The sequence below is a fragment of the Paenibacillus melissococcoides genome (assembly GCA_944800085.1).
GTDB lineage: Bacteria > Bacillota > Bacilli > Paenibacillales > Paenibacillaceae > Paenibacillus_B > Paenibacillus_B melissococcoides.
This window is the reverse complement of the sequence record CALYLO010000010.1, coordinates 1-57,671: the sequence shown is the minus strand read 5'-3', so window position 1 is coordinate 57,671 and position 57,671 is coordinate 1. Positions and strand designations below refer to the sequence as shown.

The 57,671-nt window shown below is 43.1% G+C and carries 47 protein-coding genes and 1 pseudogene (1 of these 48 running past the window's edge); 5 read left to right on the top strand and 43 right to left on the bottom strand.

Annotated features, from left to right (window positions below; all coding sequences use genetic code 11):
* The 6 genes from OCY70_RS28490 to OCY70_RS28465 all read right to left on the bottom strand — a co-directional run.
* Window positions 1-94 carry the 5' portion of an aspartyl-phosphate phosphatase Spo0E family protein gene (locus OCY70_RS28490; protein WP_261945488.1) on the bottom strand. The gene continues 65 nt to the left of window position 1, outside the view, so only the first 94 of its 159 coding nucleotides appear in the window; it begins with the start codon at window positions 92-94; its stop codon lies beyond the left edge, outside the window.
* 649 nt (window positions 95-743) lie between these two features.
* The gene (locus OCY70_RS28485) at window positions 744-908 is read right to left on the bottom strand and encodes a hypothetical protein (RefSeq protein ID WP_261948827.1); all 165 of its coding nucleotides are present in this window, start codon (window positions 906-908) and stop codon (window positions 744-746) included.
* Window positions 909-951: 43 nt separating this feature from the next.
* The gene (locus OCY70_RS28480) at window positions 952-1,359 is read right to left on the bottom strand and encodes a hypothetical protein (RefSeq protein WP_261945456.1); all 408 of its coding nucleotides are present in this window, start codon (window positions 1,357-1,359) and stop codon (window positions 952-954) included.
* Between the two features lie 176 nt (window positions 1,360-1,535).
* Window positions 1,536-2,147, bottom strand: a complete 612-nt coding sequence (locus OCY70_RS28475) for a hypothetical protein (protein ID WP_261945457.1) — start codon at window positions 2,145-2,147, stop codon at window positions 1,536-1,538.
* A gap of 15 nt (window positions 2,148-2,162) precedes the next feature.
* Window positions 2,163-2,483, bottom strand: a complete 321-nt coding sequence (locus tag OCY70_RS28470) for a hypothetical protein (protein ID WP_261945458.1) — start codon at window positions 2,481-2,483, stop codon at window positions 2,163-2,165.
* A 141-nt stretch (window positions 2,484-2,624) separates the two neighbouring features.
* Entirely contained in the window at window positions 2,625-3,737 is a 1,113-nt protein-coding gene (locus tag OCY70_RS28465) for a hypothetical protein (protein ID WP_261945459.1), read from the bottom strand.
* Between the two features lie 154 nt (window positions 3,738-3,891).
* On the opposite strand from OCY70_RS28465, the gene OCY70_RS28460 reads away from it, so the two are divergent.
* A complete protein-coding gene (locus OCY70_RS28460; RefSeq protein ID WP_261945460.1) occupies window positions 3,892-4,125 on the top strand; it encodes a helix-turn-helix domain-containing protein in 234 nt (77 codons plus the stop codon).
* Between the two features lie 122 nt (window positions 4,126-4,247).
* On the opposite strand, the gene OCY70_RS28455 is transcribed toward OCY70_RS28460, so the two are convergent.
* The 5 genes from OCY70_RS28455 to OCY70_RS28435 form a co-directional block, all read right to left on the bottom strand.
* Window positions 4,248-5,608 (bottom strand): IS1182 family transposase gene (locus OCY70_RS28455; RefSeq protein ID WP_261945461.1). Its coding sequence is split into 2 segments (ribosomal slippage): window positions 4,248-5,041 and window positions 5,041-5,608, totalling 1,362 coding nucleotides; the frame shifts between segments, so codons are not numbered across the junction.
* Window positions 5,609-5,753: 145 nt separating this feature from the next.
* Window positions 5,754-6,779, bottom strand: a complete 1,026-nt coding sequence (locus OCY70_RS28450) for a type II TA system antitoxin MqsA family protein (RefSeq protein WP_261945462.1) — start codon at window positions 6,777-6,779, stop codon at window positions 5,754-5,756.
* A gap of 52 nt (window positions 6,780-6,831) precedes the next feature.
* Window positions 6,832-7,173, bottom strand: a complete 342-nt coding sequence (locus tag OCY70_RS28445) for a hypothetical protein (RefSeq protein WP_261945463.1) — start codon at window positions 7,171-7,173, stop codon at window positions 6,832-6,834.
* A gap of 243 nt (window positions 7,174-7,416) precedes the next feature.
* Complete coding sequence (locus OCY70_RS28440) at window positions 7,417-7,824, bottom strand: hypothetical protein (RefSeq protein ID WP_261945464.1); 408 nt, start codon at window positions 7,822-7,824, stop codon at window positions 7,417-7,419.
* A gap of 11 nt (window positions 7,825-7,835) precedes the next feature.
* Window positions 7,836-8,501 (bottom strand): hypothetical protein, encoded by a 666-nt coding sequence (locus tag OCY70_RS28435; protein WP_261945465.1) that lies wholly within the window; start codon window positions 8,499-8,501, stop codon window positions 7,836-7,838.
* A 130-nt stretch (window positions 8,502-8,631) separates the two neighbouring features.
* On the opposite strand from OCY70_RS28435, the gene OCY70_RS36365 reads away from it, so the two are divergent.
* The gene (locus tag OCY70_RS36365) at window positions 8,632-8,838 is read left to right on the top strand and encodes a helix-turn-helix domain-containing protein (protein WP_390905364.1); all 207 of its coding nucleotides are present in this window, start codon (window positions 8,632-8,634) and stop codon (window positions 8,836-8,838) included.
* Window positions 8,839-8,872: 34 nt separating this feature from the next.
* On the opposite strand, the gene OCY70_RS28430 is transcribed toward OCY70_RS36365, so the two are convergent.
* From OCY70_RS28430 to OCY70_RS28360, 16 genes and pseudogenes are all read right to left on the bottom strand, one after another.
* The gene (locus tag OCY70_RS28430) at window positions 8,873-10,069 is read right to left on the bottom strand and encodes an amidoligase family protein (protein WP_261945466.1); all 1,197 of its coding nucleotides are present in this window, start codon (window positions 10,067-10,069) and stop codon (window positions 8,873-8,875) included.
* Between the two features lie 348 nt (window positions 10,070-10,417).
* Window positions 10,418-10,513 (bottom strand): annotated as a pseudogene (locus OCY70_RS36360) (DUF6011 domain-containing protein); the annotation flags it as partial.
* Between the two features lie 82 nt (window positions 10,514-10,595).
* The gene (locus OCY70_RS28425) at window positions 10,596-13,973 is read right to left on the bottom strand and encodes a fibronectin type III domain-containing protein (protein ID WP_261945467.1); all 3,378 of its coding nucleotides are present in this window, start codon (window positions 13,971-13,973) and stop codon (window positions 10,596-10,598) included.
* A 1,282-nt stretch (window positions 13,974-15,255) separates the two neighbouring features.
* Complete coding sequence (locus tag OCY70_RS28420; RefSeq protein ID WP_261945468.1) at window positions 15,256-18,705, bottom strand: fibronectin type III domain-containing protein; 3,450 nt, start codon at window positions 18,703-18,705, stop codon at window positions 15,256-15,258.
* A 1,450-nt stretch (window positions 18,706-20,155) separates the two neighbouring features.
* Window positions 20,156-22,858 carry a hypothetical protein gene (locus OCY70_RS28415; protein WP_261945469.1) on the bottom strand — a complete coding sequence of 901 codons (2,703 nt, stop codon included), beginning with the start codon at window positions 22,856-22,858 and terminating at the stop codon, window positions 20,156-20,158.
* A 10-nt stretch (window positions 22,859-22,868) separates the two neighbouring features.
* Window positions 22,869-25,391, bottom strand: coding sequence for an ATP-binding protein (locus OCY70_RS28410; RefSeq protein WP_261945470.1), 2,523 nt, complete (start codon window positions 25,389-25,391; stop codon window positions 22,869-22,871).
* 1 nt (window position 25,392) lies between these two features.
* The gene (locus OCY70_RS28405; protein ID WP_261945471.1) at window positions 25,393-26,025 is read right to left on the bottom strand and encodes a TcpE family conjugal transfer membrane protein; all 633 of its coding nucleotides are present in this window, start codon (window positions 26,023-26,025) and stop codon (window positions 25,393-25,395) included.
* Window positions 26,026-26,325: a TcpD family membrane protein gene (locus tag OCY70_RS28400; protein WP_261945472.1), complete on the bottom strand. Its 300-nt coding sequence runs from the start codon at window positions 26,323-26,325 to the stop codon at window positions 26,026-26,028.
* Between the two features lie 15 nt (window positions 26,326-26,340).
* The gene (locus OCY70_RS28395; protein WP_261945473.1) at window positions 26,341-26,958 is read right to left on the bottom strand and encodes a metal-dependent hydrolase; all 618 of its coding nucleotides are present in this window, start codon (window positions 26,956-26,958) and stop codon (window positions 26,341-26,343) included.
* 27 nt (window positions 26,959-26,985) lie between these two features.
* Window positions 26,986-27,813 (bottom strand): conjugal transfer protein, encoded by an 828-nt coding sequence (locus OCY70_RS28390; RefSeq protein ID WP_261945474.1) that lies wholly within the window; start codon window positions 27,811-27,813, stop codon window positions 26,986-26,988.
* Window positions 27,814-27,826: 13 nt separating this feature from the next.
* Window positions 27,827-28,957, bottom strand: coding sequence for a M23 family metallopeptidase (locus tag OCY70_RS28385; RefSeq protein WP_261945475.1), 1,131 nt, complete (start codon window positions 28,955-28,957; stop codon window positions 27,827-27,829).
* Entirely contained in the window at window positions 28,958-29,281 is a 324-nt protein-coding gene (locus tag OCY70_RS28380) for a hypothetical protein (RefSeq protein WP_261945476.1), read from the bottom strand.
* A gap of 442 nt (window positions 29,282-29,723) precedes the next feature.
* Window positions 29,724-31,445 carry a hypothetical protein gene (locus OCY70_RS28375; RefSeq protein ID WP_261945477.1) on the bottom strand — a complete coding sequence of 574 codons (1,722 nt, stop codon included), beginning with the start codon at window positions 31,443-31,445 and terminating at the stop codon, window positions 29,724-29,726.
* A gap of 1,837 nt (window positions 31,446-33,282) precedes the next feature.
* Window positions 33,283-33,510, bottom strand: coding sequence for a hypothetical protein (locus tag OCY70_RS28370; protein ID WP_261945478.1), 228 nt, complete (start codon window positions 33,508-33,510; stop codon window positions 33,283-33,285).
* A 30-nt stretch (window positions 33,511-33,540) separates the two neighbouring features.
* Window positions 33,541-33,921 carry a hypothetical protein gene (locus tag OCY70_RS28365; RefSeq protein ID WP_261945479.1) on the bottom strand — a complete coding sequence of 127 codons (381 nt, stop codon included), beginning with the start codon at window positions 33,919-33,921 and terminating at the stop codon, window positions 33,541-33,543.
* A gap of 385 nt (window positions 33,922-34,306) precedes the next feature.
* Entirely contained in the window at window positions 34,307-35,410 is a 1,104-nt protein-coding gene (locus OCY70_RS28360; protein WP_261945480.1) for a tyrosine-type recombinase/integrase, read from the bottom strand.
* Between the two features lie 224 nt (window positions 35,411-35,634).
* Between OCY70_RS28360 and OCY70_RS28355 the strand changes: the two genes are divergently transcribed.
* On the top strand, window positions 35,635-36,876 hold the full coding sequence (locus OCY70_RS28355; RefSeq protein WP_261945481.1) for a DNA polymerase IV: 1,242 nt from the start codon (window positions 35,635-35,637) through the stop codon (window positions 36,874-36,876).
* A gap of 1,085 nt (window positions 36,877-37,961) precedes the next feature.
* On the opposite strand, the gene OCY70_RS28350 is transcribed toward OCY70_RS28355, so the two are convergent.
* The 8 genes from OCY70_RS28350 to OCY70_RS28320 are packed head-to-tail and all read right to left on the bottom strand — an operon-like array spanning window position 37,962 to window position 47,911.
* Complete coding sequence (locus tag OCY70_RS28350) at window positions 37,962-38,723, bottom strand: replication-relaxation family protein (RefSeq protein WP_261945482.1); 762 nt, start codon at window positions 38,721-38,723, stop codon at window positions 37,962-37,964.
* A gap of 11 nt (window positions 38,724-38,734) precedes the next feature.
* Window positions 38,735-41,323: a helicase HerA domain-containing protein gene (locus OCY70_RS28345; RefSeq protein ID WP_261948826.1), complete on the bottom strand. Its 2,589-nt coding sequence runs from the start codon at window positions 41,321-41,323 to the stop codon at window positions 38,735-38,737.
* An 8-nt stretch (window positions 41,324-41,331) separates the two neighbouring features.
* On the bottom strand, window positions 41,332-41,661 hold the full coding sequence (locus tag OCY70_RS28340) for a hypothetical protein (protein ID WP_261945484.1): 330 nt from the start codon (window positions 41,659-41,661) through the stop codon (window positions 41,332-41,334).
* 2 nt (window positions 41,662-41,663) lie between these two features.
* Window positions 41,664-42,944, bottom strand: a complete 1,281-nt coding sequence (locus OCY70_RS28335; RefSeq protein WP_261945485.1) for a hypothetical protein — start codon at window positions 42,942-42,944, stop codon at window positions 41,664-41,666.
* A gap of 6 nt (window positions 42,945-42,950) precedes the next feature.
* Window positions 42,951-44,162 carry a hypothetical protein gene (locus OCY70_RS28330; protein WP_261945486.1) on the bottom strand — a complete coding sequence of 404 codons (1,212 nt, stop codon included), beginning with the start codon at window positions 44,160-44,162 and terminating at the stop codon, window positions 42,951-42,953.
* 15 nt (window positions 44,163-44,177) lie between these two features.
* Complete coding sequence (locus tag OCY70_RS36355; RefSeq protein ID WP_390955184.1) at window positions 44,178-44,558, bottom strand: prepilin peptidase; 381 nt, start codon at window positions 44,556-44,558, stop codon at window positions 44,178-44,180.
* A gap of 37 nt (window positions 44,559-44,595) precedes the next feature.
* Window positions 44,596-47,010: a CARDB domain-containing protein gene (locus OCY70_RS28325; protein WP_261948825.1), complete on the bottom strand. Its 2,415-nt coding sequence runs from the start codon at window positions 47,008-47,010 to the stop codon at window positions 44,596-44,598.
* 13 nt (window positions 47,011-47,023) lie between these two features.
* Window positions 47,024-47,911 (bottom strand): copper amine oxidase N-terminal domain-containing protein, encoded by an 888-nt coding sequence (locus OCY70_RS28320; RefSeq protein ID WP_261948824.1) that lies wholly within the window; start codon window positions 47,909-47,911, stop codon window positions 47,024-47,026.
* Window positions 47,912-48,083: 172 nt separating this feature from the next.
* Here OCY70_RS28320 and OCY70_RS28315 point away from each other — a divergent pair, with 172 nt between their 5' ends.
* On the top strand, window positions 48,084-48,320 hold the full coding sequence (locus OCY70_RS28315) for a helix-turn-helix domain-containing protein (RefSeq protein WP_261945440.1): 237 nt from the start codon (window positions 48,084-48,086) through the stop codon (window positions 48,318-48,320).
* A 63-nt stretch (window positions 48,321-48,383) separates the two neighbouring features.
* On the opposite strand, the gene OCY70_RS28310 is transcribed toward OCY70_RS28315, so the two are convergent.
* The 8 genes from OCY70_RS28310 to OCY70_RS28275 are packed head-to-tail and all read right to left on the bottom strand — an operon-like array spanning window position 48,384 to window position 57,210.
* Window positions 48,384-49,163, bottom strand: a complete 780-nt coding sequence (locus OCY70_RS28310) for an RcpC/CpaB family pilus assembly protein (protein ID WP_261945441.1) — start codon at window positions 49,161-49,163, stop codon at window positions 48,384-48,386.
* 12 nt (window positions 49,164-49,175) lie between these two features.
* The gene (locus OCY70_RS28305) at window positions 49,176-49,613 is read right to left on the bottom strand and encodes a hypothetical protein (protein ID WP_261945442.1); all 438 of its coding nucleotides are present in this window, start codon (window positions 49,611-49,613) and stop codon (window positions 49,176-49,178) included.
* A 13-nt stretch (window positions 49,614-49,626) separates the two neighbouring features.
* Window positions 49,627-50,046 carry a DUF4320 family protein gene (locus OCY70_RS28300; protein WP_261945443.1) on the bottom strand — a complete coding sequence of 140 codons (420 nt, stop codon included), beginning with the start codon at window positions 50,044-50,046 and terminating at the stop codon, window positions 49,627-49,629.
* A gap of 56 nt (window positions 50,047-50,102) precedes the next feature.
* Window positions 50,103-50,324 (bottom strand): hypothetical protein, encoded by a 222-nt coding sequence (locus tag OCY70_RS28295; RefSeq protein WP_261945444.1) that lies wholly within the window; start codon window positions 50,322-50,324, stop codon window positions 50,103-50,105.
* A gap of 17 nt (window positions 50,325-50,341) precedes the next feature.
* Window positions 50,342-51,232: a hypothetical protein gene (locus tag OCY70_RS28290; RefSeq protein WP_261945445.1), complete on the bottom strand. Its 891-nt coding sequence runs from the start codon at window positions 51,230-51,232 to the stop codon at window positions 50,342-50,344.
* Between the two features lie 12 nt (window positions 51,233-51,244).
* On the bottom strand, window positions 51,245-52,120 hold the full coding sequence (locus tag OCY70_RS28285) for a type II secretion system F family protein (RefSeq protein ID WP_261945446.1): 876 nt from the start codon (window positions 52,118-52,120) through the stop codon (window positions 51,245-51,247).
* On the bottom strand, window positions 52,117-54,162 hold the full coding sequence (locus OCY70_RS28280; protein ID WP_261945447.1) for a CpaF family protein: 2,046 nt from the start codon (window positions 54,160-54,162) through the stop codon (window positions 52,117-52,119). Before OCY70_RS28280 ends, OCY70_RS28285 begins: the two co-directional genes overlap by 4 nt.
* A gap of 27 nt (window positions 54,163-54,189) precedes the next feature.
* On the bottom strand, window positions 54,190-57,210 hold the full coding sequence (locus OCY70_RS28275; RefSeq protein WP_261948823.1) for a hypothetical protein: 3,021 nt from the start codon (window positions 57,208-57,210) through the stop codon (window positions 54,190-54,192).
* Between the two features lie 185 nt (window positions 57,211-57,395).
* Between OCY70_RS28275 and OCY70_RS28270 the strand changes: the two genes are divergently transcribed.
* Entirely contained in the window at window positions 57,396-57,647 is a 252-nt protein-coding gene (locus OCY70_RS28270; protein ID WP_261945449.1) for a helix-turn-helix domain-containing protein, read from the top strand.
* Window positions 57,648-57,671 lie beyond the last annotated feature (24 nt).

The following is a 57,671-nucleotide window of genomic DNA, read 5'->3' as shown; positions in this document are numbered from 1 at the left end:
TTTGGGAAATCTCAAGCACCTCAATAGACATAAGAGAAAATTTATCATAGAGATCATGCATTTCTGATCTTGTTTTCTCTATTTCTATCTCCATCTTCTGTAACAGTTCATTTGCGCTATTTATCCTCCAGATCACAATCTCCTCCTTCGAAAGAGTTGAGTCTAAAACTATGCTTCTTTAGACCAGATCCACATAAAAGAAAGACCAATAACTACTCCAATAGTTACCGTAATAAATACAGCTTGGCTAACTAAATGCATCATATCCATAAAACTCTACCTCCATTTACTTATTCGCATTCACGTATATTTAATTCGCCTTTATGGATATATAATACAATTTGAAAAGGTAGCTTGTCAATCGAAATATTTGCATTTGCGTATATTTTATTTTTATATGAGTATGTATAATTCGCGAATAATTATCAATTCCTTTTGAGGAAAACAAAAAAGAAGCCAATTGGGAAACTGGCTTCTTATCTCAAAGATATTTTCTTCTGGGAATTTATCTTTCGAATTTCTGCAAATTTCATGATGAGTCTGTTTAAAAAGTTGAGAATCGGAGAGACTTGAAATTAAGCGTAAGAGTGTCGGCCGACCCTCAACTACATACGCATACGAATGATGGCGCGCGCCACGGTATCACTTTGGCCAAACCGAAGGGAAGTAGATACTAGCTGGAAACTGACGGGTTTCCGGCTATTCGTGCTGCTTATGAACTAAACGAATCTATTCGTAGTCAGCTACTCTATAATTCCCTTACTTTCAGCCCATTGCCCCCGTATATGAGCTTGTTTAAACACGTACTCGAGTGCTTCTTCAAGCGACCTAGATTCTTGTATCCTAAGCGCTGCTTCAAAAATTTCTTCCTTAAACTCTTCCAATGCTTGATCGGCCATTCTTTTCACCATCATTCTCTCCTTTACGAATTTCTCGTAGGCGATTACCGATCTAGGATGATTTCAAAACCTTGACGGTGAGCAAGAAGCCGTTATCTCTGTTCTCATCATGAACCATGAAATGTACCATGAAATCAAAGTTTCCTGTCTGAACTTCAGCTGAAGCTAAACTGGATTTAAACATCTCAAAAGACGTAACCACATCAGAAATTACATCGAATCGAATGTATCGGATTTTTTCAGGATTCAGCGTGAATTGAGTACCATTGTCAGCCAATACTTCATAAGTGTATCCGTTCGTTAGAGAGCGAACCGATTTCACCTTACATTTCGGAATATAAGCACTACCATACAAATCCAGGGATACCAGCTGCTCGCTCTCAATCAGTTTGTTAAACAGGTAATTTAAGCTGGAAATAGATTCATCTAAGGTCATTGTTTTTTGATCATGTAATAACATTCTTAGACCACCTCACTATTTATTTTCTGTTTAGCACGAAGTCAGATTTATAAGTTATTATCCAGTACAACCTCATCCATTACAAGGAAAATACTCACTCCATGATCAGTAAGGCGAGTTTTCATAGACCCTCCTAGCTTCATCGATGGTTTTGAAATCAAAGACCGGGGTGAATGCTATTCCCCGGCCACAGCTTTATGATAATTGTACATTGACTCATACCATGTTTCTATAATCTTCTTTTCGACATTTGTCATATTATTACGGTCAGATAAGAAATGATTGAGAGTCCTCTTACCGAATTCAATTTCTTCGTTATTTTGGACATTTCGATGAACATGATTGAATGCTTCTGTAACATCGTCTCTCGTCAGTTGATCCCAACTTTTCTGAGGAGGTATTAAGCCTGAAAAATGCATAAGCTGTTCGATAAATTGTTCATTAAGTTCAATTGCAGCCTGCAGGATCAGAGATGGCTCCAGTTTCATAAAGGAATTCAGGTCGTCTGCCATCTTGAATAAGTGATCTCGAACCGCCTTCCTTTCCCAATTTACAGGCAAAAGGTGACTTAACTCTGCCTCATCAAACTCTCCAGCATATTGCACGCTCCATACTTGGTTATGATGGCGATACGGGATATCCTCTGGCTGCACTGCCTTCATCTTATCCATGATTATAGACAAAATAGAAGAATCTAGGTTATTAATTGGGAGATAATATCCCCTTATCATAACCTCAAGCACATAGATTGTTTCTTTGACTATTCTACATCTCAGCAAAACGATCACCTTCCATTTCCACGTTTATTCATGTAAGTCATTGGGATTCCAGCATTCTTCACAATACTCACCTTTTACATGATCACATGGACACAGTAATTTACCCTCTGCCTGTGCAATTGCCTGTTTAACCCCAATTACAAAATCCCCAACAGTTTTCTCCCCTATGTCGTCAACAAGATTCCAATTTGGCAAAATGAGACCAAACTCAATCTCAATGTCGAGAACGACTTGATTCAACTCATCTGATGATCCATAAGTAAACATCAGATCATCCCATTTCACATTTTCTGCACTTACTCCCGAATTCGAATTTTTCGCAATAATTTCTTGAATACGTGGCAATGAAATCACTCTCCATAACAACAGATTTTCTCTCATAGATTCATTCTACGTTAATATATACGCGAAGTCAAATATTTTATAGTATTTTGAATATTTTTTATTCGTATTCACGTATATTTTGTTCAAAAAAAAGGCCGCTCTCTATAGAGCAACCTTGTTACTTTGTTTATGGAAATCATCAATTTTAACATTTGCAATTTCCCAACGATATCCACCGTCGACGTATACATATTTTCGCCCAACGCGTGATACACGCCGACGTAAAGAGCCATAATTTACGTAATCATTAAAGTACAGCTCTTTATCGTTACGTTCGTATTCAGCGACAACTACAGGTAACATTCCCCCTTTGGTTATGTATTCATTCCCTAGTTCAATCAAATAACTGGTATTAAAGGGCTCTAATCCATACTTCTTCATCATCTGACTCAATTTGTGGTATACCTTGCGATATGCATCCAAATCCTTCGTATATCCATATAAGCGATGTACCAGTTCCACCTCATCCCGGCATCTCTTATCTTTGGCAGCTTCCATTGCATGTGCAACAAGCCGCCGGAAATCAATATCTGTATCGAGCATTGACATATGTTTTCTTTTCTTTGCTTTATACTCTTCTGATTTACGTTTAGCTTCGCGCATATCAATTTCATCATCCAATTTCCGCCGGAATTCTCGAGTGTGGCCTTTTCCCCAATAACCGGTATCATCTGGTTCACAGTATGCATGACCGTTAAGAGTTTTGATAGCTTCAATAACTCCTTTACGTTCCTCATTTGTTAAGTATTTTTCAAAGTTATTCTGACGCTGAGAACTGTACATCTTTGGTAAAATCTCGTTTTTAGAGTAACGCTGTAGTGCTATTTGGAAGTATGTTGAAAGCGCCAATGTTGCCTTCGATTTATCGGCTAAAGCATGGAAACAATCTTCCTCCAAATAAGCATTTCGTAGTTTATCAAAGTGCTCATATAATTGGATAAGTACATCTTTTGTAGGTGTGTATCCAGTATTATTTTTAACATATTTCTTAAACTCATTTATGTCCGTATCAACTTTGGAAAAGGTACTTCCCCCTCGAAACCAGGTTTCCTTCAAGCCTGATTCAGGGTTTGGCCAGAAAAAAATACTGATTGAATATCTGTCTTGAGACTTACGGGACACATGGCTTATTTTCCACTTACCTTTCCAATCCTGGAACGTTTCCTCACCAATTAACTGATACTCTTGTTGATATGCGTCCTTACGTACTTTCATATATATGATCCCCCTCTTTAATACTTCTATATGCGAATATTATATTCGCGTTTACGTATATATAGTAATGTTTCTGACTTCGTCTGTCAATCAAATTCTTTGCTTTTGCGAATGTTTTCTCTTATAATAAATACAAAAAGTTAGAGAGTAGGGTATGATCATGGCCATTTCTTTTAAGCCACTTTGGAGGCTATTAGTAGATAAGGAGTTAAAAAAGGAGTACCTGCATACAGAATTAAAAATAGCAAGATCAGTCCTCGCCAAGATGGGGAAAAATGAGTATGTCTCAATGGAGATACTAGATAGAATCTGTACGCATTTTAAAGTACAGCCTTTTGAAGTTATCGAGCATATAGATCGCATCATACCAGAAATAGATGAAACATGATTGAGCATTATAAAAGGCCCTAGAAATTCTAGGGCCTCAGATTGTTGAGAAACCCTGTCTTTTTAAAGGCACAGGGTTTCTTTTGTCTTGCAATCTAGGGATGAAAAGAGAACCCCTGGTGGTTATCCTCGTCTTTCTATGCGATCCAGGTGGATCGCCATCTTCTTCATGTTCTGTACAGCCGCTGTCATCAGAGCTTGTTCCCTGACATTCTGCAATCCGCGCAAACGGCAATAGCGAAACCCATGGAGCTCTTTGGCATCCGCGAAGCTTCGCTCTATCGTTTCTTTCCGTTTTCGGTATAAATATTTGCCGGATCTACTTAGCCGGTTTGCTCGTACCCTTTCTTTACTGTCTTCCCAGACATGTCGGGTCACTACTTTCCGGTGGTTGCGAGATCGGGTACATTCGCTCAACATCGGGCAGTTTTTGCAATGCTTTGGATCAGATGCATACTGCCGATATCCTTCGCGATTTGTGGTTCGGTAAATAAGCTCGTGTTTTGCAGGACAAATGTAACGATTTTGTTCAGCGTCATAAGTGAATTTCCATTTTGGAAATAATCCTTGCGTCGGATGAAATCTTCGGTGAGCAATAACTGCAAAAATCCCACGCTCTTGCAGCCCTTTGCAGATCGGTGAAGTTAAATACCCAGAATCAAGTGCAACTGCTTCCACTTCAAAGCCAAATCGTTTTTGCTGACGATCTAATCGAGATAAGTAGGGAATCGAGTCATGTACATTCCCAGCCGTGACATGAACATCCGTAATCATGTTGTATTTCAGATCTACTGTGCGGTGGTCTAAATAAAAGAATCCCTCCGGCTTACCGTCTCGGATCATATAACCGCTTTCTGGATCGGTCTTGCTTATCTTAATTTCCTTTTCCTCTACCACGTCCTCTCTAGGTTTTAGTACTTTTTTCCGTGAGTTTTTCGGTCTTGCTCCACTGCTGCGTTTAGTTCGTCCACATAGTCACGGGTATTTTGTAAAACCTGCTCTTTCGTAAACTTATGTTTATTAGCATTGGCCTTTACATGCGTGGAATCTGAGACTAGTACGCGGCCGCCAACCATACGGTGCTGAATGGCTTGAAGCACAATCTCATCAAAGACATCTTGAAAAATATCTGTGTCTTTAAAACGGGTGCGACGATTCCAACTGATGGTGGAATGGTCTGGTACTTTATCCGTTAGACCAAGGCCTAAAAACCAACGGTAGGCCAAATTAGTCTGAATTTCACGTTCAAGCTGACGTTCCGAACGAATGCCATAAAAATAACCAAGAAAGATCATTTTAAACAGCACAACAGGGTCAATAGCAGGTCGTCCATTGTCTGCACAATAAAGAGGACGTACCTTTTTATCAATGAATGAGAAATCGATATATTTATCTACTTTGCGTAGCAGATGATCTTGAGGAACAAGTTCTTCAATCGATACAAATTCATAAGCCTGTTGTTTATCCCGATTTGAACGCAGCATTCTTGAACACCTTCCCGATCTCATGTATTACTATAATTATACAACATTAACGCGGTGTCGTGTTGAAATAAATGAATATAAAAATAGCTGTCGAGACTTTCTCGACAGCCTGAGGCCCTAGAAATTCTAGGGCCTTTTATAATGCTTAATTGAGTTGGATTGTTTCAGCGTAGCTGTAAGGAATCAATTCTTCATTTTCTGTTTCCTGCCATGCCAAAGTAGAATGTGCAAAATCACTGATTTTAATTGAACCAAATTGTTCAAAATATTTTTTTACGAAACTTAATACTTCTCTTTCTTCTGGAGTAAATAATTCATAGTTGTGTTCTTGCAGCGTAGTGATTGTTATTCTCGTATAACCGTCTCCTACCTCCTCAGTAGAAATCGAAATTTGATTCAATCCCTCCAGACATCCGAGTACCATTTCATACTCTTTAGGTACGGGGCCAAACGGTTTATGGATATACGGCACCCCACTTAAAGATATACGATTACGCTTGAACATTAAAAAGTCAGCATACCATAAAAGCTTCATTAATTTTGTTTTGAGCACACCCTCCTGCCCAAAGAAGAAAATCATAAGGAAAAATTTTTTTAAATTTACTGATGAATAACCATTATCAATGGTATTTTCGAATGGTTTATAAATCATTTCGACCAGCTGCGAGGACAATCGCTCAAAGTCATTTTCAGGGAATAGCTCCTCAAACTTTTTCTCAACAGTTTGTTGTTCTTCCGTAGTTAGTTTTTCTTTATTTTCATCATAAAACTTCAAAATGGACTCTGGATTATTTTTAAGTAACTTCAGAACATTAATTTGAGTAGCGGAGGGTGAAGATCCTCCACTTTCATACCTTTTAATCGTTGCAATCCCCATATTCAATATTTTTGAAAAGAGGGATTGAGTCAAACCAAATTGCAGACGTATAGCTTTAATTACTTCTGCGTTGATAGAATGTTTATTTTCATAAGCCTGGCTTAATTTTTTCAAGGTGTCTGAGCCCAATTTTTCATCTGTCACATCATTTCCACAGTGAACACATTTCGCATACTGCTCAATAATATCGAATGGCTCTTTCCGAAACGTATACCGTGCCTCTCGCTCAAGAATTTCGACATCACGTTCACACTGACAATGATCGCAGAATCTGATTTTCTTTTCTTGTTTCATTATTGGCCCTCCATCACGTAACTTTTTGACGGGTGTACAGTGTACCCCCGTCCTACGGTTCATCTTCGTGGAATGAGAGACATACACATCCACGCCTAACGGTTTCATCCTTCAGCTTTATATAAGCCATAATTCCGTTAATTTCGGTCTTAAAGACCCATATCACTCGACCACTAGCAGCATCGCCGTGATCTCGACTGGGACCCGAATGATAATGAATGGCTTCAAGTTCTAATACACACTCCCAAGCTTCTTCCACATCAGTAAGCCCCAAGTCTGCAAGGTGCTGAAGATAAGACACGCCGTTCCGAGTCCGTGCTACAAAATGTCTCCGACCCGTACGAATAAGTTCCTTCATTTTGGTTAAAAATTCTTCTACAGATAAATGACTCACACGCGACGGCCCTCCCTATAGTCTAACCAACAAAGTATCAATTGATACCTTAATCATAGCACACCTTGCTAAAAGTATCAATTGATACTTTTAATTCTCATTCTTTATGAAATAAATAAAGAACCGGAATTAAACCGGTTCTCTTAGAATGATTTTCGTGTATAGTTGGTCGACTTAATAAATAAAAATCGATTAAAACGTAACGCACTCGTTACAAAATAAAGGGAAACTGGAGCCTGCTTACTAAAAAAGTGCCTTCATAAGAGCTACAATCATGTTTTTGATTCTCTCTTGTGAAATATTGGTATCTTTACTTTCCTTCAGTATGGTCTCCAAATTCACGTCTAGGAATTCATTTAGCAGTCTTCCATAGACTTTCTGTTCCTTAAACTTACTTATAATGCTGTAAAAATAATCAACGGTTCCGTAGTATGGTTTCAGAATTTCCACTACTTCTGAATTCGAACCCATCTGAAACTTGTGCTCATAGCCACAATCCACACACTTTATCCGTAGTTGGCCAGTCAAGTCGTCCCATTCTTGTTCTCGATACGTCTTCTCCTCCTCGCAGTCCGGGCAATAGGCTTCAGTTGTACGAGTCTGGCGGTGATCGTCATCGTTATACAGCTTTCTCCCCACAATCGTTTGCACAAGGATTCCCCCTAGATATTGTTTTCCGGCAATTTAAATTCCCGAGCAGATAATGGAATGTACGCTTTTTTCCACATTGGTTCTGCCGGCAGCCGATCGATTTCAACTTCTTGATAATCGTTTTGAAGACTGCTCTCTGATGTCCAAAATACACAGTCTGAAACACGACCTAATACGTTATCAGCTGCAAATACAGGACAGGAGTTATTTTGTAGGAAGTAACATCCATCACAAGTTTTCCCCTGGCTTCGTTTACGGAATGTCTCAACCCTTTCGTACAATTTTAAATAACCGCAGCGGACGAGAGATAATATGGTAGTTTGCTCATCCCAGCAGTTCAGATCGTATGGTGGCGTTGGATCAAACTCCAGTTCATTTCCGTAATCGTCCACATTACTTTCATAATTCGAAAATATACGTCGACTAGCCCAAACATCGGCTTTTGTACCTTGAGCACCGAGAAAGTTCACAGCTACATTACGACAAAGTGCCATGAGCATCATGGACTGAGTGATTCGACTTTCACAATCAAAATAACCGCGACCAGCAATATATTCAAAAAGGGCTAAAGCCGAATTACCTTCAATACGAGTACCCTCGTGAAGTTCAACGTAGTATAACATATGTGGTTGTTCTTCAGGGCGCATGATCCGTGCCATTTCATTTTCGAAATTCATGGGTATTCCTCCCAATCTCATGTATATGAGTTCATTATAAAACAAAAAAAACTATTTTAATAGTCTTACCAACTATTTTATTGATGTTTTTTTTAAGGTGCGTTATAGTTGAAATCGAGGTGATCTCCCTGTGATATCCTTTGAACCTTTCCGCTTGTGGGCCTACCGAAACAACAAAAAGCAGAAACACATCATGGAGGAAACGGGCATTTATTCGGATACGATCCAGCGAATTTTTAACGATAAAATTGTTAGAACAGAGACAATAGATGTAATATGTCGTACTTACAAACTCAGCGTAAGCGAAGTAATGGAATATCGTGACGAAAAGGAATAAAACCTCCTACGATTTTGGTAGGAGGTTCTTCTTTTTACGCTTGCCCCCGTAAGAATAACCAAGTAGCGGCTAATCGATCATCACGATTCCCCAGTACATCCAGGAATCGTCTGAAGTACATCGTTTCCGTTGCTTCATTGCACATATCAGACCGACGGAGTTGACTACTTGTCTGATATAAACCTGGTGTAAATGCAGACTGCGGAGAATCATTCCGGATAACTCCAGATTGATGTACAACAGCATTCGCCACCTGAATTTGTGTCTGCCATTGCTTACAATCTAAAGATCCATTCGGGTATCTCATTTCTACAGTAGGCTTTGGCCTTAAAGAAGCATCAATATTAGTCGTATTAAACATTCTATAACGACTACTAGAAATTTGCCGTCTAGCTCTAACAGCAGTATCTGTACCAACAATGTTTCTTGCTTCAGAGCTAAATGGAGCTGCGTAATTATCGCCTCTATGCTGTCCTCTAAAACCATTAATTCGATAAGCCTCGCTATCTGCACCGCCCATTCGATAAAACAACCTTTCATATCCTAAACCAATTCGAGCTAATCGCTGCCATGAGTATGTTCGGTGATCTAGCGGCCCGATTCCAATATGTATGTGTCCACCACAATTGGAGTTTACGAATGCTCCATGTTCTTTCAAGATTTCGGTCACTCGCTGTAGCTTCTCCCAATCCTCTCGACGATCCATCAAGATAGGAGAGACTATCTCTATTCCATTATCAAGAGAACCATCTCTTTCGATACACCACATACCAGGACGAGATCGGGTTCCATGATAGTAGTTAACTTGGGTTTGATCCGTTATGCCTTCCCTGCGTAGAGCCTCCAAAATCTCGCTTGAAGCACTGAACCTTTCAAGTTCTACTTCTAACTCTACTCCGAAGGTATTCCCTGTTCCCCCTAGTACATTTTCATATTTATATATCCAATCTGCTTCAGCATCTGCTCGCAGTTGATCCCATGCGGCATCATCTTCAGACATATAAATACCATCAAATGCTCGATTCTCTCGCCATACATCAAGCACATTTTCGCGAATTTCATCATCAATCCAGTTTATTTCAGAGAAGCCTCGCTCAGCTTCTCTTAAAATGTCAGGCGTAATCGGCTGTAAACGATCTATTTCTGCACGCAAAGATGTGATCGCTATCTCTTCAGGCGAACTTGGTGTTACAGCTGATTGCATTTCACGCACCTGCTGTACTGCTTGCATGTGTCGGCATGCGGTTCCGTTCCCACGATGTCGATATGTATAATCAGGGCAGGTACAAGAATGTTCTGTCACTTCGTATGTATTGCCTGATTCAGAAATTACTCGTGCATGCTGTGAATCGTCAAATTCTAACCGTAGTGTCTCTGTTCTTCCGCGTGACTCTGAATACGCTGTAACCGAGGTGTCTGGTATAGAGTCCGGTACTTGATTCGCTCTTCTTCGAATACGTAATTGATACGCTTGAGCTGCTGCCTGAACAGCTAGGTTTTGCAGGACACCAACGTCAAGTTGTCTATTTAATGAACCTGCATATAACCTAGCATTATCAAACAGTACCCCAAAGCGTCGCACGCAAATAGGCCCCATAGAAACTGCTATACTAGCTGGATTGGTCAGCTTCCGATTACATACCCTGCAAAATGCTATGTTAGGCAACGCTCTCACCCCTTTTATGTATAGGTTTATATTAGCAAAAGAAACGGTAGAACGCGATGCGCGTATCTACCGTTTCTAAATTAGAAGTATGCTAGAATATAATTTTATAAATAAAACCAGCACTTTCTGCCCGGTTCAATAGCTGCTTAGGACGGAATGTATCATCTGGGTATCCGTGAACAATGCCTTGAGCTGTCAGGATCCCGATTTCTCGCTTCGCCCAGCTCGAGATTTTTGCTTTATCACGGAAGTGCAGGGCGAGCTCTCCTGTTTGCTCGACCACATTCCCTAACATCTTCGTGGCCTCCTCACGGGTAATTGGCTCATCCGGACGGAACGTAAAGACGTTATATCCACGTACGATTCCATTACTAAACGCAACCCTCAGCTCTGGGTAGTACCAAGCATCCTTCCGGATGTCCCGGAACCGTATTAGATCCGCATCCTTTTCTTGTAGGCCCACTGCCCGTACGATCATGGCCATAAATTCGGCACGAGTGACGGCACGTCTTGGCTCAAACTTCCCTTCCTGATTTAGGTGCAATACGCCTCGTTCCAGCAGCTCCAGCACCTGCTTGCGGTTCCACAATCCTCGAATATCCTCGATATCTTGTCCCTTGTTTTCTCCCGACCCTTCCGGATCCGGCGTAACACCTGGTTGCTCTATTTCCGTTCCTGGTTCCGGCTTCGGTGTCGGTACCGGCGTCGGTTTCCGATCCGGATAGACCACAGTTCCGCCTCCACTGTTCGGCCCAGCCAGTGTCCGTGCCCGCACTACCTGCCCTTTCGATCGCTGGCCTGCTGCGTTCTCGCTCCATACTTCCACCTGGATCTCCGTTCCGCTTGGCTGGGAAGCAAGCATGAAGCTCCGCTCGGTTCCCCGGTATATCTCTTTCCCGTTCTTTGCCACCACGAATACTTCATGCGGCGATGCCAGCTCGAACTGGTACTTCAGCTCGTTCTGCCCGGCTTGCACGTTTACCTGGAACTCTCCGGAAGGCAGCGTCTCAAAAGCCGGCACAATGGCTCCCACGCTCTCCCCAGTCGTGTTCACAGGCATTACCTTCAGGCCCTTGTATGTCCGGGCGCTTTCCAGCCCTTCCAGGATGACGGCCAGCTCTGCTGTTTCGGCCAGCTGCTTGTCTCCCTCATAGACCAGGTATCGATCGGCGCCGGCGACCGCCTCCCAGCTCAGCTCTGCACTGTGCTCCGTCACCTTCGTGACATTCACCTGCAGGCTGCTCATATCATTTGGCAGCGCACGCCAAACAAATGGCACCGCACTTCCATCCCCTGTCGCATTCACGGCCCGTATCGTGAACCGGTAGCTTTCGCCCGCCACCAGGTTGCTCACGCTCCAGGATGTAGCCGTGGTTTTTCCCAGCAGCTTCCCGTCCTGTTCAAGCTGATACCACTCTGCCGAAGGCGCCGGCTCCCACGTCAATCTCAGCTCTTTGCCTTTCTCTGTCGCCTGCAGCCCATTTACCTGCGGCGGCAGCGTGAGGAAGGAGGCCGACGTTGCCGGCCCATATCCGGATTCGTTGCCGGCTTCCAGGGACAATGTATATCGCTGGCCGCCGGACAATCCGTTCAGCTGCAGCTCCGTTCCGGAACGTTCATATTTCTTGTCGGCTATGGTTATCCGATATTTGTTGGCCCCCGGTACTCCCTTCCATTGGAGCGTGGCCTGGGTTTCACCAATCTCATCAACCGTAATATTGCTCGTCGGCAGAGCTGCTGGCAGTGTAGAAGCTGTTAAAAGCGCCATTTCGCCAGCTCCGCTGCTGTTCTCGGCATAGAGGTGCAAGCGGTATCCCGTTCCTGGATCAAGCCCCTCGATCGTGTACTCCATCGGTTGGCCGTACGTTGCGGCTGTCACGCTGGCCACATCGATGCCGTCCACGCCTACCTTATAAGCAGCTGCTCCCTTTACGCCTTTCCATTGCATCGTGATCTGATTCGTTCCATATGTGGCAGCTGTAACGGTTGCCTGCCCTGGCAGCGTCAAGACGTTAAGCGGCTGCGACATCTGGCCAAATCCCGTCTCGTTTTTAGCTGCTACTTCGAATTTGTATTCCGTTCCGGCCAGCAATCCCTTATCGCTATACTTCGTACGGGCACCGCCGTAGACCTGAATTTGATCGCGCTGCAGCTCGTAGTACGTCGCTGACGTAACGCTCTCCCATTGCAGGCGTGCTTCATTCGTACTGACCTGCAGGAGCTTAAATTCTCCTGGTGCTCCTGGCAGCGTAAGAAACCCTACCGTCGAAACAGCGCCGCGCCCGCTGGCGTTAGCCGCCGTTACCGTCACCGTGTAGTTCATCCCTGGCTGCAGCTGATCGATCCGGTGATAGGTTGCGTCGGTCACCGTCCGTTCTGTCACCAGCTGCTGCGTGCTGCTCTCTTTCACTGCAATATGATAAGCTTCAGCGGATCGCACCGGTTCGAAGGAAACCAGAGCAGCTGCCGCCTCTCGATCAATTGGATGGATGGAAAGACCATCTGCCTTTGAAGGCAGCGTAAGAGCTGTAACCGTGCTGGCTGCGCTGCTGCCTACATGGTTTTTGGCCTTCACAAGATAGGTATACATATGCCCTGGCTCGACATCCGGATCCGTTAGCGTATGTTCTGGATACGTGATCGTCCATGTGTGCCCAGTCGTGGCATTCTCGACCTCATATACGTAACCGGACGTAGCCACCGAACCTGAAGGAAGCGACCAGGACAAGTGAACGGCATGTTCCTCTACAGACGTCACCCGGAAATCGCTGGGCTCCTGCGGCATGCTCTGCAGCTGCAGGGCCTGGGTTACAAGCTGCTGCGTGTTGCCAGCACGATCGGACACCTTTGCGTGAATATACCACTGGCCTTCCTCCGCTACCGTCAGGTACTGTACGTCAGCTGTCGCTGCCTTCCACTGCGTAGGAGCTGCCGGACTATTGCTAATCGCATACATCCGGCTGTTCGGGTCAACGCCGGAAAGACCGTCCGCATAGCGGATTTCTACGGGAATATCACCCATGCCCCAGATACGCTCCATTGGGGAAATTGCGATCATTGGCGCCTCCCGATCGATATTGCTTACCTGCAGCGTTCGCTCTGTGACATTGCCGGCATTGTCCACTGCCTTAAAGGTATAGCTGCCGTTCGCCTGAGCCGTATACTGAGCGGCTTTGCCCTTCACCAGGCTTCCATCCGGGAGCTCGATATGCCGCACTCCCGTTTCATTGTCCGATGCCGTAGCCGTCAATATCACCGGCCCCTGGCTCCAATGGGAGTGATCGGCACTGACATTCAGCTGCGGGGGCACCTGATCCACATACGGGATATGAACCACGCTAGACATGTTGCCCTGGTTATCGACGGCCGCGATGTGGGCAAAGAAATTCCCCTGCTGCGGCTCGACCGTCAGGCTTGTACCGGTCACGTTTACTGCGGTTGGCACCGTGTTCGGATTTTGATCCACCACTACGGCATACCCTTTTATCCCTGTTGTAACCGTGATAGGAACAAAATCAGAAAAGGCTGTTGGTGGGGCATTTTTCGGCAATCCTCGGACTTTATATCTGTACGTCGTTCCAACATCCAATGATGGATCCCAAGTAATTACCGGCTTTCTATCTGGCCCTATATGGATTGCAGCATTCCCTGGTACGTTAGGTGCTGCTTTATCTGTGGCTCCAAAATCCTCAAAATCTGATAAATAGCCACGGTAAATGGGGTGCTCTTCTCTAAAAACCTCTGCTTCAGAAGCATATCCGAATTTAAGATCATCAATCATTGTCACTCCGTCGGTCTTCCAAATTAACCTTGCTCTTACTCCTCGATTCAGAAAATCATATTCCGGATTATCATCGATAAGAGCATTTGCGCTGATCGTAACCCACTCTCCATCATTTGGGATACTTCTTACAGGGAAATTATAGCTTGATTCCAAGTAACGAAGAATTGGATCTCCCTTTCGAAACAACTCATTTTTAACGGTACCCACTGGGCCTAAAGGAGACGGACTAACCCAGGGCTGCCCATCAATCTCAGATACAAACTTCTTTTTAACTGCTTTCCAAGTGTATCTCATAACACCATAATTATAGTTTTGATCCCTTGATGAGACGACTACGATGACATAGCCGTCTGGAAAATTTACATCTCCACCATCGACATATGCTGAAAACTCCTTAGGTGGGTAATTAAAATCGACATCTTCTGCATATTTAACGTCCTTGCCACTGTAGTCCTTTGTCGGAAAACCTTGACGGAACCATCCGGTAGCTGCATAAAATTGAACGATTGACTGACTTCCTCCAATAGCTCTTGCCTTGTAATTCAGGCTTACTATCGTTCCACCTGGAATAGATCTTCCTTTAAAATTTGAAATACTGTGCTCGTTATCGACATCCGGAAAATTAACTAGGTTTCCGGTTCTTCCCGTGATCGTATCTGTAAGTTGTAGTACGCGACCTCCATTAGGCCCACTTGTTATAGATTGATTTCCGATTGGATTTTGGCCTCCCCAGGATAGGGAAGGCACCTCTTCTCCATTTTCAAATCCTGTTTTCGTCAATACATCCGAATCATTCATATGAGTTGTCCATTCGATCTTCACATGTCCATCTTTTTGATGAACGGATGTAAATTTCGGAATATTATCAACAGAACTTGCTTCTACTCGGTCTGCTCCCACAGGAATGGATGACAGTAAAGTAATGAGGCATACCAATTGAATAAACCCTTTACGTATTGTTTGCATCTTAATTCCCCCGTTCTAACGCTTGCAAAGAGTTAAATAGAAAACCAGCACTTTCCGCACGGTTCAATAGCTGCTTAGGACGGAATGTATCATCCGGGTATCCGTGAACAATGCCTTGAGCTGTCAGGATCCCGATTTCTCGCTTCGCCCAGCTCGAGATTTTTGCTTTATCACGGAAGTGCAGGGCAAGCTCTCCTGTTTGCTCGACCACATTCCCTAACATCTTCGAGGCTTCCTCTCGGGTAATTGCTTCATCCGGACGGAACGTAAAGACGTTATATCCACGTACGATTCCATTACTAAACGCAACCCTCAGCTCTGGGTAGTACCAAGCATCCTTCCGGATGTCCCGGAATCGTATTAGATCCGCATCCTTTTCCTGTAGGCCCACTGCCCGTACAATCATGGCCATAAATTCGGCACGCGTAACGGCACGTCTTGGCTCAAACTTCCCTTCCTGATTTAGGTGCAATACGCCTCGTTCCAGCAGCTCCAGCACCTGCTCGCGGTTCCACAATCCTCGAATATCCTCGATATCTTGTCCCTTGTTTTCTCCCGATCCTTCCGGATCCGGCGTAACACCTGGTTGCTCTATTTCCGTTCCTGGTTCCGGCTTCGGTGTCGGTACCGGCGTCGGTTTCCGATCCGGATAGACCACAGTTCCGCCTCCACTACTCGGCCCGGCCAGTGTACGTGCCCGCACTACCTGCCCTTTCGATCGCTGGCCTGCTGCGTTCTCGCTCCACACTTCCACCTGGAGCTCCGTTCCGCTTGGCAGAGATGCAAGCATAAAGCTCCGCTCGGTTCCTCGGTATATCTCTTTTCCGTTCTTCGCCACCACGAATATTTCATACGGCGATGCCAGCTCGAACTGGTAGTTCAGCTCGTTCTGCCCGGCTTGCACGTTCACTTGGAACTCTCCGGAAGGCAGCGTCTCAAAAGCCGGCACAATGGCTCCTACACTCTCCCCGGTCGTGTTCACAGGCATTACCTTCAGGCCCTTGTATGTCCGGGCGCTTTCCAGCCCTTCCAGGATGACGGCCAGCTCTGCTGTTTCGGCCAGCTGCTTGTCTCCCTCATAGACCAGGTATCGATCGGCGCCGGCGACCGCCTCCCAGCTCAGCTCTGCACTGTGCTCCGTCACCTTCGTGACATTCACCTGCAGGCTGCTCATATCATTTGGCAGCGCACGCCAAACAAATGGCACCGCACTTCCATCCCCTGTCGCATTCACGGCCCGTATCGTGAACCGGTAGCTTTCGCCCGCCACCAGGTTGCTCACGCTCCAGGATGTAGCCGTGGTTTTTCCCAGCAGCTTCCCGTCCTGTTCAAGCTGATACCACTCTGCCGAAGGCGCCGGCTCCCACGTCAATCTCAGCTCTTTGCCTTTCTCTGTCGCCTGCAGCCCATTTACCTGCGGCGGCAGCGTGAGGAAGGAGGCCGACGTTGCCGGCCCATATCCGGATTCGTTGCCGGCTTCCAGGGACAATGTATATCGCTGGCCGCCGGACAATCCGTTCAGCTGCAGCTCCGTTCCGGAACGTTCATATTTCTTGTCGGCTATGGTTATCCGATATTTGTTGGCCCCCGGTACTCCCTTCCATTGGAGCGTGGCCTGGGTTTCACCAATCTCATCAACCGTAATATTGCTCGTCGGCAGAGCTGCTGGCAGTGTAGAAGCTGTTAAAAGCGCCATTTCGCCAGCTCCGCTGCTGTTCTCGGCATAGAGGTGCAAGCGGTATCCCGTTCCTGGATCAAGCCCCTCGATCGTGTACTCCATCGGTTGGCCGTACGTTGCGGCTGTCACGCTGGCCACATCGATGCCGTCCACGCCTACCTTATAAGCAGCTGCTCCCTTTACGCCTTTCCATTGCATCGTGATCTGATTCGTTCCATATGTGGCAGCTGTAACGGTTGCCTGCCCTGGCAGCGTCAAGACGTTAAGCGGCTGCGACATCTGGCCAAATCCCGTCTCGTTTTTAGCTGCTACTTCGAATTTGTATTCCGTTCCGGCCAGCAATCCCTTATCGCTATACTTCGTACGGGCACCGCCGTAGACCTGAATTTGATCGCGCTGCAGCTCGTAGTACGTCGCTGACGTAACGCTCTCCCATTGCAGGCGTGCTTCATTCGTACTGACCTGCAGGAGCTTAAATTCTCCTGGTGCTCCTGGCAGCGTAAGAAACCCTACCGTCGAAACAGCGCCGCGCCCGCTGGCGTTAGCCGCCGTTACCGTCACCGTGTAGTTCATCCCTGGCTGCAGCTGATCGATCCGGTGATAGGTTGCGTCGGTCACCGTCCGTTCTGTCACCAGCTGCTGCGTGCTGCTCTCTTTCACTGCAATATGATAAGCTTCAGCGGATCGCACCGGTTCGAAGGAAACCAGAGCAGCTGCCGCCTCTCGATCAATTGGATGGATGGAAAGACCATCTGCCTTTGAAGGCAGCGTAAGAGCTGTAACCGTGCTGGCTGCGCTGCTGCCTACATGGTTTTTGGCCTTCACAAGATAGGTATACATATGCCCTGGCTCGACATCCGGATCCGTTAGCGTATGTTCTGGATACGTGATCGTCCATGTGTGCCCAGTCGTGGCATTCTCGACCTCATATACGTAACCGGACGTAGCCACCGAACCTGAAGGAAGCGACCAGGACAAGTGAACGGCATGTTCCTCTACAGACATCACTCGGAAATCGGCGGGCTCCTGCGGCATGCTCTGCAGCTGCAGCTCCTGGGTTACAAGCTGCTGCGTGTTGCCAGCACGATCGGACACCTTCGCGTGAATATACCACTGGCCTTCCTCCGCTACCGTCAGGTACTGTACGTCAGCTGTCGCTGCCTTCCACTGCGTAGGAGCTGCCGGACTATTGCTAATCGCATACATCCGACTGTTCGGGTCAACGCCGGAAAGCCCGTCCGCATAGCGGATTTCTACGGGAATATCACTCATGCCCCAGATACGCTCCATTGGGGAAATTGCGATCGCTGGCGCCTCCCGATCGATATTGCTTACCTGCAGCGTTCGCTCTGTGACATTGCCGGCATTGTCCACTGCCTTAAAGGTATAGCTGCCGTTCGCCTGAGCCGTATACTGAGCGGCTTTGCCCTTCACCAGGCTTCCATCCGGGAGCTCGATATGCCGTACTCCCGTTTCATTGTCCGATGCCGTAGCCGTCAATATCACCGGCCCCTGGCTCCAATGGGAGTGATCGGCACTGACATTCAGCTGCGGGGGCACCTGATCCACATACGGGATATGAACCACGCTGGACATGTTGCCCTGGTTATCGACGGCCGCGATGTGAGCAAAGAAATTCCCCTGCTGCGGCTCGACCGTCAGGCTTGTACCGGTCACGTTTACTGCGGTTGGCACCGTGCTCGGATTTTGATCCACTACTACGGCGTAACCTTTTATCCCTGTTGTAACCGTCACTACTTGAGGCTGGGACAATGGTGTTTCCCCATTGCGTGTAATCCCCTTAATGCTATAGCTATATGTCGTGCCAGCATCCAGTGACGGATTCCAGGTAATTACTGGCTTTCTGCCTGGCCCTATATGGATTGCAGCATTCCCAGGTGCATTCGGTACAGCTTTATCCGTAGCACTAACATCCTCAAAATCTGATAAATAGCCACGGTAAACTGATTGACCGTCTCGATATACCTCTACCTCTGTCGCATGGCCAAATTTAATTTCATCTATTTGAAAAGTCCCATCGGTAGACCACAGGATCAAGGGGTGAATGCCATTTGTTTCATAGTTATACAAACTGCTGTCTAATATCGTGTTGAGACTATACGTATGCCAAGATCCATCCGCCGGAAGATACCTGTCAGCAAAAGTGCCTGTACTAGTCTGGTGCAGCTGCAGCACATTTTCTCCGGCATTGAAGATATCCGTGTTTGGTTTAAAAGTATGGCCATCTAATGGTCTGCTAGTAGAAAATATAGTTGTTCCATTAGGATCTTCTATCATCCTGTTGCTTGATGAATTCCACGTATACCATTTCACACCATAATTATGATCATTGTTATGTGCTGTCACGATCACAAAATATTGGCCATGATTAAAGACCGGAACAGCCCCATCTGCTAATCTAACTTCGAAACTTTTAGGATAACTTGTAAAATCCACCGTATTCGTAAAGAATACAGGTTGTCCTTTATTATCATGAAGTGGCATCCCTTTCCGAAGCCATTCCCCTCGAAAGTCGAAGCGAGCCCACCCAGAGCCTCCTAAATTTCGAGCTCTGAATGTAACACTTAAATTCGAACCGTTCGGGAAAGATACAGCCGGAAATATACTGCCACTAGCTTTAGACTTCGTTTCTGGATACCACCAGAAATTCCCCTCATCTCTTGTTACTGTGTCGATGACTTGAAGAAAACGACCTGCAGCTTCATTTGAGGAGACGATAGATTGCTTTCCTAATTGTGTATTACCGCCTCCTCGAAGATCAGGAATAATGTCCCCTGGTTCAAAGGAGGTTTGAGTCATTATGTCACTTGGATCCATTTCTACGGCCCATTCAAGTTTAACGTGGCCGTTTTTTTCATAAGCATTTAACGTTGGTATAGGCGAAGAGGTTCGAGCTTCCACTTTCCCTTCCCCTATTAGCGGAATGGATGACAATAAAGTAATGAGGCACAGCAGTTGAATAAACCCTTTACATATTGTTTTCATCTTAATTTCTCCGTTCTTTATACTCATGCTTTCTCCTCCTCAAAATTATTTAAGGTGCCTATCTCGGTATGGATTAAGACAGGTTTTAAATCATCTGAATGGCCCAATATGCTTATCCCTCCCTGATTAAAATAGGACTATATAGCCAGCTTAGTTAAGTGTCACTTAACTAAAAGGCATTAAGAAAAAAGGTACCGCGAAGATACCTTTTTTCGATTTAATGATTTTTTCTACGAAATACAAGGGATGCGTCTTGAGTCCCTGTTTTCGTGGATTTCTCAGTTCCCCTTGAATTTCCCTTCACACGGTCATTACGAAAGGCTTTAGGTGTAGCCTCGCCCTCATTCCGCTTATCATTACCTCTAACCTTTTTCTGTTCTTGTCTAGGGGAACTTGTCTTAGCAAAATCCTCTTTATTTCTATTTGTAACTGAAACTTGTTCTGGTTGCTCTGTAACAACGGTTCTTTCAGGTTTCGCTTGTTTGGAAGCAGCTGCTGGAACAGGATTCGGTGGTTGAACCGTTCTGACTTCAGGTTTTGTTGAATGGTGAGCTGACGTGTTTCCTTCTTTAACTCGATCCACTTTTCTATTTTTTGTATCCACTGGAACAGGATTCGGTGGTTGAACCGTTCTGACTTCAGGCTTTGTCGTTACCACCGATTGGCGAACTGCCGTGCTTCCTTCTTTAACTCGATCCACTTTTCTAGGTTGTTCTGGCTCTTTAGACGTCCTAGCAGGGGATTCAGATGAAGCAGTTTCAGATGCAGATGGTACCTTGCCGTTAACCGATTGTGAAGCCTTGCCGGTATCTTGTTCTTTTGATGTATTAGATGGGGATGGATGTTTAATGGTGTTACCATCACCACTATTTGTTACCTTCGGTGTTTCTTTCACTCGATCAGCGTTCTTCTCACCTGCAGTTCGAACAGCCGGTGTTACCTGTTCACTTGTAGCAGCTGCCTCACGTTTTCCTTGCGCTGCGCTTTCTGCTGGCTTTTGTTTCAATCGGTCTGAACCCAGACCTTCTCTTTTAGAAGGAGGAGTGACCTTATCTACTTTGTCAGGAACTGTTGTATCCTTAGTTCTACGTGTATTTTCCCCTTTTTTGTCTGCAGCAGCCTGATTTTTAGTCGGATTGACTTTATCTCGCTCAAGCTGCTCTGTGTTCACCTTCGGCTCTGATCCATTCTCCTTTGAGGCATCTTCTTGAGATTTCAGCTTAGGTTCACTCTCATTAGGAGCATCATTATTTCGAACCCTGTCCGAATGCTTAGAGTTTTCAACTTCTTTATGATCCTTATCTACTGATTTTACGCGATCCGATTTTTTTGCCTTTTCTTTTGAAGAAGTAGGTTGAGATCCAGATTCCGTACTCTCCCCTTGTTTACTGCTCTCATTCGCTTTTTCACTAGAAGTGTCACCGTTCACGCGGTCAGATGAGGATCTATCCGATGTTTTGGATCCTCGTCCTTTTGTTCGATCAGTATTTCTTCCACCTTTTCGTTTAGAACCACGTCTTTGCTGCTTTTCATCGTCCTCGTCGCCCTCATCATCTTCATCGTATCCCTCATCATCGTTCCTATCTCTTCGTTTTCTTCTCCGTCGGCGCGCACTATCTACATACCTCACTCCTTTGTTCAGTGGAGCAAGCATTGGATGTGTGAAACGCTTGAGAAAGAAATAAAACAAAACGATAGACAACAAAAATACAATAGCAACTAAAAACATTTGCCCGTAGTTTCCAATCATCTGCTCCAAGGCATCTGCAGAAACAATCGCATTAACGATAACTAATGTAAGAGCGAGATACATCCCTACCGCTAGCTTCGATATTAATGCGGTCGCAAGCATCTTCCCCCATGTCATTAAAGTAGAAGGAAATTCTCGTGGTATGATTGATAGGGGCAAAACAACGATCGAACCTACAAGTATACCTAAAAAATAAAAGAATAACGCTAGCAGAATAAGACCAAAAAATATAAAGAATATAAAAGACAATAAGCCCGGAAATAGAATAAAAAGTACAATTTCAAGTCGTCCCATACTGCTATATGCAGCTTCAAACTCATCTTCATGGTTATCCTCGAAGACTCCCATAATTTTGTCTCGTTCTTTTGAATCCTTATCATGCTTTAGTATTAGATCTATCCATTTTTGACCGGCACTAGCACCTGTTCCCTCTATTTTTGCATTTATTGCGTCTGCATCTGCAGCAGTCAAAGTTAATTTTGCATTTGCTATCTGCCCACGAGCAAATGGATCTTGGACTAGCATGTTCCAGGCTAACGTGTATATGCTTACCTGTTTTTGATCTGCAGCATCATCTTGACCGTTCGCTTTATTTGTAATTTTATTGAATGTTTGCATGGTGTAATCGTCTAAAGCATTTATAGCTTCAACAGTTTTGATAATTACCCCGTTTCCCATTCCGGTAAATATATAGATAGTTACAAATACTATCAAAAAACTGATGAATCGCTTTCCTGTTTTTGCGAAATTGCCCTTAATGTAATCTTTGACCAATAGCAACAAAATAATGATCGATATGATTGGCCAATATGCTTTTAGAAAAACGACTATGCCATAATTGACAACATCACTTAAATTTTCTATCAACGGATATAAAAACGTAGGGTTCCGGCCCCAGTCTAAGATCATTAGACCTGTACGAATGATCATGACTATGGTAAAGAATAAAAAATTCGCAATGTTATAGATAGGATTTATATTCCCGGTAAATCCATCTGCATTCCAGCCGTAATGCGATAGCGGAGGCGAATCAAAGTCTTTAATTGGAGGAAAGATACCCCCTGATTCAGTAGGTGCTGATGGCGCTGCAGATACGGTCGGAGCTACAAGAAATCCAGCTATTATAAGTAGCAATAATACAGAAACCCAACCTATACTGAATTTTTTCATAATAGTCTCCTCATGCTGGTGTGGACGTACAGTGCTTCAGCAAGAGCGGATCTAAAATTTCAATCTGAACTTCTCCAATTCGCCCTTCCGGATCACGGACAAGCCCTTTCCCATTTTTATACTCTTCACTGAATGTTTCCATCCAATCGTTTGGTTCCTCATCCGGCATATCCATTAAATTATGTAGGGCATATCGAACTTGAACTTTTGACTCCATTCTGAGCATGAATTTCCAACCAAACAGGCCTGTGACGTCATCCGAATCCTTTTCGTCTGCATTGATGTCTGTTGGGTTTTGTGACGCCATCATAACAACCATCTTTTCAGATCGTGATAGACGCAGCGCTTCGTTATAAACCTGTTTTCCACGGTCAAACATGTTCAGGTACCAAAACTCTTCCCAAGCGAGTCCTTTCAGCGTCCCTTCAGGAAGACCAGAGAGAAAACGTATTGCTAACGTAGCAACTGCATACATCATGGCTACAGATATCCGTTCATTTTCACTCCAATCATTTTTCCCCAAACCTCTTCCTGGGAGAGAGAGTCCACGCGTAATAGCACAAACGAATCTCTTATGTGCAAATATATCTTTACCTTCATCTCGCCCAAAAATCATCCGGGCTATTGGATGATTCGGTAAACTCTGTAGTTTTCTAAAAATAAAATCTGCATGTTCACGTAGACTTACATCCTCCTCCGTCGTTCGAAATTCATCGAGGACTTCTGCAAACGTAAACATATCCCATCTATCGCGTCGTTGTACTTCATTAATTGCTTCCTGCAACACCAAATTCCGTTCTTCTTGCCCTTTTGGGTTTAGGATCAACTCCAGCATTCCAAAGGCAGCTTCGTAGCATTCTTCAATACTTCTCCCCAAACGGAAAGGGCTGAACAATGTTGAACTATTTGGGGTGAAGGAAATTAAAGTGCTGATAGGTTTTACAAATGGATGTTCACAAAAGAACGCCCAGTCACCTTTAGGATCATTTGCAAAGCAATAAGCTTGCCATAAAAGCAGATTGTACGTCAGAAATTTTAATAAAACGGTTTTCCCAGAACCTAGCGTCCCACAGATTAATATTGCCCCTGAACGATTTAAAACCGTCATAGGTCGTGCAGGATCCATAAAAATAGGTCTTCCAGGCAATAGTTTCCCAAGTAAAATGCCTATCGGATCACCAAGTGTTCGAACTCCAAAAGGTACTGCAGCAGCTATCACACCAGGATCCATAGGAAGTTCCCAATTGTCGGGTAACAGATCCTTAAAAGGATAAAATGACTGGAACATCTTGAGCATACTAAGAGTTGGATTAACCAGGACATGATCGAATTCCTCAGCCCTTGGCTTAAATTCATTTACTCGTTTTTCTAATTGTTCCGTTGATTCTGCACCTATTGCAAAGACTGTAGTGACATAGGCTAATGACTGTTGCTTAGTACGGAATTTTTGTCGAAGACTATCATAATCTTCAAGGTTATCTAATAACTCGTCCGGAACTTCTGATTGGCCGAACATAGCATCATCAGTTTCAGTACCTTTCAATTCGCGAACTTGGGACTTAGCAATTTTATTTTTTCTGCTTGCTTTTTCACGGGCTTCAATATAAGGTTCGAATCTTACTTTCATGGAGACATCAATAGGAAAGTCGAATTGTTCAAGCACACCGTAAAGCCACTCATGTCCAATTGGGTAAGTGGCCAGAATATCAGTTGGTGCATTTAATGTAGTGAAAAAGGTTTGATATGAAACCGAACTATCTGGATGAATGATTTCTAAGTGATTACGCCCTTCCTGGATGATCCCTTCAGTAAGAGTCAATAATGTATTCCGGATTGGCCGTATTGAGCGGCGGCCACCTTTGGATTGAACTTGCACCGGGAATGGATAGGGTATTTTCAACTCAGGATCATCAATCCCTCGGTAATATCCCTTTTTCAACCACCATTCAACCTCATTAATCGATGCTGGCCTTATACCAGGGAAGGAAGATTCTAAATGTTTTACTAAGGTTTCTGCTTGTTCTTCGTGCTCACTTAATTCCGATTCTAGTAGTTGGATCTCTTCCCGTGCCAATCTGCTTTTTACATCTACTACACCCTGTATCATTCGCTGGAATAGTTCTTTTGTCAGCATCCGAATCATGTCACTAAATTGTGTAGTCGAGAATTGAGTTTGATTGCTCTTATAGTATTCACGTTTTTTTAAGGGAAAAGCCATAAAGTTAACACGTTCAAAGGAGCGAATCTGCGTTAGCTGTTGTACTGAATATTGAATTTGTTCATTCCAACCTTCATGTTCTGAAAACTCCCGCATTTCCCGACTTATTTGTCGAGCTGATAACTGCCGACAAAGCAAGTTAAAATGAATTTCATCGGCTCTCCGATTTAATGCATACTCCAAATCATTGATAATGCTCGTTTTCTTAACCGATGATAAAAATGAATAATGTATATTAGGTATGATATATAAAGCGTAAGGATTTCCATGTATGTCATAGACTCGATTTCCTTCAAAGAAACTCACGGGCATCATATCAGTTGATCCCTCCTTCAGACGTCCCACTATGACGCCGGCGCAGAACAAGTGTCTCTTGCCTCCGTGGTTCTATCTTTCTTTTGCTTACTTGATAGATTCCAGGACTTGTTTTTGAACCGGTTAACCGAAATATAGCCCGTCCTCTTCGTACTTTCACATTTGCAGCAACACGCAATTCGAATTCATCCGGTTCTCCACTAGCAGGAAACTGACCACATTTCTTTTGATCATATAGGGACACTCGAACCGGTTGGACGTTCCCTTGATAGATCTTAGAATCTCTTTTGCTCCATCCATCACTAAATTTGCTTCTAAATACAAATTTAATTAAATCAAGGCCGAACAATACAATGCTTCGGCCCGCAGGTTCGAATTTACGAGAAAACCAGCCTATTAGTACCGCTGTAATAAGAGCGTAAATCCATAATTCAATAGAGTCTTGCCCACCGCTTAAAAGCCCAATGATAGGAGCAATCAGATATCGGCATAATGGGAGAGTTAATAGAGTAACAACAGCCATGTCAAATGTAATACTCACGCCTTGAGGCAAGCGAATTCGCTTATCGCCTGCCCCAATGGATGAAATTTCGAATTTGACCTTGAACATTCGGATATACGTTTTGTAATGCATTTAAACGCCGGAACCTCCTCCTGTTCCTTTACCTCCACTTGAATTCGGAAGAATTTTTAGAACTTCGTTCCCGATGTTTTTCAATGTTTCAGGCCCAAGCATCAGTGCAAGAAGTACAAGACCGATTGCCAAGTTAATAAACAATTGCGGATAATTCCCTTGGCCAAAAAGCTTGACGCATTTTACAATCAAAATAATGATGAATAAAGCTAACAAGCCTCTAACAACGAGGGTGAAAATTGCATCAACAAGGGCAATACCTGTGATGGGATAATCTGCAGCAATAAGCTCCGAATTCATACGATTTATCTCTCCTTAGAATTTGATCCATCCGATAATGGATGTAGGTACTAACGACAAGATTTTATTCCACATGATGTTCAACCAATCTCCACCAGGGAGGTAAGCAACATACCGAATACACAGATGGAAAGTGAAAAACATAAGTAACATATGTAATACCCTATCGATGATACTCTGCAATATAGAATGGTTATCACTACTTATGGCTAAGAAACCAGGCACTAAGCGGATCCTCCAAGGAAGTGGCCAAAACAACTCTACGCCTTCCTCGTTGAACATATCCAGAAAGATGTGAGAAAAATAGGCTGTAAAGAAGCATACACTTAGTATCCAAGGGAGATTAATGCTAGAAACCCACATTAATCCTCCCAAAACAAGAAGAGCCATTAATGAATGCATTTGAGCTCGATGTCGGAAACCAAGTATATTCAAACCATGTGAAGCGATCTGCAATGGAAACGTTCTGGAGATTGTAGAGCTCCGGTGATCTAAATCAGGAAGAAGCGCTAATATCCCCGAACCAATTACAGCTGCAACTGTAATTCCCCATGAAGGTTTACCGTTTGAGTTCGATAAAATAATTGCCTCTGCCAATACGATACCGGCAGCTGAATGAATTTTGCCTCGCACATCATCCCCCCGTTTGATCTACAACAATTAATAGAACGTTTTTACAAAATATTTTTTATCCTTCTCAATTACTTCCAAACTAACCCGATCAATCAGTTGTGTCCCTAATAGCTTATCTTTCACCGAAACCTTCACCTCAACGAAATAAGAACCACCTTCTAAGCTGCTGACAAATACCTCTTTAACCGCAGGTGCCTCCAGATTCTTTGAATAAAAGCTTTTAGGCTCAGTACCTTCGAGCAAATAGTTTTCAATTCCATGCTGTGATTCTTTATACAACAATGGAACAACTGCTCTAACCAATGGCGAAATTGACTCACGGACAGTATTCAACTGATCATCCATTTTTCTCAATTTCGTTTCTCCCACATTCTGTTCCCATACCTTTGGCCAGCCTAAAACCGTATATCCTTTATAAGGATCTTCTTCATTCACGGCCATCCGAACTGAAACCAAAAACTTTCGTGGAATCCACTCAGTAACTTGTTTTTTCGTCTGAGGATCAAGCCCCTTTTTCTGAGCAAGAGCCCACGCGTCCACCTCAATGACCATTTGATCTGAGACATCCCAATATGGCTGTCTCGCTCGGACAGAAGATACTGTCTGTTTAGACTCCTTAGTAGAAGCCATCAGTTTTGTTACTCCTGGAGCTAGCCGCATAATTTCTGCCTCACGCTGCTCCAATTGATCGTCTGCAGTCAAATACAATCTTGTGAACTGTTCTGCAGCTACCTGAGCTTTCGTCCAATCGGGGGCTATTGGCTGCGAGTTAAACCATCCGAATACGACATTAAGTCCGCCAATAGCAGCAAGTCCAATTAGCACATACAAAAAAATTGACGTTGCTTTTCTCAATCCCTTACTCCTTTCACTTTTTTTTCAATAACTGAAGTGGGTCAATCAATTTCCCCTCTTTTTCTACTTGAAAATGCAAATGATTACCTGTGCTTCTTCCCGTGCTACCTACCTGGACGACAGCTTCTCCTCGCGTAACTTTACTGTCTTCCTTTACTAGAATCCCATTCGCCATCACATGCATATAAATCAAATCATAGTGTTCCGTTTTGATTTTGATATAATTTCCTCGGCCACCATTCCAACCATATTTCGCCTCCACAACAGTACCGGATTCTGCGGCGACTGCCTTCGTACCCATTGGAGCCGGTATATCTATTCCTTTATGAAAAGCTTCTTTCTTTCCTGTAATAGGATCTGTACGTGAGCCAAAATACGAACTCAGATAATAATGATCCGGTAACGGCCATTGTAATAAAGCCCCATCATCAACCACTATTACATCATGACTTCCTGAATTATTCGGAGTACCAGGGACGTATGAAGGGTTATCAATTTTACCAAAAGCAAATAAAAACTCCTTTTCATCCTCGCTAACACTTAAACCGGATGCTTTCAGTGCCTGATCAAGTAATTTATGATCTTCGCTAATTTCCTTCCGATCAAAGCGCCCCTTAGTATCATAATAAAGTGAAACTCGGCCAATATATGTGGTCAATGAACTCACAACCGCCTTGGTTTTCATCTCTACTACTTTTTTTCCATTCGCTATAGTCTCTTCTTCATACGACATGATCGTAATCTCTACATTCTTAGGTTCAAGCAAAGAAGCAACCTGCAGAATATCCTCTTCCGTTTTTACAATGTCAGACATCTCATATATTGCAAATAAAACAGAAGAAGGTAATCCCACATGAAGTTCATTAAGCAATTCTTTCATCTCAGAATTCAATCCTGTCTGCAGGTGTCCAGAACCATCTTTCCATCTAACTGCCGTCATCCAATTATTCGCTATCGTTGCAAAAGGTATTGAAGACTCACCACCCCAAGTCAGTAAATCCCCAATATACTCAGTAGCATCCTCATAAGCACCCTTAATGGAACCAGCCATACCAGCAATAGCCTGGAACAATGCCATAAAAATAAGAAAAATAAAAAGTAGTTTCAAACCAAGGATCGATATAGAGATTTTGAGGGCTTTCACTTACTCACCCCTCCCTGCCTCCTTTTTCATTTGCTCAGTTATATAATTCGACAGCTGTGATTTCATAAAGTTGATCCCCATATTCAGTTGTCTCTCTAAATCCTTCCGTAACAATGGAGTTGGTGGCAAACCATCCATCACCCGGTCTAATCCACTCATCACCAAATGGAATAATGCCTTTCTTTCCAACGCCATATTTAACAGTTCCAAATGCTGCTCCGTTACTTCACGTCGTTCCCCAGTCAGCCAATCTTCATAGCTTCTGGAAATAGTAATTGACGTCGAGTCACCATAATCCTTCGGCTTTCTCTTCCTCTCAGTCACAATAAATCGCTCCCTTCGACAAAAATATCATATGTGTATATGACCACAGAAACAATGTAATTGCCCCCACTATTTACATCATATGTCAAAACGATAAGGTTTTTTGATAATTTTTCAGTCTTGTATAGTTCCGGAGATGCAATCTCCGGAATAAGCAATGTGTAGGGAGTCCTGGACGAAGGACAGACGACCGAAACATTGCAACGCGAGCACGAATCCAAATGTAAGGTGGAGGCACGAAGTGCAGCCACGATTCGTCATTTGGTGAGGTACTAATACGAGTAGTATTAGTGCGAGCAAGTAAGGCGCATAAGCCATGTCCATCTAGGGAAGACACTCCCCTGCAGACCCACAGAGAGCCCCATATAAGTAGACACTAAAAGAGATACATAAGTAGATAGCCACCTAAATGTAAAACAAGGAGGTATCCAAATCTAAGTCATCACCCAGGGTCACCACCCCCCCTAGAGCCTCCCAAATTAGATATTGATATCGGCGGGGCCCAAAAAGAAGCTGCGACCTCCAAAAATCCTGAAGCAACAGCATCTATCGTCATTTTTTTAGGGGCGCGTTGTGTTAATTTCGACTGCAATTTTTTTCGTTTTTCAAATTTTGTAATTTTGGCGACTCCAAACGTCAGTTTCCATGTACACGAGAATCTTGTAATCATTCCAAGCTCTCTAAAATGAGCAAGAACGTAATAATACGCACGTTCCCCTAGCTTCAAGGTTTTCTGGATGCCTTCTTTACCCATTCTAGTCAAATAACCTGATTTAGCAGTTCTGTATGATTTTGAGAGTAGCTTTAAAAATTGACGCAGACGTACTCCCCCCATTCGCTTTGCGACATGAAGGAAAACCAGGGGTACTTTATAGCCTCTTTTACGGTCAAATATGATATAGCCATCCTCATTCGTACTGAGCCCTAATAAGCTCAAGATTCGCGTATATTTTTGTTTAGTGCTACGTGGTAGCGTCTGCAGACTTTGTTTCCCCCTAAATACGCCTGCAAGAGACATTTCGAAGTATGTCATAATATCCTGTAATGGCCACTTCTGCTCGAACAAGATGCCTATATGATCTGCATACACCATGAAATCGGTTACTTTTTCTTTTGCTTCTGCAATGTCCTCCATCTGCCGTTTAAAAGGGCATGCTGAACAGAGTGACTCTACATCGATATCACTTTGTGCCAGGTATGAACACACTTTTTGACATGAAAATAACGTTTCCCGACGCTCAATTGAACGCAATGGGCGTTCAATTTCTTTTCTATTCATTCTTCCCTGGAATCGACTTGCTGCAGAAGCCACATCTTCACTGGAATAATCTGAAGAAGCCTGAGCTGCAATCCCCATTGAAACTAACACTTGATTCCGGATCCCAACGTGGATCTTTTCCGGATTAGCCATGAAATAATCAACACAGCTTCTTCTGGCCAGCTTGAATTCCTCTTTCTCCTTATCTGCCACAATAGACTCACTGTCGCACGCCCATACGAAAGAAGTCCACTCTGGGGCTTCTATACACGGCATCCAAAATCTCTGTAGATCCACCGGTTTTCTAGTCAGTCCTTTTACATTATGTAAAACATGGCCAAGCTGATTATATGTAATAGGCACCACGTATCCACTCGAGTGCCTAGAGTTGAACGTACGTATGACACGCTGAGGGCTATAATGGGCCATATCAATGCTTTTGAGATCAAGTTTTTTAACCAAATGCCTTGTGATATTTTGGTTCCTGCGACACAGTTGGTCTGCAGCGCCAACACAAGAATAGATGTTCGGATTTACCGCCATGTATATAGAACCGGCAGGGGTGACCCAAATGATTATATCCTTGGGATCAATACCAAACCCACATAGGTATTCGTGTACCTCAAACGCCTCAATTAGTCGGGTATCATGGTTTTTTTCAAATTCAATCATCCATGGGATCCGTACACGTTCTCCCTCGGCCAATTTTGAAGTACGTTCATCGTAACTTCCTGCAGGAGAGGAGTATGAAGCAATAGACATAAACGAGGTAGCAAAAGGGTTATTTCGAACGTACCCAAGGCCGTTAAAGCCCAGACGTTCAAAATACGAGTTTATTTGCACTGATGAACGGAACTCATGATAACAAAATAAGCCGTTAAACCATGTATCTCGTAATGTTTTCATCACTTCTTCCTCCCTTCTACAAGTCTAAAAAAGGCAATAAGAAAGTAAGCCCCCTACATTCATTTTCCAAAAAAATGGTAAGGAACGCCGTTTCTTATTCGGTTATTTATGTAATTACGTGGGGGTTAGCCTCACGTAAAACACTCTCAAAATAACATTTGGATTTTACTTTTTTTCCAGTTAAAAACCCAAAAGAAACCAAATGTAAAAAACCCAAAACTCCAAATGTAAAAAACTCAATTCATGATGGTACAACCAATAATTCAAACACACGTTAAGTGCCACTAAACCCTTATGTATCAAGGATATTGCAAACTTAATCCAAATGTATTTTCATGGTAAATACAAATGGTGAGTCGGCACTTTTCAAATGTAATATCACTGATATTCCAAATGTAAAACAAAAAAAATCCAAATGTATATTTACGATAAATCCAAATGTAAAACTAGAAATTATAAACAAAAAGCCCTAGCTTCAGATGGCGAAAACTAGGGCTTTACTACTAATATATAGCGTATTAGCAATATAAAAGCCCCAGTCTCGGAAAACGAAACTAGGGCTCCACGTAATTTATATTAAATCTTCCATATCATTTTAGATAATAGGGTGTTGCACAAACAGATACCTATTGCTAAAATGGGCTTAGATATTAAATCTAAACCAAGAAGAAATAGTTCTTTCGTGTAGTATCCTGTTTCACCGAGGCTCATCGGGAAGCAGCAGGGAGCGCCAACTCCATTACTGCTCGAAACGGACTATTTTTTATTTGCTTCTAGCATATCAGATGTATGAGTAGATGAAAAGATATTATTTTCGTCCGCTCTACTATTTTAGATCATACTCGACCCTATAAGTCGCCATATTTCAACTCTTTATACCTTCGGATATTTCACTTATCGTGCATTCCTCTGCAGCTGGACATTCCCGATCGCTCTAAACGCCTTCAATTCCTCGCCATCGAGCACGATTTCCCTTTCACACGCACGCAGTTCGTTCCTAACACCCCTTTCGAAAAAATTCTACCTATACAGGGCTCCTTATACACTCTCTACTTCGAACACCAGACTTTCTAGTTTCTATCCGGATCATAGCCGGCTGCTCCTGGATTCATTTTCTGTGCATTCCCCTGCAGCTGTTCATTCCCGATCGCTTTCAAATCCTGCCCCTCGAGCACACTTTTCCTTCTATTCCACGGCAGCCGAAGATGCAACAGAAGCAATAAGAGCCGCAGGGATTTCTTTGCGACTCTTATTGCTTCTGTTTTCTAACCCTAAACTGTACGATGTAAAATAACTCCTCTGGTAGGGAATAATCTTCATTAATATTACTATGAACTCTGAGTATCCATTAAAATTTGTACTTAAATGCAGTATGCTTAATTTCGCTTTCTTCCTGACGAGATGTAGAAAACAACTCCAGTAAGTAGACCAAAGGGAACGACTACCAGTAGAAAAATCAAAATTAATTTAAAAGGATATTTAATAAAGAATTCGAGAACGCTCAAATTCTCTTTTGTTGTTTCATGATTTAGTAAAGCTATTGTAATAATCAAGCTGGCCACATGGAGAGCCACTACTTTATGATTTGATAAATACTCTTTTAACACGCCATCAAATCCTTTTTTAAAATTATGTACGGTGTCCAGGGATTGGTACCACCACTTCCTCCTTATCCTATTATCACTTTATTTAAAGCAGCTGAATTTGATCTACTTCGATCCCCATATTCACCTTCCCCTTTAGGAATGCTTGCATTGGTTGATGATTTTCATATATGTCTCTGCAGACGTCTTGATAATTTGTGTTGGCCGGAAGTCCTTCTTAACAACTCCGTTATTTAATACGATACCTGATCAAATCGTTCCTTTAACATCGAGTAAGCAGCCACTCTATCTTCATAACGAGCAATAAGCTCTTTCTTTTTCTCATTTGTTAAATTCATGGCTTGCGATTCGGAAATTTCTTTTATTGTTCTTTGAAAACTTTCGATAGATTCATCGAGAGACATCTGGAGAATAACAACTTCATTAAGGGTTAAATCTCCTGTCCATACAGTTTCTCGCATGTAATACACTCCCCCTATTCATTTTGTAGCCTAAAGCATCGTCGCCATTGACCACACATAGGACTTGTTGAAGCTAGTTTCAAATACATGAGGTTGCTGCTCATGATCGACACGGCAAGATAAAATTTTTATATAAGTGTCTACAACATCAAAGACAATCGCTATATGTTCCGATTTGTTCCCATGATGGTCATCTGAGAACGAACGATATACAGCTGCTTTATAAACACCGCCAAGATCCATTTCTGTAAAGGCCTTTACTTTCTCCAAGAACTCTGGATGTCCGTTTGTAATTCTGGAAAGCTCCTCAAAGTTGATCGTCCAACCAGTCCTCCCTGACTTTCCACTCAGAACTCCTTTTACATTCTCTTTGGAAGCATACCATTCGCCTGTAATGCTGTTCTTCGTCATACTATTGCTCCTTCTCCGTTTAGAACGGAATTATTCAATTTGTATCTTTTTGAAAGCGACCAATTAATACAGAGACAATTAGGCCGATCGCAATTGTGGGAACGAGTGCCCAAAGTGCATTAGTGTACCCATAATTTACTCTAATGAAAACCAGTATTATCACTTGCATCATCACGATGATTTTCATTAATCGAGGAGAATTTCGCATAATTTTGACCCCTGGTTATTCATTATTTAATAAGTTCCTGTAACTCAATTCCTCCCACATGAAGATGTTTTCCAGAAGCTTTAGAGAAATATAGAAAAACCACTACCACGTCGTATATGACCCAATATGAATAGGAAATGACCCTACCATAGGGCTATTTTTTATCGGTAAATTGAGTTACACATCATCGTGATTGTCCAGTAACCCACCGTATCTACTTTTTTCAGGTTTCCTTGTATAAGTAGAAATATACCGCTCGTTACGATGCCCGAGTTCTTCCTGCAAAGAAAATTGATTCCCCTGTGTACGCCTAGATAGATCAAATGCATATGTGTGACGTAAGCTATGTGGATGCAGTGGAGAAATCTTACGTTCCGGATCATTTTGCTCTGCATCGTGCCATTCCCCAATTTTTTGGAGAATACGATTTATACTTCGCACATGCATCCTACCGCCAGGTTTTCGCTCAGGTATAGATAATGCGGTTAGAAAGAGTGCTTTACTGCTCTCATCTGTGTCACTGCTACGTTCAAATTCAATGTAATCGGCCAACGCTTTTCGAAGGTCTGAACTTAGACTCTTATTAACAAGTGTCCTTCCTTTACCCTGAACATTTAATAATCTAGCCTTTCTTGCCTTTCGAAGCTGGGCCGGTTCATTTGGTTCTAATTGATCCAAATTTATATTAACGATCATCTCCCTTCTTATACCGGTATCTAATAACATAAACACAATGGCCCGATCTCGCTTCGGCCTTGCGTTCTTTTTCAATGGTGCCTGCTTACCTTTCCATCTTCGACCCTTCAGCTGGTGAAACCGTTCCAATCGATCACAAATATTGAGTAACGAAATAATCTGATCATCATTTAGCGCCCTGGCTTCTGGAGCCGGCAACTTCAGGTCTTTGACTCCCTTAGTCGGATCTTCAGGCAACAAATGAGGGGCCTTCCCCTTTACCCAACCTATAAACTTAGACAAATGCGCCTTATGGTTATTTGCCGTCGATGCATCAAATGGATGGGGGGCATCCGGATCATCTGGATATAAATAATCTATCCAGGCTTCGACATCGCGCTTTGTTATTGCAGAGACTCGATCATGGCCATATCTCTCCCGATAGAAATCAAGAAATCGCTGCAGCTGTAGCTCAATCTTTTTTTCAATATCACGATCCCTTACGCCAATGATCTCTTCCTGCATAAATCGCTCCTTCCAAAAAATTAGCGAGTCATCTGCCACGTTCGGCAGCTTAACCACCTTCTGTGACGTGTTTTGTTCCACTTCCTATTTCCTCCAATCACGCATAACGCCAATACTATCAACAAATCAATATTTTTCCATAAATCCATTATAGCACATTCACGTCACAGAAGGAACATTCCGTGACGTGATTTAAAAAGACAACAGATCCCACCATGTTTACACAAAGTTTTCCATTGTATAGAAAACAAACGTTCCCTTATAATATACAGGAACGTTTGTTCCTATTTTTGCGAGGTGATCTGATGAAACAACGAGAACGTATAATCATGCTCATTGACATGCAGAGTTTTTATGCCAGCGTAGAAAAGGCCCAGCGGCCAGAATATAAGGAGAAACCACTTATTGTAGCAGGAGATCCTGCTCGTCGTTCTGGCATCGTATTGGCAGCATGCCCAATAGCAAAAAGCTTCGGCATCTCTACAGCGGATCGGTTATGGGAAGCTTTGCAAAAGTGTCCAGATGTAATAGTGGCCTCCCCTCGGATGCAGCTCTATATTGATGTTTCTTTACAGATCACCGAAATTCTCGAATCATATACAGACTTGGTTGAACCGTACAGTATTGATGAATTATTTATCGACGTGACCCATAGCCTACATTTGTTTAATATGACAGCTGAAGAGCTAGCAAGAGACATTCAACATCAAATACTTCTTCAAACGGGCGTGTGGGCACGAGCTGGTATCGCTCAAAACAAAATCCTTGCAAAAGTTTGTTGCGATATCATTTCAAAAAAAAATAAATCTGGCATTTTTACATTAAAAAAAGAGGAATTAATAAAACATATTTGGCCCCATCCAGTTGAGCATATGTGGTCTATTGGAACACAAATGAAGCAACATCTCAATCGAATGGGGATCCGAACTATTGGGGATCTCGCCAATACACCATTATCCCGGCTCATTAAACGATGGGGAGTAAATGGGCAGGTCATATGGCAAGTAGCCAATGGAATTGACTCCTCTCCAGTCACTCCCGAGACTCACAACAATCAAAAAGTAATTAGTAACGGTATGACTCTTCCCCGAGATTACGCAGCCGCGTGGGAGATCGAAGTTGTGATACTCGATCTCGTGAATCAAGTCTGCAGAAGATGCCGGCAAAAAAATGTCCGTGCTTCTGTGCTCACAGTAAGTTGTACAGGAGCCGACTGGAACCATCCTACAGGCTTCAATCGGCAAACTAAGCTTCCTGAGTCTTCAAATATAACCACAGACATCTATTTAGAAGCCAAAAAGCTGTTCCACCGTTATTGGAATGGTCAACCGATTCGTAGAATCGGCATAGGTCTATCGTGCCTTGAATCTGATTCTTTTTATCAGCTTACTTTATTCGATGATCAAGAAAAAAAAAGGAAGGTCGATCAAGTGATGGATCTTATAAGGGATAAATTCGGGGAAACAGCGATTGTTAGGGCCAGTTCTTTTACTTCGGCAGGTCAGAGTAAAGATAGATCATTAAAAATTGGGGGGCACTATAAATAATCCCTTTTCCCCACTTAGCACGCCTGCTGTCCGGCATCGAGCGCAGCTGAAGGCTAGCTGCTATTCGTCCCTACAATTCCAGGAGTCACAGCGAACCCATTCGCTTCCCGAAAATCGACAGGTTCGTATTTCCGGCCCTTCCTCGTCGGGCGCCGTTCTTCAATTCTTGCTGCTCATTGCCGGCACAGCGTGGCAGTTCGTCAGCTGATCAGACAACTCTGGTTCTTTCGCATCGATTAGATGCAGCGATCGATGCTGTAGGTACAGCGTGGCAGCTCGCTCAGCTGCTCAGGCAATCCTGGTTCTTTCGCATCGATTAGATGCAGCGATCGATGCTGCAGGTACAGCGTGGCAGCTCTCGCTCAGCTGCTCAGGCAATCCTGGTTCTTTCGCATCGATTAGATGCAGCGATCGATGCTACAGGTACAGCGTGGCAGCTCTCGCTCAGCTGCTCAGACAATCCTGGTTCTTTCGCATTGATTAGATGCAGCGATCGATGCTGCAGGTGCAGCGTGGCAGCTCGCTCAGCTGCTCAGGCAATCCTGGTTCTTTCGCATCGATTAGATGCAGCGATCGATGCTGCAGGTGCAGCGTGGCAGCTCGCTCAGCTGCTCAGGCAATCCTGGTTCTTTCGCATCGATTAGATGCAGCGATCGATGCTGCAGGTGCAGCGTGGCAGCTCGCTCAGCTGCTCAGACAATCCTAGTTCTTTTGCATCGATTCGATGGAGCAATTGATGCTTCCAGCATGCTTGGCTGCCCTACTTAGGCTCGCACTTTTCCGGATTGGCTGCCGCCGGCTCACCGGCATCGAGCACCGCTGAAGACCAGCTGCTCTTCGTTCCTACAATACCAGGAGTCACAGCGAACCCGTTCGCTTCCCCAAAATCGACAGTTCCGTATTTCCCCGGCCCTTCCTCGCCGGGCGCCGTTCTTCTACTATCCCCTACCGTTCATTGCCGGCGCAGGCCAAGCTGCCTGCCGGCTGACTCCTTTGGCCACGCTGCAGGTTCGCTCCCGGATAGCCCAATCCTAATGTGTGAGACAGAGGCTACCGTCGCCTGCAGAGCAAAAAAAGAGAACGTTTTAGAACGTTCTCAACTTTTGGTATAAGCTTAATTCTTCTCCAGCTACAAAAAAATGCGAATCAGGAACAACATCACCATCAAAATTACTTACACTTGCTCTCCAATTCCGTTCCAGGTACTGCTTTCTTTGCTCCGTGACAGTAACCCATAGTACAGGTGTCCGATAACCTGTGCTCGAGGTAAAGTCAATGTAACGCATAAATTTCTGCTCCAATTTTCTAGGGCCGACAGTTGCATTATCATACTCAACAAAATATTCATGTTCATTCTCAATTCGAATCTTAGCATCTGGACGCAAAATCTTACTTCTCTCAACATTTCCTAACTGTAAAGTTAAGAGATCTGCTAATTCGAACTCTGTATACCATTCAAGCTTTTCTCGACCAAAGAACTCAATAGCTTCTAGCAGGATATTGTTTATACCCATATAGTGGCTCTGCTGATACGGACTCAGTCCACGGGTTGTACCCATATGCTGTTGACGCATTTGGTTGACATGATACATTGCCCGTGGCCCAAGATAGTATACAATTTGGTCATTCCACTTTTTTTGATGCACAGTGCGAAGCCACTTTGTTTCATCTTCTCCCCTTTTTTTTAAGTCCTTTCGAAATAAGTATATCTGCTTTTTGGTTTTCTGATAGCTCCATCCTGTAACCGCTTGAAGATGACGAATTTGTACCATTCCTAAATCATATATCAGATTCAACAATTGCTCGGTTTGCTTTAATGTCGGGTGATCCACCCACTGAAATATCATAATTACTTCCCCTATTCCCATCGGCTACGGCTTTGAGCTGGAGCCGGCAAATCTTCTGAATTAGATGCTGAAGCACGTCGCAGTTTAATTGGAGCATTAGTAGATTTCTCTGACTTTGTATTGTTAACGGAATGGCTGCCAGCTTTCTCTTCTCTCCATTCTGGCATAATTCCTGTCTTAATATAAGATTGAATGACTTGATCCACTTTTTCAACTGGTACTCCATCTCTGGCCATCAACTCTTCACCCTTCTGAAGACCAAAATCAAAAGCTTCCTTCATCTGCTTATCATCCTTATAATCGGCCCATTTCCCTCCGTGACCAGGACGATATACAAATGGCGGGCGAGCAGTAACTGTAGTTGTGGTTGTATATTTTTGACCATCGACTTCAGATGAGGTATACACCGCAATCTGCCGCTCAGGGAGCTCCTGAAGAAACTTCTTATCAAAATGGCCATTCACCATGCCTGACATCATACCGGCTGCAGTTGGCCCTAGTTTCGCAGTGAAGATATTCCCAATGATGTCCATAGCCTTGATAAGATTCGGATTAAGTTGTTCAAGATTTTGGGTGGATATTCCCTGTGAAAGACCAAATTTCCGATCCTCTGCAATGATTTTCTCCGTGACTGGAAACTGTGTGCGATGGGCCTCATCTTCAATAATAAGGTGAGGCTTAGATCCAGTACCGCGAGTCTGGGCAATTCTATGATACTCGTTTTTTGTAAATCCTACTGTTAGTTTCAAGGCTTGTTCGGATATGCCTTTGAGATCAAAGAGGCATATATGGCCTTCGTCCATCCAACGACGAATGTCTAACCCCAGTCCTGGATACCCGAACATCCTTCTCATATTCACATTGGTTGTAAAAGGATCTAGGCGGTTAAGCAACGGGCTTATAGCCTGCCCAAGATTCTTGGAAAGAACCTCGAATTGACTCATCCAAAAATCTCGAATCAGATGATCCTTTATCATCGGTAAAATTCTCCCTAGAATCTTTGTATTCGTTAGCAATGGGATGATTCCTAATACGGTATTTTGTTGTGTATTGTCTGAGAGCAAGGTAATAAGAGCGTTCCGTAAAATACGTTCCATCTGTGGTGCAACACTAAAATCGTTTGTAAGTAAGTCCACGACTTCTTCTGTCATTTCATATATCGAATGTTCATTACGCTTGTACATCAAGTTTAATGGCAGCACAAAATTTGGATTGCTAAAATTAAAGTAGTGAACCTTACTCCAATCCACTTTCTTACCCATCTCTTCATCATAAAACCGTAATCGATTTAAAATCGTAGCAATTGTTTCTTGAGCGGGGTCAAATAGTGTAACCCCTATCGATTTATCTGGATTGATTATAAAATCTTGTAATACTGAATCCAAGATTTCAAGCAACATAGAGGATTTTCCGCCTCCAGATTTACCCGTCAGCACAAAGTGCCGCGTAAACTGCTCCGGGGGTATCTTTACCTCTCGATTTTTTTCTAGGGGGTGTTCCATTGTTCCAATCGAGATCCCTTGCGAGAGTTCTTCTTTCTGAAGTAAGCGTTGTCCCTTTTTTAGATGCGGGATAAATTGATAAATTCTATGCCCTCCCTGCGGTAGTCGGAACAAGTGGGCTACTTCCTCCCCCGTCATGATGATACCTTTTGACTTGGGTATTGGAGCAAAGGTAAACATCTGTCTTTCAATTTTCTTATCTGGCTGAAGATGAAGTCCATTGTCTAATGCATATGCCTGGCGAACAACCGCAGCAGCTGTTTGGGCAATAGAATTGGCATACGGTGCCTTTACCATAACCCTAACAATAACACTAAATACAGACTCACGGCCTGTATAACGCGATTGAAGGGTCTTTATTCGTCCTTTCTCATCAGCATCGACTTCTATCTTTGAGATCCCTTTAGTAGCCTGTTTGGGAGTATATTTTTGACCCATGAAAGCAGCTTTCCATGCCTTCGCATCAGTTAAGGATATTTCGTTATTTATGACTGGTCTATCATTACGTTTAAGACTTTTCTTCACGACTTTTCGGAGCTCGTGGTGCGACTCTGGAGAAAATAACACCTCCAGAAATGCTTCACTATCAGCTGCACCAGCTTCTAAGCAACTCAGAATGTCTTCAAGGTCTGTCTTCTCTCCATATTGCTGCAGCGCATATCCAGATTCTTCTCCTTGCCTCTGCAGAACAAACTGACCTCCATAAACTCCACCGAAATCCTGTGACCAACATAAAGGAATTTCGTCGGACTGCAATTCCTTAATTTCAATATCCGGATAAGTATTCATTAATGCACGATGAACACCCGTTTTTCGATCTTCAGGATAGCCTAAGTAGAATTCCAACTTACCCTGTTCACTTTTATGGATCCAATATCGAAACCACTCTCTACCTTGCCTTCTTCGCTCCCCGTTCGTTCGTCGAAGCTCGTTAAAGATATGGATTAGCTTCATGATAGAATCTTTATCGCCCCGTATATTCTCGTGCGGGATAATTCGTAAATAGCGGTATGAAATGCGATATTCACGATTTACTTTTTGCTGGTGTAACACTGAATACGTAGTCAAACCGGCAACTCCAAGTACAATTGCACCCAAGTACATACTCACCATAAGCACCCCTCTTGTGGCAGAGTATCCAATGCTATTAAGCTTGCACGAATCTCATTTTTATTTGATTGTTCATTTTTAGTAATCGCTTGAATGATGTATCTGATTTTTTCTTCGTCAGAGCATGATAAATTTGAAAGCTGGGGACATCGAAGTTCCAAAAATGATACTACCTGTTTGGTAGAACAATGAATATCTTCAGAGGGACGTCTTCCCGATCCAGATTGAATGTAATAAAGCCCGGCTTTTTTAAACCATTCTGATTCATCCTCACCATTAATGGCATCCAGGATTACATGATCTTCATCTGTATTCAACTCAATCATGCTCATATACCTTCCCATGGAATTCCCTCCTCGTCTAATTCATGCCTCTTCGTTAAGCCTCTTATCACCGAATACTCCGGAGAATCAACGACCTGGATGTTAAATGTATCCGGCATAAACAAAGCAAATTCGTCCGCAGCGTCGCCGGTAAATACTATTTTGGGTGTAAGCCGAAGTTTACTACATATACGCTTTATATGAAGTTGAAGATGGTTAACAGCCTCTTCCATCGCCAACTTACGCTCCTCCGAATTAGATATGGAACCAGTTCTTAATTCTTCCTCATGTAAATAGATACTTGTCTCTTTTGATTGAAAATAACCATATCTCTTCAACACTAATTGCATAGTGACTGGGCATAATCCGTGTGCTAGCCCTCGGTATGGGTATGGTGTACACAACAACCACTCACTTTTTTGAAATCCTATGTAATATACCAACAGCAGCTGCTCTGACGGATACCTCAGAAAGTCAGAATTGCTATGAAAATCATCTAAAATGATCGTATCAAGTACAGCTGCCGATATCATAGGGATCATGCGTATCTGATTTAATTTGAACTCAACATTTTGTTGGCCAAATCGTCCAAGCGTCATACCCTCAAATAATTGGCCACGTATTCGGTCACGTTCATTCCATTCCCAAAAATCTAGCGCGAACCATGCACCTAATGATGTACTCTCTATTCGTTGTTGCCAGATATGGGCCGCAAGCAATACAAACCATTGAGGATCCGCCAAGGAAGAAGGCCGGACTAAGTCTTTCGTTTCAGAATAGTGAAATGGAATTGCATAGCTGCCACTTTTTCCGGAACGATTGATATTAAACGTTTGGTACCCAGTGGCGTTCTGCTGGAAAACTGCCGGCAGCTCGTATATCATTTTTCGATTTCGGGCCATATATATTGAAAAATCCGAATGCACATAGATGAAGTCATGGGGCTGCTTTTCCTGAATTTCTAAATCCATTTCTTCCGGAAGAACTTCGTATAAAAAATACTGTGAGACGTGTAGTTCACAAGACCTTATCTGTTCTATAATGTAGGTGCTCATTTCACCTACAGCAAATACCGGCTGCTTTACGGTTGCTAGAAGAGCTAGGCTTGAATCTGTTACGTCATTATCAAAGGCTACCACAATCCCCGTCAAACCTTTGTCTTCCAGGGCTCCAGCTCCGTAAGCTTGTGCAATATGGGAAAAGCATTTCACAGTAGTATATAAGCTCAGTCTCCGTTCATTTCTAGCTCTCCGCTCACTTTCTGCGTCGATTATTATAACTGTCATCTAAAATCACCCGATTCCAAACAAATCTGCCCACCGTTGTGCTTCAGCATAAGTTAAATGTTTGATCCAAGATTCCTTTGCCCAAAGCGAGAAATAGATATTGCGCGGTTGATCCCGAACTATTAAATCAAAATCTCGGTTATATATCCTTCCGATTTCTTCAGTGCTAATTGGTAATTGTTCTGGATAACGATTTAAGATAAAAACATCAATTTCTGATAGAGCCGGTCTCGGTACAAACAAATGCTGTGGATCCGGAGTCGTGACAAAAACTTTTAATCCTGCAGCCTGAAAAAGAGGATGCGAAAAGTCAGTACCGCAATCAACCACAATCCAGTTTTGCAAAGCACAATTTTGGAGACTCTGTACATCAGCCAACGTGATATTACCGCTTCCCCCAAGTGCAAAGTCAATATAGGGATATTGAGGTAATGAGCAACCACCTTTTTGCTCTAAATATCCTTGAAGAGTTTGAGTTTCTCCGTGAGTATCCGCCCAGGTTGCCCGACTATGCCAACGGGCCAAGCTCCCTTCAGTATTGCCCCCCTCTATAAGAGTCACTGGCTTTTGGAGAAAGCTTGAAATACCAAAACTGATTGTAGACACACCGCTTGAAGCAAAACCACATACAGCAATCAAACGCGGTATCGTGACCGTCGATGAAAGGGAATTTTGTATCGCCTTCAGCTTGGGTTCTTGATGATTGCAATCATGATTTTCTTCCGCTACTACTTTATTTGTTTCTGTAATATAAGTTGGCTCAGGTGTATCAAAATGGGTTGGTTCTTCTAACGAAACCGAAGCTATCTGCAATCCGTTTTGGATGTACCCTAATATAAGGGCAGCATCTATTTCTTCTTCGTAAGGGGCAATGAATGCTCCCAACCGTGCCAAATCCGTTTCTACTCTATTTCTCCATTCTGCAGGCCCATCGACGGCCCAGATCACATGTGTGCGTCGTTCCAAGGCGTTCTGAGCGATCGGCACCATTTTTTCAGCATAGTGAGGATCGTCAAAATCAAAACAAAGGAGCACCTGTACAGGCAGCTCCTCTCGATAATTGTTTGTGTTCAACACAATAACTTCTGAATCTTCAAGGTTTTCAATAAGCCATTGATTTAATGCATCGTGATTAGACAATAAGCCAACCCGTGGTTTTTCATCATTTTTAGAAAGAGCCTGGTTCGTTCCAGAACGCCGAAAAAATTTCCCTATCATTCTCAGACCCACTCCTTAGTTTATGATGGTAATTAGCGCGGCTATTAAAAAGCAATGCCCCAGAGGAAATGATTTCTCTTTGAAAATCTTACGATGAACTCTCCCATATATAAATCCCAAGATAACTCCAGTCAGGAGGACTGAAGCAGCAAAGATAAAGCCTGTCGATAGCCCTAACCATGCCATCAGCTTAATATCTCCGCCTCCAATCCCCCCGTCTGAAAAATATGATACAAGAAATGGGACTCCTCCAATGACTAATGCGCTAAACAAGCACTCCCACCATTGCAGATTCCCCCAAAACAACCAGATTACGATTGTCCCGATAGTACCTATTAGAAGAAGACGATTTGGAATTATGCGAAATCGCAAATCGTAGTAGGTAGCGACCGACATTATTAGTATCACCCAATAAAAAATCATGAGAGCCCCTTTATTTTCGTTGTAAGACGTTTTGTAAATCGTCATACATTGAACCGTAAATATATAATGTTATTGGCTCACATACGGATAGACCAGTACGTGAATTAGGCAGGTCAGCCATAATTCGTACAGTAAAAGCCCCATCTGGCCAATTCTCATCGGTGTAAACCTTACGTTCTACTATCTTTTCTCCTGTACTAAATGTGTAGCTCTCCCGTGGTAGCTCCCACGTTGTTGATCCCGTTTTCTCCATCTCGATACGCTTCATAAGATTACCCTTCGTATTGTATACCAGGGCGTAAACTTGTGTTGGGCCACTATACTTGCCGCCGAACGGTGTGGCCGTATTAGGAACTTTTGTTTCCCAATCTGTCTGATAACTAATATCGGCTCTCAATTCAAATCCATAGCCGGCACGCGTAATCAGGTTCGGATCCATGCCCTTTTTCTTTGCGTACGGGATGATATCCCACGATCCTCTGCTTTCACGGTCACTAGCTTTAGGGTTATTTTTATCGGTTGCAATCCCTTGCTTCGTGTTGGCCGACACTTTAGATGTCACTTTTTCGGAGTATGAGACTTTCTTCTGGCTCCAAATCGGATCATTGTAATCTGTATAGGTTTCCGTTTCAGTTCTGCTCTTCCCGGTCTTTGCATCGGTGTAAGTGACTGTTCTCGTTTTCTCTCTGTAGCCTGTAATGACCATATAATTAACATCCCATGTTCCGGAAGGCTTCTTCGAACATGAACCACTTCCCCCGTTATTTCCACCTGCAGGATCCTTACATATCATCCCTACGTACTTCATGTTATTACTACGATCCCGGTCTTCCTTCTCTTCCAGTGGATCAACTACAATTTTTAGATTAGCTTCACCAACACGGTCTGCCCGCCAATCAAATGTAGTTGTGACAAGTTCGTTTACAGGCATATTTTTACGAACCTCGTGAATTTGCTTGTCATCAAGATAGAAACGAATCAATACGTTTTTCTGACTGGTCTTTCCCTTGTTAATTACCTTTCCAGTAATCGTGGCGCTCTTCCCTTTTGTAACAGGATTTGGGTTAGCAGTAATGGAGTAGGCAGCTAAATCCTCGTCTCCTAATGTTAGGTTAAAGGTTTTAGTAGTCGAATTGTTCTTTTCCGATCCTTCAGGTACTTCCTGAACATAGAGAGGTGATTCTGGATCATCTACCGTTCCTGTAACCTTGATGGATACTTTACCGCTTTTAACCTTAGACAGATCGACTTTTCCCAAAGGATAGTTAAATACATCCCCGTTCTTGATACCTTTAGGATGTTCCTTTAAAATGTCCCACCGCAGCTTATCATTGGTTACATCCAATTTGATGGCGCCCGTTACATTGATAACGGCCTTCATCGGTATCCCCTTATCCGTAACCAATTTCTTCAGGTCATCAGACGAAATATCGTCTCCCCAGTATTTGAATTTCAATGTGAACTGATTTTGTCCATCGGCCAAAATCTCTGAAGCCATGAAATCAATCTTGCTCCATTGGAATCCTTTTAATTGACCGGGAACAATTTTAGTCCTTCCATACCCATCATCAATGATGAAATCTACTTTCGCTTCCTTATCAACTCCCAAGAGGTACGCGAGCTGATTAGATTCAATTTCTATAGGCTTCTCTGGTTTATGAGGGCCGTATTCTTCCGTACGAACAGCCGTTATCTTTGCTGTTTTTCCATCCAGCCATCCACCACGAGGTACGGCTACAACGTTTATTCTACGTGGAGAGTATCCATTAGCCGTATAGTCTACTACAATTTTAGACCCCACATTTTTGACTGTAAGCTCAGGCCAAGCTGTTATTTCAAAATGAGCTCTTCGCTCACTTTCACTAACTTTTTCAGCGCGATCAAACTTCGCTCCCATTCTAGTTATTATCCCAGAAGTTCTCAAGAATTCTTGATTATCAACGGTATAATAGAATTCATTATCACTGTTAAAAGTAGGATCGGTTGCTGCAGAAGAGAACTTATCTTTAAAGTAATTCCATTGCTTCGCTGACAATTTTCCTTTAACCGGTGCGTAAGCACTTTCTAGTAGTTCGCTTAGCGCATCACTGGACTTGCTAACAAGGCCAAACCCATTCTCCTTGTCATAATCATCGTCCTGAAACTTTCGTTTGATGTTCATTACATCATAGTTATCTTGGATTCTTTTGCTTCCATCTGAATAATGATAGACGGCTTTCCACTGAGCCAGTTCCCAAGGACGAGTTGTACGTTCCTGAAGTGCTGGTATATATCCGTTTAACATGTTTCCTTTATGGCCATATTTCCAACCAGTGTATCTATAAGCCATTGAATTTTCACCAGCTGCTTCAGCACCGTTCGAAATAAATACAGCATTGGAGAAGAATATCATAAGGGCCAGAAGCATAGAGATTGATTTCTTCATAATAAGTTTCCCCTTAGAACTTCTTTACAACTTCGGCAAGTGGACTTGCCGTCCGTTTGTTCTTTAAGTTGTTTACAACGATCACATCACTTTTAACATCGTCGAACTGACCTTTGAGATCCTTATTCGAAGAAGATAAGTATACGAAATAGCCTTCTAAAGTTTCATCTTCATGAGCCAAATAAAAGCCGACATATCCATTATTGCCTAACTTATAACGGTACTCTTTCCCTTGCTTCAGCTCTTCGTTTTTCCCCCAGTCTAAGAATGAAGCTCCGGAACGTTCCAGCTTCGGAACAGTGAATACTAATTCACCTTTGTCGATACGCATGTTATTCTTGAAGAGGTACGGCGCTAAGCTCTTATATTTAGGATCAAGCTCGAAACCTACATAGGGGCCATTAGGTTTAGGTTTATTGCTATCTGGCTTCTCTGTTCCTGGAGTCGGAGCATCTGCATAATAAATATCTACAAAGCTCCATCCCTTCTCCTTTTTCAAATCCACTTTGGCTCCAATTTGTTCGCTAATAAAACGAAGTGGTACCATTACCCGATTGCTGACTTCCATGGCCGGTGCATCGATGCTTTGCTTCACACCATTAACGACCGCAACCCTTTGTCCGCGTGACAGTTCGATTTTCGAACCGGCTGCCGTCTTCACGGTGACGGTTTTTGTCTTGTTGTTCCATTCAACCTTTTCGCCCAGGGCCTGGCTGACGAAACGAATTGGTACGTACGTTCTATTCGTTGTCGTGTCGATGAAAGGTTTAACGTCTGATTTCATTTCTACTTTGTTAACTTTGACCGTTACATCGTAGCTGTATCGTGGAGCTGCAGCTACTGAACTACTAATTGTCAAACCAAAAACCAAGGCAGTTACAATAAGCTTTTTCAGTTTCATGATAAGTCCTCCTTCAAGATATGATTTTTCATACTCCCCCCACTACTGTGTTAATATGAGGGTAAAGGGAGCAGTTTAGCTGGAATAAATCAACATCACACTTCCGTTAAGTAACACTTAACTTCAACTATTATAATAGTTCATTTTGAAAATTTTAACAAGAGGTGTAGCTATGGAATGGAGAACTAATTTTAGTTCTCGTTTAAAAGAGTTACGGAAAATAAATAACGTCTCTCTAGACTCTTTGAAAGACAATATCGGAATTACTAAAGCGGCACTAAGTCAATTTGAAAACAGAACCTCTTCACCTTCTATTAAGACACTGATATCTATAGCTGACTTTTTTGGAGTTTCAACGGATTATCTTCTTGGCCGGACAGATAACCCGGAAGTGCTAGAAAAAAAATAAAGGCGATGTGAGCAGCCCTTCACGTCGCCTCTCTTACTGATTTTTCAGCTCACTCTTGGTTTATTATTTTTTCTGATCGTCAGTTTCATTGGGTTCTGGTGTTTGTTCTTTATCCAGCGCTCCCTTTTTTGGTATATGTGTACCATCTACACCAGTAGGCAGCAAGTGAATTTTCCCTTCTTGTTGATACTTGACAAGTATTCTTGCAGTCTCCTCATCTGGCGCAGCAACAACAGCCAATGACGGAATTTTATTTGTTGCCGCTTTATCCCCCGGTTCCAATCCTTCTGGAGTTTGCCTTTCAACAACCAAAAGTTTTGATAGCTTAGGATTATCTTGCGGACTTATGACTCTTCCAGGTTGCTTCACCCCTCGCATATCAACTTCATCATCTTTCACATAAATATACGCGTCAGCTAGTGTACCAGGTTTAATGTTGTCGCCTACGGACTGCACCTGATCTACAGCAATCCCGACTAAAACCTGGCCTTTTTTCAGCATCACACCAAGACCAGCTGCAGAATCCTGACCTTTTGTAATAAAGGACTTTTGAATTGGTTTTCCTGATATGAATCCAATTTCCCCGGAGAACCATTCTTCACCTTCAATCTCTTGTAATGTAAAGACAGCATCTGAAGGTATTTCACTTTCGACCATTTTTCGAGACTCCACTTTTCCTTGAATCCCTTCAAATGGCTTAATCGTGTCTTTCGCTACAATCACATCTTTTAAGTTGGTATTACTTTTGACTGTCGAAGAAACACCCACAGCCCCTATGCCCGAGATCAGTAATGCCCCCAGTATAATGACAATGTTTCTCGTTTTATTATTCCATTTGAACATGTTAAGCTCCACCTACTTATACTCAGTGAGATATGGCGTTCGCTTAGGTACTTCAATCTCATACCCATCCATCCCAACCAAACGCATGATTCCAATTCTTAAAGTGCCTCGATAAACGGCTTCGACCCGTGGTACCCCGTTTGAGTTGTGAGTTACTTTAACTTCTAAACGGCCCTTACGAAATGCATCTGAACTTAAAGTTTCATCTAAGTTCAGATTTTTTCTTAGTACGCTTACGACTCCTTGTCTTACACGAGTTTCATCGAGCCTGACATCCCCGCGCCCAGTGTCGCCAGATACTGTACCGTGTATAATTCCACTATCTACTGCTATAATAAGGGCCTTTTTAATTTCTTCTCTTGCGGTATATACACTTTGAACCTCAACCGTAACTATGAACCCAATCACCAAAAAATAAATAACAAATATCACTTTTATTCCTGAGTTCATTTCTTTTCTTCACCTAATTTCTAATAAGGAGCCGAGCTAAACCTGAACTACTAGCGTTTACATCCCATACTAGTTCACGCCCAAGAGGACGTAACGCAACACAGGTATATGTAGTATGCGCCCTAATCTCAATGATTTCTCCTCGCTGCACCGGCCCAGGAGTTCCCTGTACCTGAATCTTTGAACGTTCTAATCCGAATTTTTCAGCCAGGTCATAAAATTGATTTCTCAATTGTGCATCAAAACCATTTTGGGCCTGCGCTAAATCCAATGTATCATCTGTAGCCGAACTTAATTTATCATGCGTACGCAAGTAACCGAAGATATCAACTAATGCAAATGAAAGAATTATAATTACAGCCATGATGATTAGAACGGATGTCCCAGTTATATCTCCTCGTTCATTTTTGAGTATAATTCCAGCTTTATTCATTCGGTGCAGAGTCTATTTCTTCTCCAGAAATAGACTCTTCCTCCTACCTCGTTATTTTAGCCCAGAATAGTCATAACTTTGGCCTTCACGCCGTTCAGGAGCTCTGGTAGCCATCCACTAATAAAGCCCCAAATAACAACAACAGCCGCGACACCAATAACAATCCAGCCGACTTGGGAAGTCGAGGTTGCATCCCCACGTTGATTAGTCAATACCAGACATGCCTTTGTTTGTACCTCATGCATTTTACGAGCAGCCTTTACCATTAATGTTTTCATCTTCTCTTCTCCCTTTATCAAAATATTTGTTGAAGCTTTCCAAATACTTGGACTAATACAAAAATTACAGATCCTAATGCAACAATAATCATTAAGAACGTGTAGAGTTGTGCTTGCTCTGGTTTCCCTTTTGTTAACTCTTCCAGTGCTACGCGACGTAATTGCCTTAACTCAACTTTAATATCATCAAAATAAGCAGCGGCACTCTCATAACCTTGCTGTATTCCTATCTTTACCGCTGTTGAAAACTGGAGCATTACCGGAACAGTCGTTTCTTTTGCAAAGATTTCTAACGCTTCTTCTGTTCTCATATATTGCATATTTGCATTCAGGCGGCGTAACAGATGCTTTAATTTTGGCCCGCTGGTCTGCTCTACTTCTTGAAAAACCTGAATGAAAGGCTTACCGGTTTCTAACGCAATCATTAGCTTATCGATAAGCATGGGAAGATCTTTGGTTATTTCCCTTTGAAGCTTCTCAAAGCTCTTTTTCGTGTCCTTTACATCTCGATAAAATGCAATTCCAACAGCTACTGGATATGTAATTAATAGTGTCGGAGATATAACCAACAAAAATAATGTAGGAAGCGCGAAAATAGCTGATCTGATTAGCTTTTTTACTAGCATAGCCTCGACGCTTGGATATTCGCCTACAACTTCGACCATATTCTTCATTTTGGGGCCAAGGATGTATTCAATTCCAAGAATCTTTTTACACCATGGCACGACTTTGTTTAACAGAAAATTCTCTAAGCCTTTCTGCTGACCTGCAGTCGACAACTCTGATGCTATTTGAAGCGTACGTTTTGAATATTTTTGCTGGCTAGCAAAGCCTGGGAGGGCTTTTTGTAATATAAACAATGAAAAAATAAATGCTCCCAGGAAGATTAATATTACTGAAGCAGCCATATATCCCCCCTCCTATAAATCAGTAAGATTCAGAGATAAACATTCGGTTTTGCGTAGTATACAGAACATAATGGTTCCCACAAAAATCGTAATGTATATCTGGCCAGAAACGGTGTCCATAAAGACATTGACATTATTCGTATTTATTCCACTTAGAAGCAAGGGAAGACAGGTCAGCATGGCTGCTTGTACATATGTTGACTTCATCTCTGACTTTGCCTTAATCTGAAGCTCCTTCACGTAGATTGCATCCTCACTCATTCCTCTTATTGTTTCTTTCAGAGAATTAACAGCTTTCAAGGTGTATCCATTCTCTTCTGCTGTTAAGAGCTTATCCGCAAACTCATTGAAACGTCTTAATCTTATCTTTTCTTTAAGTTCTAACAACACTCTATCCAGAGAGAATCCCATCTGTAAGGAATCCGATGCTTCCTTAAAATAAGGCTTCACGACTCCATCGTAATCTTCCAAGGCCTCTTTCATTGCATGGGCAGCATTAGAAAAATCCAGAAGCTTGCTTGTATAAATTTTCAAAAATTCCGGTGTTTCAAATAGCATTTCATTTCTTCGACTTCTCTGCCTGCTCTTCACTAGATGAAGTGGAACCGTGTAGCCTAGTAATACTCCAAGGGCAATAAAGAAGTAATTACCTATTAACAGAGCAATAAACAACCCTATCAGAAAAGAACTAATAACCAGCGTGACATAAATAGTAGCCGTCATTTCAGTGCCTGTTGAATTCGTCTTCTTCTGAATTTTTTCGTATCCCAAGGCAGAAGCTAATACATTCGCACCTTTCTCATATTTATTTGATGTTGTTGGTACTGGTTTCAACAAAAGAAATAAAGCTACTCCCCAGACTACAAGGAGAAACGGAAACAATATCATGCTTCACACCATCTTTCAATTACTTCAAGCGGAGCTCTTTTTTGAATCAATTTAACTTTCATTTTCTTCAGTTTATTTACAAATACATGCTTACCGGAAACCGGATCAAAAATGAAAATTGGATTCAGCTCTGGTGTTTGACCATCTTTAAAAGAAATCAACTCGCTTATTTCCATAACTCGCCTTCTACCGTGATCATTAGCCTGATGTATTATCAGATCAACAGTAGAAGCTACTTGAGCGGCAGCTATTTCATTATTTCCTGCCAACTGCATCATTCTGACGGCACCTAATGCAGCGCTATTCGCGTGTATCGTTTTTGCAACTGCATGCCCCGTGTTGGCGGCTTCAAGTGCTTGTACCGCAGCGTGATTATCTCGAACCTCACCAATAAATATCCAATCCGGATTTTGTCGCAAAGTAGTTTTTACAAGTCGGCCAATATCAAAGCGCTTTTTCTCATTCTCGTGCTCTCTTACCAAAAGCGATACGATATTAGGGTATTCCTTATAAGCTATCTTTTCTTTTAACATCATCTCCTGGCTATCCTCGATAGTGAGGATTTTTGTAATGCTCGGAAGATATAACGGGATCCTGATCAATTGACTCGTTTTCCCTGAGTTAGTGCCCCCACAAATAAGCGAATTGGGACCGCAAGGGAAAATATCTTGGAAAAATTCCACCATCTCTTCACTGAGATTGCCGTACTCTACACACTGCTCATCGGAATAAACATCCGGAGGGAATTTTCTAATAGAAATTGTTGGTGTATTGGCGCTAACCCCACCCTTTGATCGATCTAAGGTTACGCAGATCCTAAAACCACGATAGTTTGCATCAATGACCGGTTCATTTGCTGATAGAGTTTTCCCCATTGGCATCAACATTTTAGCAATTATTGCGTACATATGATCTGTATCCTGGAAACGAATAGTAGCATCATGATCTGGAACTCCATTTTGTTCAATAATTGTTTCAGTCGGTGAATTAACTTCGATGCTCGTAATGGTCGGTTCATCAAGGGCTTCTTGGAGAACCCCTAGCTCAGTAATCTCTTTTTGCAACAAAGTGATAATACGGTCTAATGATGTTTGAAAAATGAAGTCTTTTTGTTCCCTTACTAAATCGGCAATATAGTAGCAAACTTTTTTTCGAGCATTTTCGTTATACATTTGCATAACAAAATCATCATTATACCTATCACGTAGAATTATTCGGACACGATTTAATAGTTTTTTCATTTGTTCACTATCCGAAATTGACAATTGAGCCTGATCAATTTTTGAAAGTACCTTTGACGGTACATGCTCTATTGGATTAATGAAACCAACATGCTCCGTATATTCCTCTTTAGTCGATTGTTCTTCGACCTCCGATAAATTGAAAGATAACTTTAGAACATCCTGGACGCTTCGTACTACGGGTACCGGCAATTCGATATTTTTCAAAGGACTGTATAATACTATTCGGTCTTTCGAAATACCGTAATCTTCGATAAGCTTTTGATAAGTTAAATAAGTCCATGCCATTTCCGTAAGTTTTTCGAAATAAAGTATAATGACGTCTGAACATCGCAGAGAATAGAACGTCATTGGACTAATCATCTGTCCCTGCAAACTGTAAACAAGAGTGTCATAATACTGAAGCATTGAATGTTTCAGTTTTAAAGGAAGTTCTATCAAGCTGCGAGTTGAACTCATTTTCAATAGTACCGGCAAATCCGGTTGAGCTTTAGGATTAACGAGAATCGAATCACAATCGCCAAGCTTCTGTACGTAGCTTTCGTAAGAAACAACGTCTTTGCGTTCAAAATCAAGTAGAAGCTGCTCTACTGACTTCGATTTATCGAAGGTCAAATCTGGAAAGTGATTAGCTAGCCTTGGGATTCCCAGACACGGGAACTCCACGATAACACCTTTACTTCTTGCCTTGGCCAGTTCAATGCCAACAGAACTTACATCCACTCCGTATGGTGAATATACGGAATATGAGAGCTTGGGTCTTTCAATAGTTTCAACTGTTTTATTTTTTCGCCCAAACAAAGTAGTCTCAACTCCCCACTACATTTTCTAACCTCGATTGAACCAGAAACGTTTAGGTTTCACTATATTAGGTTCACTGATTCCTAACAGTAGCTCATATTGCCTTTCAACCTCCGCTGTTAACATAAAGGCATCCGGATTATAAATACCTTGATTTAGACTGACATTCAGCTGCTGCATTAATTGTCGTGGAAATGTTGAGGTAATCTCCTCAAATATCCCTTTGCTTGCAAAGTTCAAAATAATATGAACATGATTAAGGAAGTTTTTCTCGGTCAGTATCTTTACCGCCTCTGACAGCTGGTCAAAGCTCCAAATAGAGGACTGGCCCACCAAGATTTTTATTTGGCTTCTAACAAATTCTTTTGTAACAGATGCAGGCAATTTATTTCTGACCAAAGCCCCCATATCCGCTATAACATATTGGTATGTTCCACTTCCTATAATCTGATAAAGCCCTTCTTCTGACATTCGTGCATAGTAATTCACATTATTAATGACAAAAGGGTTCTCTCTCTTTTCAGCAAATTTATAAAAGACAAGACTTTCATGATTCATCTCTACGCATGCGACCCGATAACCTCGCCTTGCAAGAAAGTTCGCAATTTGTACAGACTGATGTGTTGAGCCGACACATGGTGCAACCCCACCAACAGCAACTACCATAGTTCTATTAGATGACTCATTTAGCGGTGTCCAGTTAAATGCTTCCCCCCTCGTACTGATGTTTTGTCTTTCCTCTGGAATATTAGATTGTTCATTTACTTCTGGAATTTTTGGATCTTGTTTCATCGTTGACATTAAACTACGAAACTCATTAGGTATTACAGTTGGTTCAATCGATACTTTTGTGTCTCTGCTTACTTGTTTATCTTCTAATTCCTCTCCCTGTTGAGACACTTCCTGTCGTTTATTTTCCTCGTTTGTCAATGCTGGAACTTCATAGAGAGCTGAAGCATCCCGAATCTTTTCGATGGAAGATAAAAACAAGAGACTTTCATCAGACGAACTCACCTGGCAGTCTTCACCTCCTCCCAGTAGTGAATTCGGTTGTTCCGGATACCCTGGAAGCTGTTCCTCTTCATCCACGACGTCGAGCTCCTCTGCAGCTGCCACTTCCAGCTCTTCGGACTCCATTACCAGCTCTACTGGCTCTTCCTCTGGCTTCGGATACCCTGGAAGGTGTTCCTCTTCATCCACGACGTCGAGTTCCTCTGCAGCTGCCACTTCCAGCTCTTCGGACTCCATTACCGGCTCTACTGCCTCTTCCTCTGGATCCGGATACCCTGGAAGCTGTTCCTCTTCATCCACGACGTCGAGCTCCTCTGCAGCTGCCACTTCCAGCTCTTCGGACTCCATTACCGGCTCTACTGCCTCTTCCTCTGGATCCGGATACCCTGGAAGCTGTTCCTCTTCTACGACGTCGAACTCCTCTGCAGCTGCCACTTCCAGCTCTTCGGACTCCATTACCGGCTCTACTGCCTCTTCCTCTGGATCCGGATACCCTGGAAGCTGTTCCTCTTCATCCACGACGTCGAGCTCCTCTGCAGCTGCCACTTCCAGCTCTTCGGACTCCATTACCGGCTCTACCGCCTCTTCCTCTGGATCCGGATACCCTGGAAGCTGTTCCTCTTCATCCACGACGTCGAGCTCCTCTGCAGCTGCCACTTCCAGCTCTTCGGACTCCATTACCGGCTCTACCGCCTCTTCCTCTGGATCCGGATACCCTGGAAGCTGTTCCTCTTCATCCACGACGTCGAGCTCCTCTGCAGATGCCACTTCCAGCTCTTCGGACTCCATTACCGGCTCTACTGCCTCTTCCTCTGGATCCGGATACCCTGGAAGCTGTTCCTCTTCATCCACGACGTCGAGCTCCTCTGCAGATGCCACTTCCAGCTCTTCGGACTCCATTACCGGCTCTACCGCCTCTTCCTCTGGATCCGGATACCCTGGAAGCTGTTCCTCTTCATCCACGATGTCGAGCTCCTCTGCAGCTGCCACTTCCAGCTCTTCGGACTCCATTACCGGCTCTACTGCCTCTTCCTCTGGATCCGGATACCCTGGAAGCTGTTCCTCTTCTACGACGTCGAGCTCCTCTGCAGATGCCACTTCCAGCTCTTCGGACTCCATTACCGGCTCTACTGCCTCTTCCTCTGGATCCGGATACCCTGGAAGCTGTTCCTCTTCTACGACGTCGAGCTCCTCTGCAGATGCCACTTCCAGCTCTTCGGACTCCATTGCCGGCTCTACTGCCTCTTCCTCTGGATCCGGATACCCTGGAAGCTGTTCCTCTTCTACGACGTCGAGCTCCTCTGCAGCTGCCACTTCCAGCTCTTCGGACTCCATTACCGGCTCTACTGCCTCTTCCTCTGGATCCGGATACCCTGGAAGCTGTTCCTCTTCTACGACGTCGAGCTCCTCTGCAGATGCCACTTCCAGCTCTTCGGACTCCATTGCCGGCTCTACTGCCTCTTCCTCTGGATCCGGATACCCTGGAAGCTGTTCCTCTTCTACGACGTCGAGCTCCTCTGCAGCTGCCGCTTCCAGCTCTTCGGACTCCATTGCCGCCTCTACTGGCTCTTCCTCTGGATCCGGATGCCTTGGTAGCCCTTCCTCTTCATTCACGACGTCGAGCTCCTCTGCAGCTGCCGCTTCCAGCTCTTCGGACTCCATTGCCGCCTCTACTGGCTCTTCCTCTGGATCCGGATGCCCTGGAAGCCCTTCCTCTTCATCCACGACGTCGAGCTCCTCTGCAGTCCCTGCCTGCTTTTCCGCTGAAATTTGTTCATTCTGAATAGACAATATTTGTTTCTTTAGATCTTCGATCTTACCGCTATATTCAAAACATACTGCGCCTGAAGCTGATATTGCTTCCTTAGCGGTGTCATACCAAATCATATATTTATCTAGTACAACCAACTTTTCACCCGTATCATTCAAGAGATTTTGGAGCTCACCCAGATTTTTTGGTCTTAAAACATCTTGCTCTGGGAAAATCTTCGATACTCTTTTGAAGACGGATTCAGAACGAAGCATTGCGATGATCATTGTGGACACTCCTAAACTAAAGTGCGATATAATAGCAATACCGAGAAGCACTATCTGTAAATTTATGTTAAAACGTTTGACTTTTTTGATAATTCCACTATATAAAGTACAGTCTTTCGACCTAATTATCAATACATCAGCAGCCATTTTTGCCAGAATTTTGTGCATTTAGGGGTGGTTTTTTTGTGATTCTCGTTTGTAAGCTCAAAGAACTAATTGAAAACGAATACCCTTGGATAAACAACAAAAGATTGGCTCAAGATTTAGGGGTTCCCTATTCTGCCATAAACGACCTGTATAACAATAGCTCATCAAGGCTTAACATAGCTTTAGTAGCTGAGCTTTGTTATTACTTCAATGTCTCACCAGGGAAACTAATTGTTTTGGAAGAGGTAAATGAAAATCATGATGAGGTTAAAATAACTTTCAGTCCATAACGTTGGATATAGGAGGCAGCCATT

What these genes read in the sequence shown, in the direction of transcription:
- OCY70_RS28480 (WP_261945456.1), bottom strand. Translation starts at nt 1,359, where the DNA reads ATGTTATTACATGATCAAAAAACAATGACCTTAGATGAATCTATTTCC.
- OCY70_RS28465 (WP_261945459.1), bottom strand. Translation starts at nt 3,737, where the DNA reads ATGAAAGTACGTAAGGACGCATATCAACAAGAGTATCAGTTAATTGGT.
- OCY70_RS28460 (WP_261945460.1), top strand. Translation starts at nt 3,892, where the DNA reads ATGATCATGGCCATTTCTTTTAAGCCACTTTGGAGGCTATTAGTAGAT.
- OCY70_RS28450 (WP_261945462.1), bottom strand. Translation starts at nt 6,779, where the DNA reads ATGAAACAAGAAAAGAAAATCAGATTCTGCGATCATTGTCAGTGTGAA.
- OCY70_RS28435 (WP_261945465.1), bottom strand. Translation starts at nt 8,501, where the DNA reads ATGAATTTCGAAAATGAAATGGCACGGATCATGCGCCCTGAAGAACAA.
- OCY70_RS28430 (WP_261945466.1), bottom strand. Translation starts at nt 10,069, where the DNA reads ATGCAAGCAGTACAGCAGGTGCGTGAAATGCAATCAGCTGTAACACCA.
- OCY70_RS28415 (WP_261945469.1), bottom strand. Translation starts at nt 22,858, where the DNA reads ATGAAAAAATTCAGTATAGGTTGGGTTTCTGTATTATTGCTACTTATA.
- OCY70_RS28410 (WP_261945470.1), bottom strand. Translation starts at nt 25,391, where the DNA reads ATGATGCCCGTGAGTTTCTTTGAAGGAAATCGAGTCTATGACATACAT.
- OCY70_RS28405 (WP_261945471.1), bottom strand. Translation starts at nt 26,025, where the DNA reads ATGCATTACAAAACGTATATCCGAATGTTCAAGGTCAAATTCGAAATT.
- OCY70_RS28400 (WP_261945472.1), bottom strand. Translation starts at nt 26,325, where the DNA reads ATGAATTCGGAGCTTATTGCTGCAGATTATCCCATCACAGGTATTGCC.
- OCY70_RS28375 (WP_261945477.1), bottom strand. Translation starts at nt 31,445, where the DNA reads ATGAAAACATTACGAGATACATGGTTTAACGGCTTATTTTGTTATCAT.
- OCY70_RS28370 (WP_261945478.1), bottom strand. Translation starts at nt 33,510, where the DNA reads ATGCGAGAAACTGTATGGACAGGAGATTTAACCCTTAATGAAGTTGTT.
- OCY70_RS28365 (WP_261945479.1), bottom strand. Translation starts at nt 33,921, where the DNA reads ATGACGAAGAACAGCATTACAGGCGAATGGTATGCTTCCAAAGAGAAT.
- OCY70_RS28355 (WP_261945481.1), top strand. Translation starts at nt 35,635, where the DNA reads ATGAAACAACGAGAACGTATAATCATGCTCATTGACATGCAGAGTTTT.
- OCY70_RS28350 (WP_261945482.1), bottom strand. Translation starts at nt 38,723, where the DNA reads ATGATATTTCAGTGGGTGGATCACCCGACATTAAAGCAAACCGAGCAA.
- OCY70_RS28340 (WP_261945484.1), bottom strand. Translation starts at nt 41,661, where the DNA reads ATGATTGAGTTGAATACAGATGAAGATCATGTAATCCTGGATGCCATT.
- OCY70_RS28335 (WP_261945485.1), bottom strand. Translation starts at nt 42,944, where the DNA reads ATGACAGTTATAATAATCGACGCAGAAAGTGAGCGGAGAGCTAGAAAT.
- OCY70_RS28330 (WP_261945486.1), bottom strand. Translation starts at nt 44,162, where the DNA reads ATGATAGGGAAATTTTTTCGGCGTTCTGGAACGAACCAGGCTCTTTCT.
- OCY70_RS36355 (WP_390955184.1), bottom strand. Translation starts at nt 44,558, where the DNA reads ATGTCGGTCGCTACCTACTACGATTTGCGATTTCGCATAATTCCAAAT.
- OCY70_RS28325 (WP_261948825.1), bottom strand. Translation starts at nt 47,010, where the DNA reads ATGAAGAAATCAATCTCTATGCTTCTGGCCCTTATGATATTCTTCTCC.
- OCY70_RS28320 (WP_261948824.1), bottom strand. Translation starts at nt 47,911, where the DNA reads ATGAAACTGAAAAAGCTTATTGTAACTGCCTTGGTTTTTGGTTTGACA.
- OCY70_RS28315 (WP_261945440.1), top strand. Translation starts at nt 48,084, where the DNA reads ATGGAATGGAGAACTAATTTTAGTTCTCGTTTAAAAGAGTTACGGAAA.
- OCY70_RS28310 (WP_261945441.1), bottom strand. Translation starts at nt 49,163, where the DNA reads ATGTTCAAATGGAATAATAAAACGAGAAACATTGTCATTATACTGGGG.
- OCY70_RS28305 (WP_261945442.1), bottom strand. Translation starts at nt 49,613, where the DNA reads ATGAACTCAGGAATAAAAGTGATATTTGTTATTTATTTTTTGGTGATT.
- OCY70_RS28300 (WP_261945443.1), bottom strand. Translation starts at nt 50,046, where the DNA reads ATGAATAAAGCTGGAATTATACTCAAAAATGAACGAGGAGATATAACT.
- OCY70_RS28295 (WP_261945444.1), bottom strand. Translation starts at nt 50,324, where the DNA reads ATGAAAACATTAATGGTAAAGGCTGCTCGTAAAATGCATGAGGTACAA.
- OCY70_RS28290 (WP_261945445.1), bottom strand. Translation starts at nt 51,232, where the DNA reads ATGGCTGCTTCAGTAATATTAATCTTCCTGGGAGCATTTATTTTTTCA.
- OCY70_RS28285 (WP_261945446.1), bottom strand. Translation starts at nt 52,120, where the DNA reads ATGATATTGTTTCCGTTTCTCCTTGTAGTCTGGGGAGTAGCTTTATTT.
- OCY70_RS28275 (WP_261948823.1), bottom strand. Translation starts at nt 57,210, where the DNA reads ATGATCATCGCAATGCTTCGTTCTGAATCCGTCTTCAAAAGAGTATCG.